We start from the raw sequence: 57,671 nt of genomic DNA on the forward strand, positions 1-57,671 counted from the left end.
GCGGATGTAACGGTCTATTCCAATTGTGAGGAAGTAAGGCTTACTGTCTTTAAACACGGAAAAACATATACCTACAAAAAAAAGGACAGGCCGGGGATGCCTTCTCCCATTATCATTTTCAAAGATGCCTATCATTTTATGGAAGATAAAGCGCTCTCACGACAGGAGCGTTGGGATGAGGTCTATCTGTTGGCAGAAGGTTTCCGAAACGGTAAAAAGGTAGCCGAACATAAACGAATGCCTGCCCGGCGTCCAGGTAAAATCACACTGCACTTAGATGACGAAAATATTCAGCCCATTGCCGACGGTTCCGATCTGATCACAGTGATTGCTTCTGTTACAGACGAAAACGGAAATATCAAACGGTTGAATAATTATCATATAAAATTCTCAGTTGAAGGAGAAGCGAGACTGGTTGCCAACGAAGAAACACATACCAACCCCCGCCCGGTTGAGTGGGGAACTGCTCCTATCCTTCTTCGGACAACACTCCGCCCCGGTAAAGTAAAAGTAAGAGCCGAAGTTGATTTTCCGGGTATACAAATGCCCATACAAGGGGAGTTGGAATTTACTGTTTTACCGGCATCTGTTCCTGCTATTTACAATATGGAGGAGCGAACGGGAGTATATCAGCTAGGCTCAATTTCTGATAATAACCGGAAAGATAACACAGAAGAACGGAACAGACTGAACCGGGAACTAAAAAATGTAGAACGCCAACAAAGCGAATTCGGTGAAGGAGGTTTAAAATAATTAATCAATAAATACAATAAACACCATGAAAAAGTATCTTATTTTAGTCGTCAGCTGGCTCTTGTTAGGTTCCGGCCAATTAGTAAAAGAGGCTTCTGATAATGTATGGGTATTACCCTGTACGGAATTATTAGAGAATTACCAAGATTTTCCGGCAAAAGAATGGAATGAGGTTGTACTGGGAAAAGGAGAAACGGAGCATCTACAGGTGGTTCTGAATACAATACCTAAAGAAAAGATTACCATTTCATCATCTATCCCAGAAGCATTCAATGTACACTACAGAATGCTTACGGATATAGATGGATACAAAGATGCCTTAGTACCGTTTGTATCCACCATACAGGCAACAGGATCAACCTCGGTTGTATGGCTGACTTTCGAAACTCCGCGGAACAGCCAACCGGGTACATATGAATACACGGTATCTATTAAGACACTGAGAAACTCCATCAATCTTAAATTCAAAGTACGTGTAGCCGATTATGAAATCCCCCTGACTCCCTCTATTCCTTCGGAGTTCTGTATTGACATAGATAATCTACCGGACAACGGTTCGGATGAGCAGAAAGAACTCTGGAATGAGTTTCTTCTTTCACGACGCATTGACCCCTATTATGGCAAGCTCATAGACCGGAATACATGGCGTTGGGACAACTGTTTCTCACCATGGCCATGGGACGATCCGAGAAGCCGGAAGTTACTTCAGGACAAACGTTTCTGCCGGTTTGCCCTTCCCTGCATGCTGGAAGATGACGAACTCCTGCGAATGTGTAATGATATGGAGGAAAAAGGATATTTCGACCGATGTTACTTCTACATCTGGGATGAGCCCAAAACGCCCGAACACTATGAGCAGATCGCCAAAGAATCTGCCCATATACTATCTCTCAAGCCAAACGCTAAAATGCTCGTACCGATCTCCAGCTTTCTTGTCGAAGGAGAACATAAATGGGACTATGACTATACGTTCGATTTCCTCACAAAATATGTAAAAATATTCCCGATTGCAGCCGAACAATACAACTGCGAGAATTCCGGCGCGGAGAAATTCAGAAAACTGGTCGAACCACGAGCCGAATGGTGGACATATGTCTGTTGCGGACCAACCGGCGTTCAGCCTAACTTCTTGTTTGCCCAGACCCCTTTTCACAACAGAGCCATCATGTGGAGGGTATGGAAGGAACAGGAAACAGGATTCCTGTATTGGGGGGTAAACAGGTACCGTCTCAATCCGTTCGCATTCGATACAAGTCTCAATGCCGTAGGTGATGGAGGATTGGTCTTTCCCGGAGATTTATTCAATATCAAAGAACCCGTAGCCTCAGCCCGGCTGGAACGATGGAAAGAAGGACAGGAAGACTATGAGTTATTAAAAATGGTGGAAGATAAAGCCGGAAGACACGTTGCAGAAAAGATTCTTGAACAAGTATACAAATCACCATCCGACTACACAAGAAGTTCGGCAGAGATCAGTAGCTTCCGAAAAAAACTAATAGAAATCATTGAAACGTATAATCCCTCCAATCAGGTTATCATACGGGGAGAACAGCATCAGGTAGATACCCTGAATACTTATATACCCGGCCCCGGCTGTGATTATGTCCATATTCGTATCGAAGATATGCCGATAGAAGCGCATATTCTGAAGATAGACCTGCAGAACCCCCATACGCAGATCCGCACTTTTCTGGGTAAAAACACAATAGAAGGATTAGAAAGAGTATCTGCCGCATGTGACAGATACTCTTCTGAAACAGCCGATGCCTACGCAGGTATTAACGGGGATTTCTTTAATATAAAAGCGCACAATGAATTACCCATCGGAGCCCCGCGGGGAGGGTGCATTGCCGACGGAGTAGTGCAACGCGAGCCCAGAAACATGGACTGGGCTTTTGCTACTATTGACTATACGAACAAACCAACGCTCGACAATATGAGCTTTGAAGGTTCTGTAACCAGTATGAAAGCTCCTATATCTTCCTACCGGTTTTACGACGTCAACCTTCCCAGAACGGATTGCTATTCCTGCGATCTGACTTTCTATAATGAATTTGCAGGTGGCTACACGCGAATGGATGAAAATGCAGATATAGGCGATAAACTTAAAACAGAAGTTTTCTTCAAACCCGCCGAGGGATACAAGTGGAAAGTAAATGCTCCGGTAGCTTGTATTATTACGAGAATCATTAAAGATACGGAAGGACATAACGCATTGGAAGCCGGCGAATCGGCTTTATCGGGCATCGCTCAGGCAAAAACGTTTCTCGACAAACTCACTATCGGACAAAAGCTGAACATTAAAATGACAATTAAGACACCACAAAACGAAACTCCCTTTATCAAAGAGATGATCGGAGGCAATTCGCTCTTGATGAAAAACGGAATATTAACCGATTGCAACTTCAACGACAGTTACAACAACGTGCTGTATCCAAGAACAGGAGTGGGATGCTCTGCAGATGGTAAATGGCTGTATATGATGGCTATTGACGGACGACAGGAACATTCCAGAGGAGTGTACACCGACGAAATGTGCGATTTATTTCGCAGCCTGGGTGCAGCCAATGTAGTGGGTTTTGATGGCGGAGGATCTACCGGCATGGTGGTTAATCACGCAGTGGTCAACAAGCCGAGTGACGGTAATGAAAGAGCCGTTACAAACGGATGGTTGCTACAAACATCTGCTCCGGTAGATAAAAACATTGTTCGTATGGATTTTAATTACTGGAACAAAGAGCAGATCACCTCCGGCTCCATTCCTCTGAAAGTAATGGGGTACAATCAATACAGCGTTCTCACAGACACGGACATTACCGGTGCGGTACTCAGTTGTTCTCCGGGACTGGGATATATTAAAGACCGTACTTTAATACTGAACGGACCAGAAAAGAAAGGAACCGTCACTGCTACTTTTAACGGAATAAGTGTCACCCGGTATCTGAATTTAAGTATATCTACCGGCATAAATCAGACCATAAAAACAGCAACCCCTATCGAATTCTATCGGGCACCTGATTCAAATGTATTTTACCTCACCAAGAAAAATACTGATCTTTGTAAGATAGCTTATTCATTATATACAATTAACGGCATCTGCCTGAAGCAGGAAGTCACTGAATTTACAGATAATATCCGCCTGGACTTCACCGACATATCATCCGGTATATATATACTACGGGTGAATATGGCAAGCGAAAATCATTCATTCAAACTCATTATATGATGACCAGACAGAACTACACAAATCCCCGTACCGGATTAAAAAATAAATCAGTCCACCACAGAGTACAGAGTAATTCTGTAATTGATTCTGAAATAATTAAAACTCTATGTACTCCGTGTGCTCTGTGGTAAAATATATTCGTAACCAAAACACATTATTATATCAATGAAGAATCTATTTATCATTTTAACATTACTGTTATTTACATCCTCTGTTTATGCCGAAGAGTTTCTCCTGAGTACTCCCCGCACTTCCCTCTTATTGACGGGAGAAAAGGACGGACAGCTCTACCTGCATTACTTCGGAAGAAGAGTACTTGATCCCTCCGACATCTGGAACTCCGGCAACGGTATGCTTTACCGCGAAGCCTATCCACAGTTCGGACTGGACTGTACCCTGGAACCTGCAATGGCAGTTATGTATCCGGACGGAAACCTGTCATTAGATCTGCGCTTTCAGAAAGCAGAAAACATCAAAGGTAATCATTCCGATGAATGGAAATTCTACCTGAAAGATACGGTATATCCTTTGGAAGTAACGCTGCACTACAGAATATACCACGATGAAGATATCATTGAAAGTTGGGCTGGTTATCAATATTCGGGAAAAGGTTTCGTAGAACTACGGCAGTTTGCCTCTGCCTACATGCCCTTGCCTCCGGGACAATATACCATGCAACACCTGCATGGTTCATGGGCCTCGGAGCACCAGATGGAAGAAGAAATATTGACTCATGGCAGCAAAATACTCGTAAACAGAGACGGAGTACGTAATGCACTGACAGATCATCCCTCGGTAATGCTGGGCCGTGATGGTCTGGAAGAGAACACAGGTGATGTATATGCCGGAATACTGGCATGGAGTGGTAATTACAAAATAAACTGCACACTCGATAATTCGCACCGCCTGCACCTGATTGCCGGTATCGACAATTTCCAGTCCGAATATAAACTATCCAAAGGAGAAACCTTTGTCACACCAGCCTGGGTGATGTCTTATAGCAACAAAGGCAAAGGAGAAATCAGCCGGACATTCCACCGTTGGGCACGGAAATATGCATTGGCCCATGGAGAACAAAAGCGTGATATACTTCTTAACAGTTGGGAAGGACTGTATTTCAACGTAAACATGAAAGACGTTTGTAGAATGATAAACGACTTTTCCGGTTTAGGCGGAGAGATGTTCGTACTGGACGATGGATGGTTTGGCAAGAAATACTCCAGAGACTCCGACCGTTCTTCACTGGGAGACTGGGAAGTCAGTCCCGGCAAACTACCCGACGGGCTCCAGGCACTTATTGATTCCTGTAAATGCGCCTCTATCAGGTTTGGTATATGGATAGAACCTGAAATGACCAATACTATCAGCGAACTCTATGAACAACATCCGGACTGGGTTATTTCACAACCCAATCGGCCTTTAAAGAAAGGACGGGGCGGCAATCAGCTTGTACTGGATCTGTCCAATCCCAAAGTACAGGACTTCATTTTCGGAGTAGTAGACAAGTTAATGACACAGTATCCGGAGATTGCTTACATTAAATGGGATGCTAATATGAGCCTTGCCAACTACGGCTCCAATTACCTTCCGGCCAACAAACAATCACACCTATACATAGAATATCACAGAGGACTTCGGAAAGTTCTTCAGAGAATACGCGCCAAATATCCGGACTTACTTATGCAGGCTTGTGCCAGTGGCGGAGGAAGAATCAGTTATGGCATTCTTCCTTATTTCGATGAATTCTGGACCAGTGACGATACAGATGCCATAGAGAGGATATACATGCAATGGGGAGTATCGCAATTCTATCCTGCCATAGCCATGGGGTCACACGTATCTGCTGCACGCAATCATCAGACCAATAAACTTATCCCCCTGAAGTTCCGGTTCGACGTAGCTATGTCTGGACGCCTCGGTATGGAGATGCAGCCCAAAGATTTCACACCGGATGAATATAAATTTGCCGCACAGGCCATATCCACTTATAAGCAGATTCGCCCGGTTGTTCAGTTTGGCGATCTGTACAGGCTGATTTCACCCTATGCACAGAAAAATATATCTTCACTGATGTACGTCACCCCCGACAAGGAAGAAGCGGTACTCTTTGTTTATCAATTAAAACACCGCTTCAACCCCTCATTTCCCAGATTAACCCTTCAAGGACTATCTCCGGAGGCCTCTTACGAAATCTGTGAGATCAACACGGCAGACCTGAAAGAACAGGCTAAAAAAACAATAACCGGCGGATTCCTTATAGACCAGGGAATGGAGGTATGGCTCGATAAAGAATACGACAGTAAGATTTTCCATTTAAAGAAAACCAAATAACACTTTCGGATTATGATAAAAAAAAGTTTAGCAGCAATAACCGGATTAATGCTGACTGTCCTTACATATGCGAGTAACGAACAGGCACACTGGATTACAGCCTTCGAAAATCAAAGCGCATCCAATACCTGGATTTGTTTTCGTAAGGATATGCTTATAGATTCCCTTCCGCAAGAAGATATCCATTTAAAGATTGCAGCCGACAGTAAATACTGGATGTGGATCAATGGCCGTCTCGCTGTTTTTGAAGGCTCCGTCAAAAGAGGACCCAATCCTTCGGATACATACTATGACGAAGTAGATATATCCTCATTCCTGAAAGAAGGAAATAATTCCATTGCCATTCTGCTGTGGTACTTCGGAAAGGAGGGATTCTCCTACCAACCCAGCGGCAAAGCGGGGCTGTACGTCAAAAGCCTGTCCGGCAGCCTCAACCTAAACACAGACAAGCAATGGTTATCTACCCTGCATCCGGGATACTATACACCGGCAGGAGCACAGCCCAACTTCAGACTATCGGAATCCAATATCGGCTATGACGCCCGTATATTCCCGGAAGACTGGATTATCCAACCTACCGGTAATCTCACCTATCCGTGGGCCCCTGCCATAGAGGTGGGAACCGAGGGTTCGGCACCCTGGAATAAACTCCACCCAAGAATTATTCCCTTATGGAAAGATTACGGAAAAAAAGAATATCCGGACAGCCAATGGCACCGAGGGAATGAGGTCGATACCCTAATCTGCCGGCTGCCCTACAACATGCAACTCACCCCTTGCATCGAGCTGGAAGCCCCCGAAGGGAAAGTCATAACCATGTATACGGATGATTACAAAGGCGGCGGAGTATACAATCTACGGGGCGAATATATCACCAAAGGCGGGCAACAGTCTTATGAAAGCCTGGGGTGGATAAACGGACATTCGGTGTATTATCTGATACCTAAAGGCGTGGAGGTGCTTAAAACAGAATATCGCGAAACAAGCTATGATACCTCATTTGCAGGAACTTTCAATTGTAACGACGACTTCTTCAACCGACTTTGGCAAAAGGCACAGCGTACATTATTAGTCACCATGCGCGACACCTACATGGATTGCCCCGACCGCGAACGCGCACAATGGTGGGGAGACGAAGTCATTGAATCGGGAGAATCCTTCTATGCACTTTGTCCCAAATCACATCTACTGATGAAAAAAGGGATGTACGAACTAATGGGCTGGCAGCAGGATAATGGCATTATCTTTTCTCCCATACCTTCTTCCAATTATCATACGGAACTCCCCGGACAAATGTTGGCAAGCATAGGGCGTTATGGTTTCTGGAACTATTATCTGAATACCGGAGACAGGATTCCCGTAGAAGATTTGTATGATGCCGTAAAACGGTATCTGCACGTATGGCAATATAATCCGGACGGTACTATAAAGTTCCGTAGCGGAGACTGGACATGGGGAGACTGGGGAACGAATATCGATATCGAAGGGCTGTTCAACGCCTGGTATTATCTCGCTCTGGAAGGTACAGCACAAATGGCAGAAGTACTTGATAAAAAAGAAGATGCCACCAACCTAAAAGAAGAGATGCGTCTGCTCAAAGATGCTTTTAACCAGGCTTACTGGAACGGAGCGGCCTACAAAGCCAATAGCACCATTCCCCATCCGGACGACCGCTTGCAGGCATTGGCGGTAATATCAGGTTTGGCAGATGAATCGAAATATGAAGCCATTCGCAATCTGTTCCGAAAGTACGAGTATGCAAGTCCTTATATGGAAAAATACGTCTTGGAAGCACTATTTGTAATGAACCAGCCCGAAGAGGCACTCGCACGAATGAAGAAACGGTTTGAGTCTATGGTCAATCATCCCACTCTCACGACCCTGTTTGAGGGATGGGGACTCGGACCTCAGGGGTTCGGAGGCGGAACATATAACCATGCCTGGAGCGGAGGAGGGTTGACACTATTATCCCAGTATGTATGTGGCGTCTCTCCTGTAAAGCCCGGATTCAAAGAGTTCAGCGTATTTCCCCAAATGGGCAATCTTATTCATGCAGAAACCAGCCTGCTGACTGTCAACGGTAGGATATCAATCTCATTAGAGAGAACAGACGGCCGGATACAGATGCATCTCACCGTACCAGAGAATACGCAAGCGCTGCTTCCCATCAAACCGGAAATTAAGAGAATCGAAGTAAACGGTCGCAGTGTGTATAAAAACGGAAAATTCCGGTCCAACAAATATTGCAGACCGGAATATTCATCAACCAATCAGATAGCAATAAAGGTATCTTCTGGTGTATGGAAAGTTACTATGTCACAGTAAACCATATAATAACTTTCAGCTTTCAGAGCTTGTTTTAATTTAAAACAGACTCTTGACTTATAAAGGATATTCCTCAAAAGCATACAAAATAGTGGACAGGTAGCGCTCTCCCGTATCGGGCAGCAACGCTACTATTGTCTTACCCTTATTTTCCGGAAGTTCTGCCAGCTTTGTAGCCGCATATACGGCAGCTCCTGAAGAGATTCCAACCAGTAAGCCTTCTTTCGTTGCCAACTCACGGCTGGTACGGATGGCATCATCATTCTGCACCTGCACAATCTCATCCACTACCGAAGCATCATAGATCCTAGGAATAAATCCGGCTCCGATGCCCTGTATCTTATGAGGTCCGGGCTTACCACCGGACAGAACCGGAGAATCAGCAGGCTCTACAGCTACTACCTTTATTTGAGGATTGTAATCCTTTAATGCTCTCCCCACACCGCTTATTGTACCACCTGTACCAACACCTGCCACAAATATTTCTACACGTCCGTCTGTATCATGCCATATCTCCTGTCCGGTAGTCCGCACATGGACAGCAGGATTAGCAGGATTCTCAAATTGCTGTAGGATCACTGCACCGGGAGTATTTACTTTCAACTCTTCTGCTTTGGCAATAGCTCCTTTCATTCCGTCTGCACCGGGAGTCAGTACCAGTTCGGCCCCCAAAGCCTTCAGTAAGTTCCTCCGCTCTACGCTCATCGTATCCGGCATCGTCAAAATCAACTTATATCCCTTAGAAGCAGAAACAAAAGCCAGTCCTACCCCTGTATTTCCACTCGTCGGTTCAATAATCGTAGTACCCGATTTCAAGATTCCTTTTGATTCAGCATCTTCCACCATCGCCAAAGCGATACGGTCTTTCACACTGCCTACCGGATTAAAATACTCCAACTTTACCACCACACGAGCTTTTAGTCCTTTACTTGCATTATAATTACTCAGCTCCAACAACGGGGTGTTGCCTACGAGGTCGGTCAGTCTTTTTGCTATCTTTCCCATATCTGTTAATGTATTAATTATCTGTTTTTTTATTATACGACAAAGATAGAGGAGTTTTGGTTCGCCGGAAATACCACACTTGTGGTAAATTCGTACTATGAATGAGGGATAAATATCCTAAATGCCCGTTACAACTTTGCCGCACTCACCTTCCAGGCGTACAGCATCACTACTATAAAGGAAAGCAAAGGTACGATAAAGGAAAGAGACATGGTAGTCTGATCTGCCACATACCCCATCATCAATGGCCCTACCGCCCCGCCAACAGGTGACATCATCAGATAAGAAGAAGCACGCTTGGTATGCTTACCCAGCCCCCGTAAAGAAAGAGCAAAAATAGTGGGGAACATGATAGCCTCAAATGCATATCCTAAAAAAAGTGCTACGAGAGACACAATCCCCACATTCAGTACAATCAGCAACGAGGTAATCACCGTACACACAGCACAAAATAACAGCACTTTCTCTGCACGGATACGTTGCATAATCCAGCTACCGGCAAAACGTCCACACATGAATAATCCTAAACCTCCAAAAGAAAGTACTATAGAAGCATCACGGGCATTCATCCAGCCATCGTCAACCACGTAGTTTATAAAGAAGCTATTAATAGAAATCTCCGCTATCTCATAACAAAACAGGGCAGCAATACCAAAAATGAAAAGTTTGTGCGACCACAGGCTTTTCGTTTTCCCTTCTCTGTCACCCTCTTCTTCATGAACAATCTCCGGCAGTCTGATCTTTGAAAAAACCATAGCAACTGCCAACACTACAATCCCCATTAACGTATAAGGCAAAGAAATTGCAACCTCCCCTTCTTCAGAGAAAAGCAATAATCCACCTATCAATGGTCCACAAATACATCCCAATCCATTGAATGACTGAGCCAAGTTCAAGCGGCTGGCAGCAGTCTCTTTATCCCCCAACTCCGTCATATAAGGATTGGCAGCAGTTTCCAAAAACACCAGTCCACAGGCTATGACAAACAATGAGAACAGAAAGAAATTGAACGACATCCAGTACTCTCCGGGAATAAAAAGCAAAGATCCCAGTCCATAAAGTAGTAACCCTAATACTACTCCACGACGATAACCGTACTTATTGATAAATAATCCGGCAGGAATAGCCATAACAAAATATCCCAAATAGAACATAACCTGCACCCATGCAGAATGGGTACGGCTGATGACCAGTACATCCTGAAAATGTTTGTTCAGCACATCAAGAATGGCATGGGCAAATCCCCATAAGAAGAATAAAGAAGTAACCAGAATGAAGGGAACACGATATTCCCTCTTTACCAATGCATATCTTTGCTTTTGCATAACTTCAATCTAAATAGACATGCAAAGATAAACAAAAAATAAAAATCAATCTTATTCACTTGTCTCTGTCTTGGGATACTTAGTATTATTTATAAATCAAACCTTGCTCGATAATACATTACTTAATTTAATGGAGTAAACATCACTTCAATAGCCAAACTTCTTTTACCTTCTAATTCAATAGCCAATTTTCCAAAGCCTTTATTCTCGGAGTTCTTTGTCAAAGGGAAACTGTCTTTCAGTAAATAAGTTGCAGGGAGAGTTTGGAAAGAAGCATCCAAGGGAGAAACGATCTCAACCTTCATCTTTTTATCTGCCATGGTAAGAATAGCAATATGTCCTCTTTCCTGTAACTCTATATCAGCTTTCGTATGCATAAACCACCACACAGAAGAATTAGGATCACGACATTCCAATAAATCTTTTACAACCATGTATTTTCGCTTCCTGTCCATGCCTATTGTCCGGTTATATGAAATCAAATCCCGTTCATAACAATCGGTTAAGTCAAATGTATAACAGCTTTTTTCCTTTTTGTTTTCTGACGATTTCATAATCGCAATACCATTCTCCTTTTGTTCCGGTCGTATAGTAGGATTTACAACTATACAATTTTTACCTTCCGTTCGTAGTCGATAAAAATGCCAACGTCCCGGTTCCGTTTGTTCATTTATAGAATCTAGATAATCTGGAGAAGTTTTCTGACTAAAATACCCGGGATAAGTATAATTATCACTTCCGAGATTACCATAAGCAAACACTTCTCCTAATGCTTGAATGTAAAAAGAACCCGCATCAAGATGTCCGTGATTGGCATTATTTGCACCACCATGTATAGCAATATACATAGCATCTGACGAATCCCAATTTTCGCGGATAGAGTATAATTCTATGCCCCGAATAGCGTTATCAAGCGGAATAGTTGTAGTTTTTGCTTTTGTAACAAGTTCAGGATCATAAAAATAAATATCTTGCCATTGACAACGGCCATTTTTCATGCATAATTCTAAATGTTGTTTTGCTAATGCCGGATCGTTATAATATCGGGCAAACCATAAAAAAGAAGTATCACGTGAATAGCGTAGAGGATCATCTCCAATATTTAGACTTGTTACAGGTCCTGACATTAAAAATGGGAACCAACCGGTTTTGCGTAATCCCGCAATATCAGCCAACCCATTTGTCGTACCCAATGTATTAGTCATTGCTTCAAGACCTAAATTTGTATACATTAAACCGTATGACCAGTACATCAATCCTTCTTCACTTTGTCCGTCGGGCTCAAATTCCACGAGGTAATGGGGCAAACAGTTCATTGCTGCTGCTATGACCTGTGATAAAAAATCAGGATTTTCTTCGTACATAGCCAGTGCTGCTACTATAAGCCCACTATTACAAATTCCATTCCAGTTATTATTTGCTAAATACCATTTCCATACAGTTTTTCCTCCGTCAATTTGATATTTCCCAATGTTCAATGCGTGTTTTAGTACCCCTTCTTCCAGTATTTTTCTTTGATCAGGAGTCATATAATTATAAAGTCCGTCATAAACGAATGCAAAATTAAAAGCTCCAATTCCCGTATCAAGAAAATGACGATCGGCTCCCCAGTCAGGATATTTACAGAATATAGCAAGTTGTTGATAGCATCGATCGGCATATTTGGTTTCACCCGTCATTTGATACATAAAAATTAGATGAGGGGCTTGAGTTGCAAATTTATGTATAGAAGGTATGCGAAGTCCTGCATCATCCAAATAATAATCTAATAATGGCTCTTTTAAAATCTGATCAGCTTCTTTATGTGCATTTTCCGCATACATTACTACAAATGGATCATTTTGTGCATATAATTGTTTGATCCGATCAATAGTCTGTTGATTATAAAAAAGTCTTGGATGTACACCTTGTAATTCTTTACGGAATTTATTTTGCACTTCATTGGCTGTATTTTGTTTGAATGTCAATTCTTTGTTCCCATATTGGGTGGAAAATTTTAATTGTGCCTGAAGTAAATAGGGTATTAGGAGAAGTAAAATAAGAAAGTAATATCTCATAATATTTTTTATTTTTATTAACCATAAATAATAGTAGTATAAAAGAGGCCAACGATAAATAATTAGTCTCTTTTATATTACGCTAAGCTATTCCCATCCAGAATTCTGAATCAGTATTCCCTTGCTTTTGGCTATCTCATTATAGGGTATAGGATAAAGATACATTTTCTCTTGGAATATTCTATTTTCTACTTTAAAACGTTCGTATGTTGTTGTACCTCCGTTAGTTGAGATCAGTATTCCCATTAATGGTTTATTTTCTGTGACATTCGCGATTTTCCAACGGCGTACATCAAAGAAGCGCTGATCTTCAAAAGCCATTTCTACTTGACGTTCACGTTGAATATTAATACGCATATTTTCTTTGTCAAGACCAGATTGAATAGGTGGCATTCCGACTCTATCACGAACCAAATTAATCGCTTCCCGGGCAGATAAAGTTAGGTTAGTTGTACCGATTACTTTAACATCGGGTCCGACCGATTCATTTACTGCTTCAGCATAATTTAATAGTACTTCTGCATAGCGCATCAATACCCATGATTTAGCTCTTGATTCTGATTTGGATAAATCGAAATTTTCAACCAATAGTTTTCTCAAATAGTAACCTGTAGTGGTAGCTCCATACTTTACTCCAATGCCATCAGCTCCCCCCATATAAGACTGTACTTGACGTGCACTGCCATCAATATTTTTTCCTAAAGTCGAACCATTAATAGCAATAATCATATTAAGGCGAGGATCTCTTTCTTCATATGGATTATCTGTATTCTTTAATTTGGAAGGATCAAATACAGTACCGTTACTGTACTCAAAAGCATCTAATAGATTTTGTGAAGGACATATACAAGCACCTCCTCCATTGACCATCCCTACAGGATAATTAGCCTTTTCGAACGTGCTTCCTGCCTTTTCGAAAGGACGGGTCATTATGATTCCAGTATTTTTCCCAGCAAAAGGAACAATTGCATCATTATTGGCCTGAGCTTGGAAAAGTCCGTTATAATTAGAATATAAATAACGGACATGCTGACAATTTTTATCCGTAAGAAAATCATAACCTGCTAATGCAGCCTTTTCCCATTTACCGATATCTTCAGTTGGGTTATGCAACGGACTGGCCGCATAAAGCAACGCTTTTAGTTTTAAGAATTTTGCTACAGGTTTCTCCAGGCGACCTAAATTGGTATTGTCTTTACCTTTGCCTCCTTCACCATCCTGCCACTGATAATTTGCCCAATAGTTTGTTAAGTCTTTATAAACTACATCACATTCATCAGCAATAAAATTGACGCATTCATCAAAAGAGTTACGTGGTAAATCCAAATCATCTTCAAGTGTAAGAGAATGCTTTACCAATGGGACTCCACCATAACGTTTGATGAGTTCAAAATAAAAATAAGCTCTTAATAATCTGACTTCCGCTCTCAATTTTTTAAAATCATCACAGTTCTTTAAATAAATATCCTTATTGCTTGCAATTAAAGTATCTTCATATAAAATGTGTTTGTATTCCTCTGTCTTTTCGAGAAATAAATTAGCGTGACGGATACCTTTGTAGTAATGTGCAAATACATCATCAGGATTGGAAAATTGGTTCCAGGCACCGGTATTAAATTTTTGTACGTTTGATTGTTTGGCAAAATCTGCTTCATCACAGGCTGCGGCTAAGGAGGCACCTCCATCTAACCCATTATATGGTCGTAAATAATTATATGCTCCTAATCCCCAAGCTTTCAAATTATTGAAACCGGAATGAAGGAACATTTCTTCATCGTAGTTATCATTAATTTTTTGGTCAAGGAAGTCATTACAACTCATGAATGTGAGAGTAGCAACGATCCCTAAAAATATATTTGTTATTCTTTTCATAATTTGTAATATTAGAAATTAGAATTGGACTGAAAATCCCATATTATAACTTTTCATTACTGGATATTTAAACATATCCAGTACTTCCGGATCTACATTTAGTTCGGATATTTTGTCCCAAGTGAATGGATTTATTACGCTGACAAATACTCTGATTTTCTCTATTTTTATTTGTCGGGTGGCATTTACTGGTATGGTATATCCCAGTTCAATATTTTTCAGACGCAAATAGGAACCTGATCTTTGCCATAGAGTAGAAGGACGGTAATTGTTATTATTCTCTTCGGTTGTTAATCTTGGGAATAGAGCAGCATCTCCTTTTTCGGGAATCCAATAATTGTCTTTTACCCATTGAGTTGGTTTTACACCACCATTAAGGAAAGGAATTATTAAATTGTTATCCAACAGAGATACAGAACGATTACCTGCTCCTTGAAAAGATATAGCCAAATCGAAACCTTTGAAACCAATACCTGCATCAAATCCATAATATATTTCAGGGTAGGATGTATGCCCAACAGGAATACGGTCATTATCATCAATAAAACCATCATTGTTTTGATCTTTGTACTTGATATCACCTGGTTGAACATTACCGAACATTTGTTTTGGACTGTCTACAATATCTTGCTCATCTTTAAAGAAGCCGATAGCTTCTAAAATATATGGTTGATTGATAGGCCTTCCTTTGGCATATAAATATTCTTCATTGGCAGGGCGGTGATTTTCTTTGATATCTATTATTTTATTTTTTGCATAAGAAAAACGTCCACCCAGATAATAAGAGAAGTCTCCTACCCTATCATTCCAGAATGCTTCAATTTCTATACCTTGATTTTGCGTTTTCCCTTCATTCATATTATTAATGTCAGCCCCTAATAATGCCGAGATATAGTTATTAGGTTGTACATAAATGTCATTTCTTTTTTCGAAAAAATATTCAGCAGACAGACTTAAACGATTAAATAATGTCATTTCTGTACCAACATCATATTTTAGTGCTTTTTCCCATGTCACGAAAGGATTGGCAAGTATACCTTCTTTATATAATCCGGGACTTTGATCCAGATTCTCTCCGAATAGATAATTCCCTCCACTTACATAATTCTGTTGATAGATAAATCGTCCTACGGAACCTGTACGGTCATTTCCTACAAGTCCTATGGAAGATTTTAATTTAAAGAATGTCAAAATGGTATTATGTCTCATAAATTCTTCATTTGAGATTATCCAACCAGCGGAAAAAGCGGGGAATACTCCAAAACGATGATTAACAGGGAAGTTTTCAGAACCGGAATAAGATATGGCAAAACCTCCGAAATAACGATTATTGTAACTATAGTTCGCTCTTCCTAAGATATTCTGTTTAGCATAAGGCATTTGATTCCCGGCGGCTTTGTATAATTCCTGAAAGTAGTTTAACGAAATATCTATTTGATGTTTATTAAAATAACGGCTATAGTCGGCTCCTGCCATAATTGTTGTCCGATTCCATTGTGTTCCTGAATTTTGTGAATGTGAGAAGCTTCCTTCACTTCCCCGGGCTGTAACATCATATGGCATCTCATTTTCAGGTGTTATACCCGGAATAATTTTATCAGGACGGGGAGTTAACTCTTCATATGCTAATCCGCGTACTTTATCGAAAGTCATATAATAGTTATTGCTAAAGCCTATTTGTCCATAAATAGATAATCCCGGTGTAAGAGATTCTAAATTGGCTATCATTTTAACACTGGTATCAATTGTTCTTTCATTGATTGATTTATATCCTTTTTGCTGTATGGTAGCTACTGGATTTTCTGCATATTTTTCAACACCGCCCCATGCCCCGGATGGAGTATGTACTGCATATGGTAGAAATACCCCCATTGTCTTCCAAATTGTATTTTCATCAGCATTCGGGAAGATTTTATCTTCAATTACTCCTCTGAATTTTACTTCCGAACTTAGCCACTTTGTTAGTTGTAAATCAATATTCGTCCGTATATTATATCGCTTTAAATCATAATTAGAATTTGTAGTCCCATTTGTATGCGCGTATAATCCTTGTGTATCCATGAAACCTAATGCAGCATAATATTTAGCAAAATTGTTTCCTCCCGAAAACGTTAAAGCGTAATTATGAACAAAAGCAGACTTTTTTAATACTTCGTCATACCAATTGACATCCGGATATAAATAAGGATATTTTTGGCTTTTGAAATAATCTACAATTTGTTGGTTTTTAAAATATCCGTTCGAGATATCTTTTCCATCACTTTTCATTGCTTCATTATAAAGTTCTGCATAATCGCCATTTCCTAATAATTCCGGTAGTTGAGTAGCTTGTTGCCATCCGAAACGGGTTGATAAACTGATTTTTACTTTTTCATTGTTTATTCCTCGTTTTGTTGTGATCAACAATACCCCATTAGCACCTCTTTGACCATATAAAACAAGAGATGCTGCATCTTTTAAAAGAGTTACAGATTCTATTTCGTCAACGAGCAAGTTCGACCACTTTGTTTCTACTCCATCTACCAGTATCAGGATTCCATTATCCTGAAATGTTTGTCTGCCACGTATCATTAAATCAGGGGCATCGGTATTTCCTTGTGAACCTCCTTTCTGAACGACATGTAGACCTGCTAATTTTCCTGATAAAGCATATCCTAGATTAGAGCTATACATTGGTTTCAGTTCCTCTCCACTGACAGATGTGGCAGAATGTGTTGAGTGTTGTCTTGAGATTTCCCCTCGGTAGGGTTCCATGACTTTATGTTCTAAGAAGTTCTTTTCTGCGAACTGTGTTTTAATCGTATCTACGTTTTCCGCCTTCTGAGCTAATAGAGTCACAGGCAAACATAGAACAAATAAAAAATTTATATAGTTACATATAGTTTTCATTGAGCATTCTTGAATTTAGTATTTAACATCCATTTATAACTCCCAACCGGGATTTTGCACAATAATTCCTTTGTTAACTTCATCTTGAGGGAAAGGATATAGATACATTTTATCTTCCCAAATTCTATTTTCAAAAGGTTCAATGGCGTAGTACAGCCAGCTGTCATTATCTTTCTTTTGCTGAGCCGTCCAGCTTTCTTGCGGAACTTTATATTTATTATATGCTTTTTCCTTTAAGCTGAATGTATAAAATTCACCTTTCATAATCCCCTCTTCTCCGGCAATTAACCAACGTCGAACATCGAAGAAGCGATGCTCTTCTGCATATAGCTCGACTGCTCTTTCACGGCGAATTTCCTTTTTCATATCTTCATAACCTAAGTCATTTTTTATTTTAGGAAGTCCGCCGCGTACTCTTACTTCATTGAGTGCATTTAGCATTTCGGTGATATTTCGGTCAGTGGTACTTTCGTTCAATGCTTCGGCATAGTTTAGATACATTTCACTCAATCGGAAAATGGGCCAGTTTATATCAAGTGTGGCATTGGTACCATTAACTTGATTTATAAATTTTTTAAAATGTAGACCATTGGGTACACCAGGACCTAAGATTGGCCCTGAACCGGAAACTCCCGGTGTAAGGTTGCCTGCTCTATCCATTTTTTGATAGACAAAATAAGCAGTATCTGCACCCCGACTGGCATCCATCAATCCGGTTTCCGTATATTTTGATCCAGGCCACCAAATGGAAGCCTGCAGACGAGGTTCCATTTTTTTCATTATTTCTTTAAATTCGATAAAACTACCTTCTTGCGGAAGTTCTACATCATTCCCTTCCAGATCTCTGAACTGTTTAAGAAAATTCATAGGCATGGCATGTGAGGTATTCCCCCATGTGTAATAAATTGGACAACAGAAACGTACCAAATTCCACCACTTTTCGTTGAAATATGGCGAATAATATGAATGAGAGCGATCGAAATAGATAGTTTCTTTATTCCTTGGATCAAGTGGTTTGCATGATGCATAATTATAGCTTTCTATTTTACCCAGTCCTCCATCATCCAGTAATTCATAATTGTTTGCTTTTGCCCAGTCTAAGACTTGTCGACCGGCTGTAGCGGCTTTATCCCACAATGTAGGATCTTTCTTTCTATAACATATTAACGAATCTCTTTCGTCACCGTATGATAGGTACGGTTTATCCGTGTTGAACAATGGACTGGCAGCATATAATAAGGTTTTTGACTTCAGTGCTAATGCCACTCCTTTATGAACACGTCCGTATTCTGATGTTCCCCAGAAATCATCTTTTAAAAACGGGTATGCTTCTTCACAGCTTCGCACAATAAAATTGACTACTCTCTCCACACTTTGACGGGTTCCGGAGGGAACTACTATGGCCTTGTTAACTCCGTTTACACTTTCTATCTTCACAGTTGGGGCTTGGTCCATAATAGGAATTCCTCCAAAACGTTTGAAAGCTTCAAAATGCATCAATGCCCGTAGCACTTTGGCCTCTGCTCTGACTTGCTCACGTAGCTCTATTGTCCAATTATAAGAACCACTCGCACCTAATGGCACATTATCGACATTATCTATGAAAATAGATGCATTTCGCATACCCTGAATAGCACGTGTAAGGTTAAACTCTTCTTGGTTCTGAGGTCCCCATGTACCTACGTTGAATTGATGAGAACGATGTGAGTCTCCATATTGGTCTCCTTCATCACAGGCTCCTATTAATAAGCCATCTACACATCCTGCATCGGAAAATCCGCTACCCCCTTCTCCTGTAATAAATCCATCTACTATGCAAGTGGCATACACATTGAATAAGGCTTCCATAGCCCTGTCCGGATCAGAAAAGACGTATTCTTTATTGATTACGCTACCTTCCGGTTGTTCCAAAAAATCCGAACATGAACTGAATGATAGTGAACCGACTATTAAAAAAGCCGTAATCACTTTATATTTTGATTTATTCATACCAATCTTTAAATTATATATCATCAAAACTGAATATTAATTCCCATATTGAAAACTCGCATCATCGGATAAGCATTTCCGTTACTATCAGCTATTTCAGGATCAAAATAAGACATCTTTGTCCAAGTACACAGGTTCTGCCCATTGACATATAATCTCAGATTTTGAACCGGTGATTTTTCTCTAAATTTAAAAAGATAAGCTACTTCCACATTTTTCAGACGCAGATAAGAAGCATCCTCCTGCCACATGGTAGAGTATTGGTAATTGTGTTTTGTTCCTTCCGGTGATTCACTCAATCTGGGAAGAGAAATTGGTAATCCTTGTTCATATCTTTCTTGTGTCCAGCTTTCTTTTGCTGTTTCGAAAGCCGCTTTTGTTCCTGCTACAAAGGGCCATGCTGCAGTTCCCGACAAATATGTTGATACATGGCCTGCTCCCTGAAATAGTGCGGATATAGAAAAGTTTTTCCATTGAAATCCAAGAGAAATACCATATACAATTTCCGGGACATTTGGATAACCAATATTGACTTTATCATTTTCATCAATGAAATTGTCGCCTGTAATATCTTTATACTTTATATCACCCGGACGTAATCCGTTACCTTCCCATTTTGATCTGGGCCTGTCTGGATCATTGACTTCTTCCCACGTATTATAAAAGCCTTCGGCAATCAAGCCTTTGGGCTGTCCTATACGGGATCCGGTTTCATACAATCCGGGGTATTTTTTAGGAGCTTCGTCTTTATAAATGATTTTATTTCTTGCAAAAGAATAATTTCCGTTTACCCAATAAGTAAGTCCTATACTATTTATTTCATCTTTATAACCAAATTCAAATTCGTAACCTTTATTCTCTGTTCTTCCTACATTGTAGGGAGGTACAATTGAAGGGTCACCAAACCAGAGAGGTAAATTAAGAGAATAAAGAATATTAGAGCGCTTTTCTATGAAATAGTCGGCACTGAAATTTAAACGGTCTTTGAAAAATCTTAAATCCAATCCCAAATTCGTTTTTTTGGCTTTTTCCCATGTTACATAAGGGTTACCTAATTTGGATTCTTTATATCCGCTATATTTTGTTTGACCTGTTCCGAAATAGTAGCCAGGACTGGATACTCGTATATAAGCATCAGGCAAAAATAAAAAACGCTCTCCACCAATACGATCATTACCAACTAATCCATATGAAGCACGTATCTTACCGAAACTTAAAATATCGTTTTTTGGAAAGTAAACATCTTCTGTAAATGCGTAGCCAACGGAAAAAGATGGGAAAAAACCAAATTGTTTTCCTTTGGCAAAATTTTCGGAACCGTTATAACCGGCATTAATTTCGGCCATATACCGATATTTATAGTTATAAGTTGCACGTGCTACTAAACCCAGATAATTGTAGGGTAATTCATTCTTACCATTATAAGTTCTTTCAGCAGTACCGAGGAACAGGGCACTCACGTTATGCCCATCAAAATTGTTATTGTATTCCAAAGCCACTTCACCATAAATGCGACGATTTTTATCATAATAATCTGATGAAGTTTTTACCGGACCCTCGTATTGATTAGGTATAATAATAGCTACAGGTTCTTCTACAGAGGAATTTGGGTCTAACTTAATATCATACATTGGAATCTGTTTGCTACGGGAAACTTTTTGATAGTAATAGTTGTCATAAGCAACTTTCCCTCGTACAGCTAATCCCTTAATGAGCTTATCAAGCTTATATCGAGCTGCTATATCAATGTTTGCTCTTGCTGTAAAATTTTCATTAAATCCCTTACTGAGCATTTCATAAAGAGGAGGATTTGATATTTGCCATTTTTCAAGCCCCTGGACATTTCGTATCATTTTACCATCAAAAGTGACTGGAGACATAACAGGATTTGCTGAAAAAATAGTTCCCATAATAGTTTTTGCATCTGAGCCAGCGTAGTTAGATTCTGTCATTTGTACCCCGGACTTAACGGAAATCGTAAAATCATTGGTAATGTTAAAATCCAAATTAGCACGTACGTTGTAGCGATTGTATTTGGGATTAGCACTGAAATCTTTGAAGAAACTTCCCATTTCATAAATACCCTGCTGATTATAATATCCCAATGATACATAATATTTAGTCCGTTTGTTCCCTCCTTGTACCGAAAGATTATGCTGATGTTGTATTGATACATTTTTCAGCATATAATCCATCCAGTTGATATCTGGATGAAAAATAGGATCATCACCATTTTTATATCGTTCGAGATCGTAATCAGAAAATGGATAATTTACCTGTTCAGGATCCGTACTGTCCTGGTATGCAGCTTCATTGCGTAAACTTGCCCATTCATATGCATTTAATAGTTTAGGCATCCGTATTGGATTTTGTAAGGCAACATTGCTGGTCAATGATATCTTTGGACGCCCTTCCTGTCCTGTTTTAGTAGTGACAATGATAACACCATTAGCTCCGCGAACACCAAACACTGCAGTAGACGATGCGTCTTTCATCACGTTTATAGACTCAATTTCATTGGGGTCTAATCCTGATAAAGAACGTTCTACACCATCCACTAAGATTAATGGTTTGGCATTACCATCAGCAAATGTTGCTATACCCCGGACATAAATTTCCGCATCGTCACGTCCTGGCTCACCCGAACGTTGAACTGTTGTAATACCTGTGGTGCGCCCCGCTAAAGCATTTCCCGCATTAGCGACAGGGGCTTTTAATATTTCTTCGTTTTTAACCGATCCTAATGCTCCTGTCACTGATATTTTAGCTTGAGAACCATAGCCGACCACTACAACCTCATCAAGCTGTTGGGAGTCCTCCTCCATAACTATAAATATAGGAGTATTTTTTTCAACAATTATTTCTTGAGTTTTATATCCTAAATAGGTAAATACTAATATAGTTCTTTTTTTAGGTGTAACAATTGAAAAATTACCATCCAAGTCTGTAATACCTCCTGTAGAGGTACCTTTAATCAGTACAGATACACCGATTATAGGCTCACCTGTGGCATCTTTTACGGTACCTGTAACTGTCATTGTCTCTTTTTGCTGTACAATCATATTATTATCTTTGGCCGAACCTTCTGCGTTTATGTCTATTAAAGGTGCAACTAAACAAAATAATATAAGATACTTGCGTTTTAATACATGTTTCAGATTCATATTATTAAGTTATAATGGTAAAATACTTTTAATCTATAATTTTATAAATTCCATTCATTGATCGGAACAGAGGGATTATTACTTGCACTATTATTTGTAATTTCCACAGTAATAGTAGTTGGACCACTTACATTTTGTAGTTTAATCTGTAATTTGCCATACCATTTATTTATTTGATTTTTTTGTTTCATTATTGATGAAAAAATGGGACGTGTTTCGTCCAAATAGTTGATATCTGTTTCTGTGTTATTTACAATTTCGAATGCTGCATCTGCGGGTGAAACGATTCTTATAATAGTACTCTTCCCACTCTTAAAACAAGTTGCCACTTTTTTATCATTTGAAAGAGTCATACTTCCCGTTTGTGGAGTATGCCCAAGCCAATATACGGTTGAACCATTTTTTTTAGGAGTAAATTCATCTTGAATAGTAATAGTTTGAGTTACCCTGTTTAGTTTAATTCCCCGTATATATTTATTCATATCACGTTTGTATATATCACTCATATCTAATATATAGAAACCACTATTATTTCCGGAATTTTGATTGATCAAACGAGCCATCCCCTTTGGATTTTGTTCCGGACGAGCATCTGGATTGACAACCAAACAACTTTTTCCTTCAGTACGGACTCTGTAATAATAGAATCTACCGGGGGAACTGGCTGTAGTAGTGGAATTACTTTCATAATAAGGTGCAGTTTCATCAAAGTAATCAGCAGGATAAGGATTTGTTGTACCCAGACTACCGATAAAAATGCATTCTCCATTAGCCTGAACATAGAATGAACCGGCATCTAAATGCCCGTGACTGGCACAGTTATCTCCCCCATGCATACCCACATAAAACGAATTAATATCTGAATTATTCTGGTTGATATACATATAATCTGCCCCTTTAACATACCCTTGTAATGGGATTTCGCTGACTATTCCCTGGTTAACTAATTCCGGATAATAGAACAAAAGGTCATGGTATCCATTCATCATTCCTTGGCGACTTATACATTCGTCGTAATGTTTCTTAGCCAGATTGGGATCGTTAAAAAAGTGAGCAAACCAAAAATAGGATAGGAATTTATTTGTTTTACCGTAGTATAAATAATCATCCCCAAAGGTTGCTGTTCCTACTGGTCCAGATACATTATATGGAAACCAACCTGTTTTTGAAATACCGTTTAAATCTGTTAATCCATAAGTTGTTGTCAGGTTTCGCTGCATAGCTTCCAATGCCAGGAATGCGTTGGTTAATCCGTAGGACCAATACATCAGTCCTTCTTCACTGGCCCCATCCGGTTCGAAAGATTGCATATATATCATCATTTTATTTGCAGCTAAGGCAATCAGCTGGCTCATGAAGTCGGGATCTGATTCATAGACAGCTAATGCCGCACAGATAAGTCCTCCATTGCATATTCCGTTCCAGTTGTTATTACTATTATACCAAGCCCATGCTTGTCCTTGTCCGGTTTCTATTTGCATTTTACCCGGTTCCAGTGCCAGACGACGAAGTCCGTCAATTAGCTCACTTCTTTGTTTATCATTTAAATAGTCATAAATTGCGTCATAGGCCATTGCAAATCCGCGTGCTCCAATTCCGGTATCGAGAAAATGGCGTGAGGCCCCCCAATCTTTCCAACTGCACATAGACTGCATTTGTCTATAACAACGTTCTGCATACTTCACATCTTTTGTGAATAGATAGGCTAAAGATAAAACCGGTAAATCGGTATTACCAATTTCATGGATTGTACTTATTCTTAAATTAGTATCATCCAATTTCCAAACTTTGAGTGGTGCTGAGAGTAAATTTTTGGCTTGATTTATGATATCTGCATAAGTTCTTGCCGCAAATTTTCGGTCACCATTCACCACACTCATAATTTCAGCAATTCGTGCTTCGTTATAGAATAATCTGGGATGGATACCTTCTACTCCTGCTTTTAAGAAACCTTTTGTAACACTGTTTTTATCGATGGGAATTTTATCGGAAATCGGTTTGTCCGACTCTTTTTCTACATTGAATGAGTAATTACTTTCGAACTCTTTCCCACCTAACTTTATTTTAATAGGGTAATTACCTGATGTAATATGAGTAGGAATAACGAAAGTGATTGTACTTTCATCGCCTCCAGATGGAATGATTTCGTTTTCACCCAATAGAACTAATTCATACGCAAAATTTTCGGCAAAATTATTTCCGGTAATCGTAACTTGCGTGCCTGATCTTCCAGAAAGAGGTGAAATCTTCTCTATTGTTGGAATTTGAGTATCATTCCCATTATCTGTAACGTTATCTTTACATGCAAGAAGAAAAAATAGAAATATGAAGGGATAAAATATTCTCATATCAGTAGATTTAAGAAAAAGCAAAAGAGTGGTTCACACGGAGATCACCCTCCTTTGCTTTACAATAAATTTATTTTAAAATTTTACATACAACAGATTCGTTTCCACGTTCGACTTTTATTATATAGAGCCCTGCATTTAAAAGGGGTATATTGTATTCTGCGTTTGTCTTGTTATAAATCATCATCCCAAGGCTATTAACAATAGTCACTTTATCAGTATTCTGTATACCTTCGAGATGTAATATATCATTTACTAAAGATATTTGAATATCCAACGTTACTACATCTTTTAATCCACTTAGAACAGAACCGTATTCATAAGCTCCCATATCGGGGGCTATTCCACTTATTCTCTTATTTCCACATATGTCGGTAATGAATACATCGGAATAAGATTGAGTATTAGGATTGGCTCCATTAATTCGAATAGGAATGTTTCTGTCTGTTCCGGCATTTATGCAAACTGAACCTTCTTTCAAGCTCCAGTCTGAATTTGAAATTTCATCCCAATCACCTTCCAGTAATTCTACACCACTAAAAGAAGTGGGTTTCACGAAAATATCATCTAAAGAATAATTAGCAGAAATCAGATTGTCTTTGAAATAATTTGTTAGATAGTCATCTTTAGCTGTTGGGTCATAACCTTTAATAGCCTCTGCACCTTCTTCTTGTATGAGATTATTAAACGTTGCCAGTAATGGACCTTGTTTTTGATAAAGTTGTGAAACTCCGCCTTCATTACCAATAATAATATTATTTTGAATACAGCTCCAGCCATTCCAATCACCCAAGAATAAACCTCCACAACTACTATCCGAAGTATTATTGGCAATAACACAATTTATAACGTCTCCTACCGAACCGTTTTCAATAAATATACCTCCACCTTCGTCACCGGCATGATTATTAATAATAACACAGTTGTAAAGACAACCCGCTATACCTGGAGCACCTGCTGCCTGACATTTTTTCATGGCTACCCCTCCGCCTTTTTGCCAAGCTTTTCCTTCGGTAGTGTTATTACGAATGACGCAATTTGAAAGGACCGAACGATAAGATATAAACGCTCCCGCTCCTAAGTCATTTCCATTTTGAATATAAAAACCGTCCCAAGTTGTTGTATATTGGAATAATATATCTTGATTTTGAAAAAGGACACGTGATTTTTTCTCTCCATCCAAATAAGTTTTATTATTCTTTAAATCTCTTATTCCATTGTCAACTGCGGAATATCCACCATATACATTAACTCCGTCTTTCATAAGGAAACCTCCGTAATAAGTACCGGCAGCTACCCGTACTTCTCCTTTATCTGCATTAGCCTCTACTTCATCTACCATGGCTTGTAAGTCACCCGAAGCATTTTCCCAAGACGTTCCGTTGCCTGTAGCATCTTGCTTCACATAGCGGATAATTTGTTCTGCATCGGCAGTAAAATAATTTACTGTTAAGATACAAATTGCAATCAGCAATACTTTTGTAATTTTTTTCATAAAATGTAACAGTTTAAAAATTAAACAAATATAAATTACTTTATGACAAAGATAGCGGATTAGAATATTGACACATTCCACTATTCAGTTCAACTATTGTATTATTTTGCTTTGATTATTTCCTAAGTACTTTTATCTATATAATAAAGTTGGATTATGCATCAAGCAATCAAAATAATTAGCCGCAAAACTTTTAGACCCATCCGGACGAATAAGCCAAAATCCTCTCATTTCATCGGTCTTTCGTATATCATTCAGTTTTCTAAACTCTTCATTTTTAGGCTCATTACAGTAAAGTTCCCACTGAATTATATAAGGTACGCTAAGTGATAGGCATACGGCTATATAAGTATTCCAGTTGGCCGTTATAACCTCCTTAGTCAGGCCTTCATACCGTTGTTCTGGTATACCAATTTCTCCAAGAAATACTTTCTTTTCTTTATTCATATATGAACTTGGAGTAAAATTCTGTTTTATAAATTCAATACCTTTATAAAGATTTATCCCCTCATCCAATCCCGTTGTAGAAAGAGCATCATAACATGACCACGATACCATATCTACCCGAACTTGTGGAAGTACCGAATTGATAATGCCTGGAATACCATTCATGCTATCCATCACCTTATTGGCTTCAATCGCATGGTATATTTTGCATTTAGAGTACCGTATTTCCGAACGTGCTCTTTCTACGCCTCTTTGGCGGGCATTGAACCATTTTATCATACTATTGATACGTTGAGTCGAATCCGAAGGAACAAGAACTGTGTAACGATCTCCATCTACAGCTTTAATAAGTTCACCGGCTTTACGTGACCAACGAGCCTCATCTCCTGTTCCTCCGCGCATAATCCAATCACCCTCCCAATTATGTAGTACAAATTCAATTTCCTTATTTTTATATTGTTCAAGTAGATATTTAGAAAGTTCATAAATTTCATCCTCTTCCTGAATAGCTGTTTTATCAGTCGTATTGACTCCGGCTCCAGAAATACTCAATGCAATTGTACTGAAAGACATATCAAAACACGTCTTGTAATATGGGTGTTCTGCCAATTGTTTTAAAGTAAATTCTTTGGGTAAACTCCAGTTTGAGTTATATGGATATCCCCCTCCTCCTTTATTAAACCATAGCTTTACCACTCCATATCCCATTTCTTGCATTTTTTGGCATCCCTCTATAATATAAGGTTCTTTAGTGAAGTAATATTTGCCACCGACGTGAGTAGCTCCAAGACGTTTATACATATCTGTTGGAACCGGATATTTATTGGTAGGTTTGTGTTCATTGATAATAGATAAAATTTCTTTATCCGTCAGGCATTTCATTTCATTTTTAACCGAATTGCATGAACATATATTCAGCAACATTGAGAAAAGGAATAAGATTGATTCAATTTTTCTTTTCATAATATTAGTTTTGAGGAATTTTTGTATTGCATACTAACTTGTACAATACAAAATTACGGTAAAAGTTAAAGTCAATATGGACATATTTTGCTCAAACAATATACTATTTTGCCAATTTACTTTTGCAGAATAATATTATGATTTAAGAGTGCAGAAATTTTCATTCATATATAAAAACATAATGAAAGAATCGTATATGTGATTTTAGACTATAAAAGTGAAATATACACTATAAAAAATGGGCTGACGAATACCGATAAGTATTATTATCAAGAATTCATGTTCCTATCCGAGGTAAATTATATAAAAGATATGGAATACGTATCTGTCCGAAATATTAGTAATACAAATCCTTTAAGTTATACTTTTTTAGTTCCAATTGTCTGTACGAAATGGTACAGCCGGTAAATCGTCGGAATTATATAAGTTTACTTCGGGATTATCAGCCCAACCGTAACGTAATGATACCGGATTGGGTACTTTGTCAGAATATACAACAATCGTTTCTCCTTCTATGTATGCCGTATCAGTCCAATAAAACTGCTGATCACTTCCAGCTATTGCAAACGATTTGGGTTGATCTCCATCTTTTGTTTTTAATCCGCCGGAAACATTATCGAAATAAATACGGATTTTATCTCCTTCAATTTCCATTTTACGGAAGGTGGGTCCCCTTCCAATGATCGAAGCATCATAGACAAGTGACTGTGCCTGCTGATAAAGTCTCCGCCCGACATCAAGTTTATTACGTGGATGAATATCGTTTGTTTCACCAATATCAATTGTAGTAACTAATCCCGTATTAGGATAGCGTAATGACATGGCTTGGGCCTCACGCAATTCTGCCCATTTAGACTCTAAAGGCTCGGATGCTCGTTTCATATAATTTGCCAATTGAATAGTAATAAATGGTAAATTACCCTGCTTGAAACCAATCCGCCAACTTTCTATCAGTTTAGGTAACAGACTTTGATATTGCTTGGCCTTTCCTACATTATTTTCTCCCTGATACCAAAAAATTCCGCGCATACTATAAGGCATTAACGGGTGAATCATTGCATTGTAAATTACGGTATGAGTATTATAATAGTTTTGCCAGCCTGGTAATTCTGGTTCAAGTGTAGCATTAAATTTCCATGGATTATCTAACCTGAATGATTGCATACCGTTTTGCGTGGTAAGAATGAGAGGTTGCTCGTCAGTACCAAGCCAGGCACTGCCCCAATGGATTACTACGCGTGCTGTAAGCTGGTTTTTGCGTTTTAACAGGCGTGCGGGAAATTCGAACTTTTTGCTAGGTAGTGGAGTTAGTTTGGTTCCATTCAACCAAAGTTCAATGTTTTGTACATTGATACTTCCGTCAAGCAATAAAGATTGTTTGGAGAGATTGGCTGGAACTTCAAAGTCCGTACGTAACCATGTCACCCCCCAATAATTATTGAGTTTCATCTTATTCGTATTTACAGGAGTATCCACCGTCAACCAATCATCATCTTTATAATTGGGGCTGAATACTTTCTTACGAATACCACGATTTGCATGTGTAGCGATACTGTCACGTATACGGTCATTCTTCTGGCTTTGGCATACATAATTCTGCCATTTTAGGCTATCCGTGTCGAATCCTTCAACCCATTTGGTATATGCATTATGGGTCCGGAGTACGTCAGCACTCATCCAGGCCTCAATATCAGTAGCTCCCCAGGATGCGGAGATAATACCTATCGGTACGTTGTGATGTTGATAAAGTTCCCGTGCAAAATAATACGCGATAGCAGAAAAACTTTTGACATGTTCCGGTGTACAAACTTCCCAATCAACGGGTGCAAGTTTTTCTATGGGAGTGGAGTGGGTTTCGTTTGGTACGTTAAGAAAACGTATCTGTGGATAATTTGCATCGGATATATCTTGATCTGTATTCGGACCTACTCCGTTTTGCATTTTCCAAGCCATATTGGATTGTCCTGATGCGAGCCATACTTCGCCAATATAAATGTCTTTTCTTTTTATTTGTTCATTATTACTTTTTACAATTAGTTCATAAGGTCCTCCTGCGGAACAGGCAGGTAGATAAAGAAGCCATTTTCCGCTACTGTCTGCACGACCATATCCCCGATTATCTCCTATTTCGGCCACTACAGTAGCATTGGGGAGTGCTTTTCCCCAAATAGGGATCGGTTTTTCTTGTTGTAGTACGCCATGGTCTGAAAAAGGAAAAGCTAAATATAAATTGTTTGAAGCCAAACTGGGTATAGCTATGATAATTTTGAATACTAACAATATTAATTTGACTTTTTTCATGATCGTACCTGTTTAAAATGAATTCCAGTTTTTTGAATAGTATGCTTTATCTATTTTCTGGGCCAGTTCTTTATCCCCTTTCTGTAAGGCCACCTGTTTCATATCATGATAGAGGTAGAATGCAAGCCAATAGCCATATCGATAACGTTCTTTTACTGAACGTGGATGACGGTAAAAATTATACCATTCTACATTAAGGCGTTGCTTTTTAGCAATCTCAACTACTTCTTCCGCCTGTTTCCACATATTATCTGATACGGTTTTAAAAAGTCTATGCATATCATCATACGACTGTCTGGAAGTATCGATAATTGTATTCCGGTCATCGATACCCAGTTCCAGTAAAGAAATACGTTCTTCAAAATGCCGGTCACCATCCAAGTCATATTCTATAAGATCAATGAATCCATTATTATCGGTATCGGTATATTTTACCAAACCAAATTTTTCCGGATCGGGATTCATACGAAAATAATTCCATTTGTCGTATAACCCTCCGAAACCTTGAAAATTGTAGGCTGTCTGGTCAATTCGCCAACATCCCCATTCTGCCCCATAAAGATGTATACGCCCATCGAAAGTTCCCACATAAAGACTTCCTTCACCTGAATTATCCAAATCCCATTCTCCGCGGTCACCTATTGCATCCGATTGGGCATTATTGTCCAGTCCTCCCTTGTGCAGACCAATGGCATATAAATCTTTGGGCTCATAAAACTCCACCCTTTCCCAACGATTACAATCGTCATCTTCATCGAACACAAACCAACATTGGTCGTATTTTCCTTTTCCACGTTTAAAAAGTAATTCCAGTGCTTTTTTCGGGTCAGGATAAATTAGTTCAGTTTGCTGTCGCCAGCGTGGGTCGTAAATAAGTTTATCCGCTTCGGGTAATCCACGGAGTTTTTTGAAAGTATGTACCTGATCTGAATAATCGAATCCTTCTCCTCTAAAATGGAGGCTCATATCAAAATCAAACTCATTACCGGGACAGTTGTCATTGTCCAGATCCCATGACAGGGCAGCCCAATCTATTTTCTGAGTAAATTGAATTTCATAACGTTCGTCTATATCTTTAAAATGTGGCGAATTTCCTTCTTTAGGACGAAAATAAGGAGTATCCACCATTCGAATCGAGAATTCAGATAATCCATCGCCATCCTGATCGAAAAAGATAAAAGGATTTTCCCAATTATACCTCAAATCAGCAATATTGAAAGTTGAAGCATGCATCTTTAGAAAGAGCGTATTACCGTGATAGTCGGTAAAGAAATTGCAATGCCCACTGTGCGCCCAACACATTAACCGGATCTGGTTCCAATCAATATAATTGTGAATTCCATCTTTCTCATTAAAGTCTATAATATACATGAAGTCGGCACCCCAATCGAAATAACCGAATTTCTCTCCTTTTCCATTAGATACCACCACTTGAACATCGACAATCCCATCGTTGTTCTCATCAACCCAGTCAATACATAAATCCATGGGGCCACCGAAAACTCCATCGCGGTTGAGGTCTATCAGCAGACAATCGTCTATCATATCTCCTTCGGTATCTCCATATTGCATATTGTCATTATCGTCTATCCACATAACCGGGATATCACCAAATATACGGGTAATAAGTATATCCGGATCACCGTCCCGATCGAGATCAATATATTCTACCGGAGCATTTGTTATAGGCATACGCCAAGGAGTGAGTTGCGTATGTGCGTTCCAATAAGTAATGGAATCAGTGGTCTGTGCCATCATTCCGGCACAGAGCCACCATCCAAAGGTGATCCCAAAAACAATCTTCCAACCTAATGTTTTATTCATATTAAATAAGATTTTGACAAAGTGAAAATGCCACTATAAACAAGCAGCTTTCTTCTGCTCTTAATAGAGTATCCTGTCTAATAACATATTAGTATGTTTTTTCATGGATGATATTATAGTCGCAAAGTTAGGGCTTTAGCTATATCTATATGAATACTTTACAGCATAAGCATAATACTATTTTGCTTTTTATTTGGAATGTGAAGAAAAAGACGTAATATTGTGACCATATTAATCTATAAAATACTGATATAATGAAACGCATTATTCGGGAAATAACCCCCATTAATAACGATGATTTTTTCGTCTTATTAAACCACCCGACCGCAGGATTTGATTTTCCTACTCATTATCATTATGAGTTCGAACTCAATATGGTGAAGCATTTTGAAGGAAAACGTATTGTAGGCGACTCAGTGGAAAATATCAATGGTTCAGACCTGGTACTGATTGGTCCAAATACTTTTCATGCCTGGGAAGCTAATGCAGAGTTTCGTACTCATGTTATTACGATACAGTTTAGTTCTGAACTGTTTGGTTCTTCTTTTATCAACAAAAATCTGTTTCGTCCGGTAAAAGAGTTACTCGATCTCTCTGCACGTGGTATCGTCTTTTCAGAAGCGGAACAAAAACGTATTTTGCCTCGTCTGCTCGCTTTGGCAGACAAAAGGGGATTTGATTCGGTAATCGATTTTCTGATTATTTTGAATGAGCTTGCTATTTCGCCTGATAAACGGGTATTGTGTAGTCCGAATTTTACTCAGAATCATTATGAGGTAAAAAGTAGACGCATTAAAATCATACATCAGTATCTACAAAAGAACTATAGTAAAAGAATCACTGTCGGAGAAGTTGCTAAACTTATTAATATGACAGAATCAGGATTTTGTCATTTCTTTAAAAAGCGGACTCAAAAGAGCTTTATCGATTTTCTGAATGACTTGCGTGTTGGTGAAGCCGCCCGTATGTTATTGGAAACGACAAATACCATATCAGAGATTTCATATAATTGTGGCTTCAATAATATTTCTAATTTTAATCGCATTTTTAAGAAGAAAAAAGGTTCAACACCGACGGATTATAGGGAAAGAAATATGAATAAGATGACCATCTACTAAATTATAGCTTTTCATTTTTAGGATTGGCAAGGAGACGACTATATCTTTCAACAGACTTACGATTCAGTGAGCGAATATTGCTATACTTGACCTATTTTACAGTTATTTCTCCTTCCAACCAAGGAGTCGTACCCAATTCTAGACTCCGGGCAATGGGTAAAGAAGTGGAAACAAAAAGTTTATGTGTTCCCGGTACCAGCATGCGATGTCCTTCCATATTGAAATCCGAAAAACGGCTGGCAGGAATATGGAAAGAATACTGACTTTCTTCACCTGGATTAATTCGGATACGCATAAAGTCTTTCAGATCGAATCGTGGAGTCCGAAATTTAGCACCTTTAGTCTGTTGATATAGTTGTATTACTTCTTCCGCAGGAACACTTCCGGGATTGCGGACAGAAAAGGACACCACCAGAGTATCAGTCGGAGTAAGGTATAAAGCCGACTTCTGTTTCTGAGAGTATGCCGGGAGTACTTTGATCTTTAAATTGCTTAATTCAATGGTGCTGTAACCCAATCCGAAACCAAACGGGAACATAGGGGTAACGGTAGAATATTTATAGGTCCTTCCTTCCATAGAATAACTTCTATAATCCGGAAGTTGATTCTCATCCATTGGAAAAGTAATGGGCAACTTACCTGAAGGAGATACTTCTCCGAATAATATGTTTGCCAAAGCATCGCCTCCTTGCTCACCCGGATACCAAACAAATAATAATGCGTCGGATAATTGATAGACCTCTCTTAAATCAACAGGACTTCCTCCCGTAACGACGACAATTAGCGGAGTATCTTTGATCGTTTTGCGCAATTCGCGTAAATATTTTAGTTGTGTAGCCGGCAGGGCGATGTCTTTACGGTCGCTATGAAAATCTGAGGCAATAGCTTCTCCCTCTTCACCTTCGGATAATGTACTTAACCCGATAACGGCTATTACTGCATCCGAACCGCGCGAGTCAGTAAATGCCCAATTTTCGCTATTCTTATTTTCTTGATTATATGTGAATCCTTTGCGATATTCCAGTCGGGTTCCTAAGTCAACTTTGGTAGTAATTCCTTCCAGAATAGTACGTGCTTCTCCTGTTTGCCCGTTATAATTGCCTAACAACACATCGACATCTGAAGCATGAGGACCGAGTAGATAAAGACGTTTTATTTTTGGAGAAAGTGGAAGGGTTGGCATGTTGTTTTTTGAAGAAAGAGAATTCTTTAATAATACGATAGACTTCTGTGCAGCTTCGAGTGCCAGCATCTTATGTTCCCGGTTTCCCACAACGGATAACGGAATCGCATTATAAGGACAATCTTCTTTTGCATCGAAAAAGCCCAGTTTAAAACGGGTACGATATATATTGGTTACAGCGCGATCAATATCTTTTTCATCTACCAATCCTTGCTTTATTGCATTTGGCAAAGCCCGGTAAGTATCTCCACAATTCAGGTCGATTCCCTTATGTATGGCAAGAGCGGCAGATTCTTCGGGAGTTTTCGTCACCCTATGCCCCAAATGAAAGTCTTGTATGGCCCAGCAATCCGATACGACATGTCCTTTAAATCCCCAATCTTCGCGTAATAAATGATTAAGTAGGTCGTTGGCACAGGTTGGTTGTCCGTAAAGTGCCGAATAAGCCCCCATAGTTGCTTCAACATGGGCTTCCTTGACCAATGCTTCGAATGCCGGAAGATAGGTTTCATATAAATCCTTCAATGGAGGTTCGGCATTAAAGTTATGCCGTTCGCCTTCCGGTCCACTATGAACCGCAAAGTGTTTCATGCAAGCCGCAGTTTTTAGGTAATACGGATTATCTCCTTGCATACCTTTAACAAAAGCAACTCCCATTTGCGAGGTAAGCCAGGGATCTTCACCCCATGTCTCCATTCCTCTTCCCCAACGTGGGTCCCGGAAAATATTTATATTAGGTGACCAGAATGTCAGCCCGGTGTATTGGGTACGGTTTTCCATTGATTGTGCAGCATTGAATTTAGCACGTGCCTCATCGGATGTTGCTACAGCCAGACGGTAAATTAATTTAGTATCGAATGTGGCAGCAAGTGCGATAGGCTGGGGAAATACTGTGGCACGTCCGAATCGGGCTACCCCATGAAGTCCTTCACTCCACCAATTATATTCGGCAATTCCCAATCGTGGAATTGCAGGTGAATCATGCAGTAATTGAGCACATTTCTCTTCCAGTGTCATACGTGATACGAGGTCATGCAGACGTTCTTCTAAAGGAAGACTCTTATTTTGATAAGGCAGTAGCCCCTGTGCAAATGCCATGAAGGAGATACTGCAAAATATAATAATTCCTAATGTCTGCTTAAATAGTTTTTCCATAAATATCCGGTTCTATTTTAGTGCTTCAAAACTGATAGCCGCCTTAAGAAATTCATCTTGGGAAGGTATTCGATTCTGCTTTTGTGTGAAGTCTATTATCCACTCACGGCTTTCAATATAGAATTTCTGATATGTATAGTAAAGAGGAGTTTTACTTCCTTTTTGGTCGATTAGCCAAAAACCGCGGTTGGAACCGTCATCATTTAATTCATTGTTGTACATTTCCCAGAAAAGGATAAAAGGGCATCCCCATTTCATTGCTGTTTTTATTACCCATTTGGCACGCTGGTCTATCTCTTCCTGAGAATAAACGGATTCACTCCAACCATACTCACCAATGAAAAGACGCTTTCCTTGTATCCCAGCTTTTGGTTTCATTTTCGAAGCTATGTGGTTGAGGTGCATTATAAGCGTTGAGTCCATAGCTGCTTCTGTCATAGGAGGATTGGTTGCTGTATAAGAAGAAAAGGAAACATAATCGGGATTGATTTGTGGTAAAATGGTATTAACGACACAAGTATCTCCTTTTACGGCAAGGTCCGAAAGGTTTACTTCCACATAATGATACATTCCTATATTATTATGGGGAGTATCCCGCTTAGCATCATCAATGGCTTTTTGGCGAACGTTGAGCCAACGTGTCATTCCTTCGACTGTACGCGGATTTGCAGGCTTGTCCCGATTGTAATCCCAACGTAGATGCCAGTCTCCTTCCCAATTACCAAGATAGAAAACTTTTCCCGTTCCCGAATACTTTCTTAATAAGTAGCAGGCTAAGTCATAGATTTCTTTGTATGATTTATCGGCATATTCGTCACTCAGTCCATTAATAAATTTAATTTGGTATTCATCTCTCTTTTCACCTTTGGGTTCTTGTGTATATTGTGAAAATTCATAGATCCATATCTGGTAATATGTAAAATCCATATTGAATACTTGGGCTACTGACTTTTCTTGGGCTAAATCCCTGAGACTTTTTATTTCCGATTGGTAAGGGATATCATAGTTTTCCCAGTAATATCGTGGACTCAGACTCATTTTTAGTAAATTAGAACCCATTTTACGGATTTCTACGGCCGTTTCTACCAAATTTGTCTCTTCAGTAAATTTATATTTTGCTCCGACAGTTTGCGTTCCGATGACATAATTGTAGGAGTTGATTTCTTTTTCAAAATTGTTCCCATTAGTGCAAGACAGGCAAATATAGCCACTTGTGACCAAGTATATTACAGTTTTTAGAATAGGATTCATAAGTTAATTGGGGTTTTGTGTTTTTGATTTCATTATTTCATAAAAAGATTGAGCCACCGGTTTTAGATTTCCTTCGTAATCGATTATAGAAGTATTGGAAGGACAGGGAAAGCAGTCGTGTCCCATCCAAATCAAAAAACCTCCACATGCCGGGAAACGATGTTTTGCCTCAGTCAATGCAATAGATAAACCATAGCATTGCCTTTCCTGACTCCACTCTACATATTCTTCAATACTGACAGGAGCATTGCCTTGATGTGCTTTTCGAAAAGCATCTTCTTCCATCCACCATGAAAACTGTGCCCAAATGGGATTATCGACAGATATCGGCAGAGGTTGATAACTACCGCAATAACGCTTTATCAGGCTCACCGGTGAAGCTCCGTTCACTCCGGCCTCAGAGTGGAGCAAAGCGTCAGAATTTTGCCAATAACTCCGTATGTTACTCATAAATTTATCTATAGGCTCTTCAGGCAATGTCCAAGGACCATGTACATCCCATTGAATACCATGCCCGTAATGCTTTGGATCATTATATATCACCGGACCTGACGGCGAAGCTGGTAGTAAGCGATGGAACGGATCTTTTTCTTCTACTGTCCGCGCAATGGCTTTTAGCATGGCATGTTCGAAATTCAGTGGATGTTCATTGGCTTCGTCATACAATTCGTTACCTCCACTCCATATGACAAGTGAAGGATGATAGTGGCGTCGAAGTATGTATTCGTCAACAATATCTTTCATTCGTCCGATTCGCTCGGAGTCGTCCGGAGGAGTATTATTAATACCCGATGACGACAAAGGAAATTCTTGCCAAACCAGCAAACCGAATTCATCACATAGCCTATAAAAACACTCTTTTTCGAGGATAGCACCTCCCCATACACGTAGTATGTTAAACCCCAGTTCTTTATATTGTAAGAGTCGTTCCCGGTAGAGTGATTCGTCGACATCCGCAAAAAGTACACGAAGAGGAGTCCAATTGACCCCCTGTAGAAATGTGTCAATACCATTTATACAACAAAGCCATGGGGTAGCTTCGGGAGAAGCATTGGCACATGATTTCCATTCTATACGCCGGAACCCGACAGGCCGTTGCCATTGGTCATGTGGATTGTTTTCCGGGTCGAAGGATGTACAACGAAGATTATATAAAGTTTGGGAACCTTGGTTGTTAATATTCCAACGATTGATATTGGGAACATTAACGGTAAAACAATTCATTTTATTGGGTACAAGTTCGTTGCTACAGATGCGAAGTTCCGTAATTATTCGCCCATCTGTTTCGGACAGGCAAATATTGATATCTCCTTTTTGTTCATTCTTCCCACTTATCCTAATGTGAATTACTCCTGTTGTGAGGTCGGGTAATAGTTCTGTATACGTATAAATGTCCGGTAATAGGTGGTCATCGGTTATTTCAATGAAAAGGTCATCCCAGATACCTGTTTGGACAATGCGGGGACACCAATCCCAATTATAATAAAACCGTGGTTTTACTATCTGTGTACGAGACGTCCAGTATACTTGTCCTTCGTAACGTTCGGGACTGGTAAAGAGAATGCAAAGACGGTTGTTGCTTAATTGTATTTTGTCTGTAATATCAAAACAATAACTATGATAAGCAGTTTCGAAATCTCCTATCAATTGCCCATTGAGCCATATCTCTCCACAGTTGTCAAGACCTAAAAAGCAGAGGTTTACCCGTTCATTCTTTTCATATTGTACAATTCCGTCGGGCAGATCGAGAAAATAAAGCCAGTGACGATTCTCAACCCATTCACACTGGCGATAGTTTGTACCAATATTCCAATCGGGTAGAATACCAGCATTGAATAATGCTTGTTGAACCGAACCTGGAACAGGAGCCGGAACTGGTTTTTCTTCCGGCTGAGTGATTTTCATTCGTTCCATCTGCCTGTCCAGTTTCCAATAATAGGGCTTAGTTCCTACTAATTCCCAGTTGAGTCCGGCAAGTGAAAAATGTCTTTTCATATCCGTTTTTTTATGCTAAGGCTATTTATAAGAAAAAGAGATACTCCAATACACAGAGTATAAAAAGGATGAGGCAAAGAACGCGGAAATTTTTATACCATATTACTCCTTTCAGTTCTTTGGTCTCTTCGGTCCATAAATATTTATTCCATGTATTTGGGGCAACTTGCTCTTCAAGAGGAGGGGTGGTGACATAACTTACGATAACAGTTACAAGCATACTTGCCAACATCAGTAAAGGTGCCAGCATCAGATAATGTATCGGTATTGAAATACCGATGATATACTTGGTCAGCATAATTCCTATTGCTGCTGTTAAACCAAACATTAATCCGGTAAAAGCTCCTTGCGCATTCCCCCGCTTCCAGAAAAGCCCCAGTAGAAATGCTCCCACGATAGGAGGGGCAATATAGGATACCATCTCCTGATAATAACCAACTAATGAATCAAACTTTTGAATAAATGGTGCCCATGAAACAGCAATAACCAGAGCAATGAAGGAGGTGATTTGACCTACTCTTACTAATTTTTGTGGGTTGCTGTTTTTTACTATCCGAGGATAGAAATCCATAGTGAAGAGAGTTGATACCGAGCTTAATGTTGCACTTAAAGTTGAGGTCAGAGCAGAAATCATGGCAGCAATAATCAGACCGATAATACCTGTCGGCAATAATTTCAGAATCAAACGTGGATATACTTCATCAGTGTTGATTCCATAGATACTTTTTAGTGTACTACCAGGAATAACATCATAGGGAAGTGAGTTTCCAAGACCAAAAAGGTCAATACCACGGGCAATGATTCCAGGCATGATAATAATAAACAGGGTAAACATGTATAGAAAGCCGACAAAAAGGACCCCTTTGCGCCCTTCATCGATAGACCGGGCAGATAATACACGCTGCACCATTACTTGATTATTACCCCAGAAATAAAAACTAAGTATGGTAACTCCAAATATCAAACCCGGCCATGGAACCGTAGGGTCGTCGAGCGGGCGGATAAGCTTGAGCCATACTCCTTCATGAAAGTGTTCCATAAAACTGTCCCAACCACCAATACTTTCGAAACAGAAGAAAGAGAGTATGATTGAACCAATTATTAAAATAATAGATTGTATAACATCCGCATTAATTATGGAAGACAGGCCACCTACAATTGTATAACTTCCTGCCACGATTGCCATACCTAATATAATATAAAAAAGGTCTATCCCGGGAAACATCATTTTTAATATCAATGCACCCGTATATAATGCGGCTGCCGCATCCAGAAAAATATTTCCGATAATGGTAATGAATGAAAAGTAAAGTCTCGAGCGGCTATCGAATCGGCGTCCCAAATATTCCGGTATCGTGAAGATACCCGACTTGATGTAGAACGGCAGAAAGAACATTGCAAAGAAAATCATTACAAATACTGCCATTAGATTATAATTGAACACGGCTACGCCACTAATGAATCCTTCACCGGCATGTCCTATCAGAGTGGAGCTTGATATACTGGCTGCAAATAGTGAAAGCCCGATCATTGGCCATGTGCAGCTTTTGCCTGCTAAAAAGTAAGAAGCCGAGTCACTTGTTTTACTGTGACGTAGCGCCCACCAAATAATGAAGACAATGAATAAGACAATAATTATTAAATCGACGGTTGATAAGGATTCTGACATGTTTTTAAAGTATTGAATAAATTATTATTTTGAATCTGTTTTAATGAAAGTAATCAGTTCGTCAATATTGCATGTGGCTACGCAGCACCATTGATCCGAAGCACCATAATATACGAATAAGGTTTTGTCCCGCAATACAATTCCCGTAGGGAACACAACTCCCCATTTGTATAGTCCGTTACGCTCAATTTCTGTTTCAGGTTCGAGAATAAAATGGCGTGTACGATAAAGAACTACTGTCGGATCTTCAAGACTAAGTAAACAGGCTCCTATCCGATACACATAATTGTCATCCACCCCATGGTAAAGTAGAAGCCAGCCTTCTGAAGTACGGACAGGAGGAGTATTACCTCCAACTTTTATTTCCCAAGATTCTCTTCCCTTTAATAGTAATTTACTCGGAGTGTTCCAACTCATCAAATCTTTGGATGATTTAATCCATATGGCGGGATATTCTGTATCATAAATTGCTCCGATATAGTCTTTTGGACGATGTAACATATAAAATAAGCCATTAATTTGTTCAGGGAAAAGAATAACATCCCGATCGTCCAGCGAAGGTTCAGTCAGTCGACCTACCTTTTTAAAATTAAATAAATCTTTTGACATGGCCAATGCAGTATTCCCGATATTCTCCCGCAAACAACGAGGCGCCAGTTCATCATGTTCAGGGGCTTTTACCTGGTCGTATTTATATTTCCAGTATTGCCCGGGAGGATAAGGACGAAAAGCATAAGTCATATAGTATTCCCTTCCTATTTTTACTATTCTCGGATCTTCTACTGAACCTGCGTCAAAGTTGTCTTTGGTCGGACTTAATACCGGCTTGTCCGAAACCCTTTTAAAATGAAATCCATCGTCACTAACAGCCAATCCAATATGTATATGATGTGCTTCATCATTACCTGCCGCCCGATAATAAAGATAGAATTTACCATTTTCATACCATGCGCCTGGATTACATACGACTAAACTTTCCCACTGATTATCTATGTTAGGAGATAATATTGGATTTCCTTCAAACTTCTTTAATAGCATATTATTTAATTATACATTTAATGATGTTGCAAAGATAGGCGTTGTGAGTAATCCATCTGAATACTATTTTGTTCATTCATTATACTTTATTGTACAATAAACAATTTCTTCATTTACATTCTACTATTTTCTAACTAAACTCAGATTCCAACTTGATTCTATTTTTTCTAAAGAACTATTGATATAATTCCACACTATTTATATAACATAACGACTTAGAAAAAGACATACTATTTTGATTAGACGCATAACCCATCATCAAGTTTCAAACCGGGAGGAATAAAAAGGAATACTTAAACAGACCGACAGAAATGGGCAAACCAATGTCCAACAGATACCCGGTAAAACTGGACGAAATAGGAACATTCATGCCGGTACTAACTTTACGCAAATGGAAAGAACTGGAAGAAACCGGAAAGACGAGCAAACACCACAATGCACAAAGCATGTTATGGGAAGTGTAAACAAGAAAATCGCAAGATTAAGGTACTTGGGTTAGTTAATAATAGCCTTTGAAGCAGACAGACTATAGCTTTCAAAGAAGAGTTACCAAGTGAATTGAGTATGCAAAACATCCGGATGTTCTTATCAAAAACATCCCCATGTTATAAACCAAAACATCCGGGTGTTTTTATACACAACATCCGGATGTTTTATATTCATGAAACAAGAGTTATGAATACAAAGATATAGTATACAACATCATAAGTATGTATATACTTTATCCAGCAAAAGAGTATCTTATTATACTATATTTATAAAACCAGATAAAAGAAAGAGAATCGATCTACTCCCACCAGTTTCTAATTGATTTCAACTTCCTCTGACTTTGGATAGTTCGGGCTGTAGAGCAATCTTTCTTTACGAACAACCAACTTCCCTTCTTTCACAAATCCTTCTCCCCGTTCACTCAAATGCTTCACCATGGCCTCACGTAAATCAGCCAGCCTTTTCCGATAATGTTTCTCCGACACAAGATTTCGCAATTCTCCCGGATCCTTTGATAAATCAAAAAGTTCTTCTTCTCCTGTATAGAAATTCCACACATATTTAATTTTGCCATCGGTCAAAGCACACCAGTAATTTTCCTTCGCATAACAAGTTGCATGCTCCAGATCAATATATTGTCTCCATGTATGCTTTCTGCTTTCGTCTACTAAAGCTAACAGTGAGAGTCCATCCATCTCCTCAGGAATTTGTGCTCCGGAAGCATCTAAGAAGGTAGGCAAAAGATCTCGTAATTCCACCGGTTCATCTACTTTTATTCCCTCTTTAATACCAAACGATTCAGGCCATTTTATAATATATGGAACATGTGTGGAGCCCTCATAAGGATAAGTCTTCCGCCAATGATAATGATCGCCCAACATATCCCCATGGTCGGAAACATAGCAAATCAAAGCATTATCATACATTCCCTTATCTTTCAGTGCTTGTATTATTTTTCCTATTTCCTCATCAATAAATGTAACATTGGCATAATAGTATTTTCGGGAATTTTTAGCATATTCAGCTCCAAAATTGGCAAACGGAGCATCCTTATCAGCTTTTACCGGATCAAGCTGAGTAGCGTATTTGCTACACCAGTCACCAATATAAGGAGCCGGAATTTCTGTCTCTTCATACTCATCCAAAAGACGTTGGGGAGGGTCATACGGACTATGAGGACGTGCAAAGGAAACTTTCAGAAACAACGGGCTTTCATTATTATAATTCTGTATCAATTCGCAAGCCATCTTTCCTGTCCAGGCGGTAGGATGTAACTCCTCAGGCAGTTTATAAGTACCTGCCCTGTGTTCATTCCAACCAATACCTGTCAAATCAGGATTTACTCCCGGCATTTGTATCTGTAACCATAGTCGATAATCGCTGATAAAATATTTCGTCTCAGCACGCCTGCTTTCATCTAACAAAGTTCCATGAAAACCATGCAAAGATTTTTGTGGAGACCAATGCATCTTTCCAATACCAAATGTATAATAATTCTGCTCTCTTAGCATAGCAGGCATCTCGTATCTGTATTGCATGGCTACCCGGCCATACCCCAACATGCCATGCCGCCAAGGAGACATACCGGTCAGTAATCCTGCACGGGCCGGTGTGCTACTTGGAGTAGACGAATAGCCATTACAGAATAATGTCCCCTCTTCAGACAGTTTATCAATATTAGGTGAAATAACTGCCGGATTCCCCATACATCCCAAAGCATCGCCACGATGCTGATCGGCCATAATCAAGATAATATGAGGTTTTTGTTGTGCTCTAACCTGCTGAATCGAAAAACCGATTCCGGAAGTCAAAACCAACATACCATTTAATATCGGAATTATTTTCATTTTTATGAAAGTTGATTTATAGTATTATCTGATACACATTTTCTTAATTAAACGTATAAAAAGCATTTTTCATACGTTTAATCTATTGTATATTACAAATTCTCCGGGATCCGCCGTCCGTATTTCTGTAATAAGAAACGAGCGTATTGCATCAACTCACCCTGAGGTGCTACCAGAATAGGGTCTGTAGAATCTACCCAGGCATCTTCGAAATTTTTTATTGATTCATCCAATTTTTTCTGATCAAACTCCCGGTTACCTTCTACTGCAGAGATTACCGCATCCATATACATATCCCAGCGTTTCGAATAGTAATCTTTAATGAGCCCCGCCCATGTACGACTGGCATAATCATTCAGACTACCTCCCCAAGTCGTAATCAGATTACGGGCATTCTTCTCATAATAATCTTTCACTTCGGGAGTCGTACCCAATGCACGGGCATCAGCCAACCATTTATCCAAGGCACAACGGCTATGAAAAGCATTCAAACGATCCAAATCATTAAGGATCTCTTTCATTTCCGCAGCTCTGGCTTTCAACCCCGGAAGATCTTTAACTGTATACATACGGTCAAAATCATCTTTCACTATAAGAAAATAATTACCCAGTAATTGACGACCTACAGTAATGATATCCAGCCGCAGAGCGTCTCTGTTACAGTCCGTAGCCTGTAACAGTTTTTCCCAGGCTTGTAATAAAGTAGCATTGGAATAATCAATAACCGTACGTCTATTAGGTTTGTTCATCACCGGACGATAGTTAGGTAATACGCCTAATGTTTTGGGAACCTGTACGTATATCTGGTTGAACAGAATATCCCACGCTTCACGAACAGGCTGGGAAACAGTCCCGGCATGACGGTCGGCAAGATTTTGTAACCACGCCTCGTTGTCAAGATTCAAATCCCACGCCTTCTCAAAGATATACTCATAGGGAAACTGCATAACATCCAAGCCTTCGAGCGTAGAACCGATACCCCGAAGGTTACTTCCACCATTTATCAACGCATTGTCAAGACGGTCACCACTCTCCTTTACATTACCGGTAAGAGTCGTATTTCCCCCAAAATTACCTAAATAGCACCAAATATAAGGTTGTCCATGAAAGTGTTCAGTGTTTTTCCAAAGTTCTACATTCTCACAATGATAATCCAGTAAAAACATCTTATCCTGCGGCACTCCGGTTAGTAAAGCTTTGATACGCGGAGCCGTCCAATCCTTGCGGTCATGATAAAACATCCAGGTCATCTGCATCCATTCCGCTTTCGGATCTGCTGCTGTCAATGTCCGATACATATCCGAAGATACCTGACTGAGATATTCGGGTTCCCAACTTGGTGGATCTACCTCGTTAAAAGGATCTACGCCATAAATATGATCAGTTCCGAACAAACGAGTCTGCTCCTGAAGAAAATGTTTTTGAATGGTAGCAAACAGCGGTTCTTCGGGATTCAGAAAATAACAACGATACGTATCAGCAAAACCTGCCCACTTACCAAGATGCTGAATATTAGCCTCCGGATAAATTCGTTTCAAAGCTGCAGGTACATGACCGGCAAAAGCAGGCAATACCGGTTTCATATTCAATTCGCGTTCCCGCGCAAGTATCTTTTTCTGTAGTTCCACCTGATTATCCAACCACTCCATAGGTAACGGACCGTTCCATCCATCAATATTTGCCATACGATGCCAGGGTAGATACGTAGGTCCCGTAAAATAGGAACGGATTTCCTGATCCGTCAAACCTAATTTCTTCCATACTTTATACCATACGGCTTCCTGACCTGTAATGGCCAAAGGCATATTGACCCCGTTCAGAGCCATCCAGTCAATAAAACGCTCCCAATCTTTCCATTGCCAATAAGGCATAGTGTAACCATAAGTACAGTAGTTCAAAAAAAAGCGTCTGTCTACTTTTGCTTCCGCACTAAAAGTTTTTTCCGGCACCGGAAGAGTTTCAGGCATTTCAACAGGAATATCGGCATACCATGAGATTGTGGTAAGACAATAATACTTTAAATAATAATTCAGCCCCATTGCCATTGAGTTAGCGTTATTACCGCCAATCACTATTTTCCCAGAGTCGGAAGTATCCAACTGGAAACAGTCTTTTCCGTCAACGGGTTTTATTTTCTTAAACTGAAAGTTCTCGGCATATGCCGGGATGAGACGTTTCACCATTGACTGCATAATGGCTACGTCTTTCTCCTTTGCCCCCGCTGATAGTGAGAGGAACAATGTTACGATAACCAAATAAATGTTTCTTTTCATCATTTCAATTATAGTTTTATGTAAATTTGTTTTTTAAATAGAATGTATCCGATAAGCCAGTTAAATAATAGGAAAAAGACCGCATACATGAATGAACCGAAATAGTTGCCGAATAGGGGTTGCAGACAGGTATCGAACAGGGATGTGTTAACTTTCCATATTCGCAACAGATCACCGAAAATTTCGGCAAATACATAAAGAACCAGTGGATTTACTCCGAAAACATTGAAGAAAGTGCACCAGCTTTTCTTTTGTCGAACATCGATTATTTCGATCAATACAGCTAATGCTAAAGCTGCTATTCCGCAAGTAAGCAATACAAAACTCGGAGACCATAGACGCTTGTTAAGCGGACAGGCATAACTTAATAAGAATCCGGCAAATAGCATTAAGGTACCGAGAAAAAAGAGTTTTTGCATTCGTTCTTTGTTATCCTTCTGATTGATAACCATTCGTCCACATACGAAACCAATCATTACCTGGGCGATGGCAGGAATAGTACTTAAAATTCCTTCCGGTTCTACAAACTGGCGCCCTTGCAGATACATGTGATTTGTTCCCAAAACGGTAGAATCGACTATGGCTATAATATTATCGGGACTTTTCTCGAATCCGTTTCCTATCAACTGAAGAATAAAATATCCTGCTAAAAGAAGAAGAGCTACCGGAAAAAAACGTTTATGAGGGATAAACAACGCCATGATAGCTGTTGCTCCGTAGCAAATACCCAGTCGTTGCATCACTCCTAAAAGTCGCATATGCTCCCAATCAGTCCAAATACCGGTTTCACTTGAATTTATAATCCATTTCATGGCAATACCTATCAGGATCAGGAGAAGAGCACGTTTTATTATCTTTCCAATAGCAAGTCGCCATTGAAAATCATATTTGCGCAAAGATATGTAGGTGGATATTCCCATCAGGAACATAAACATAGGAAACACAAGGTCGGCAGGAGTGAAGCCATCCCATTTGGCATGACGCAGAGGGGCATAGCCGTATCCGCATGCACCGGCATTATTGACAAGTATCATTCCGGCAACAGTGAATCCTCGCAGGACATCGAGAGAGAGAAGACGATTATTGGCAGGCATGAGTTTATAATTTATGAGTTATAATGTATTAGATAATCACCAAACGAGACATAAGAGGGTAGTAGAGGCTGCCAATACTGCTCCTATAAGGGTTTCATAAGGAATGAGTTTCAGACGTTGCTTAAAAGTCAATTCACAGACTCCACCGGTAGCATGAAAAAAAGAGCCATGAGGTAAATGATCCAGTACTGTGGCACTGGAGTTGATCATGGCAGCTCCCCATGCAGCGGAAATACCGACAGCAAGAATTGCTTCTGCAAAAGAGGCGGAAGCGAGAGTAGCTCCGGCAGTAGTAGAGGCCGTGGCGGCTGACATTAATGCGCCAGATACGGGAGCTATCATTATTTCATTGAAGTGGGCTTGTTCCAGTAGTTGCAGAATCCAGTCTTTTAGAGTAGAGTTTTTGATAACGCCTGCAATTGTTCCTGTACCGATTAAAAGTACAGCTACAGTAGACATTTTTTGGAGACCGTATTCCATACTAGGCAGAATATTTTTCCATTGTTTCATGCAAAGGATACCACAAATTCCGCCGATGGGCAGAGCTATTAGAGGATCAATGGTAATACCAGCCAAAGGCCGCAGGGCAAGTAAGATGATAGTGACGAAAGGTGCTATCAGGCTGCTGGTAAGAGAAGGCAATTGTTTATCATCTGTGATTTCTTCCTGTCCTGGAGCGACAATAGTAAGTTTTCGGGGGATAAGGCGGATAATAACAAAAACCGTAAACACCAACCCGATAATTGCCGGAAGAATATTGTAAAACATGACCGATGATAAATCTGCTTTAAAGTTTTCAGCTGCAATAATTGTATTCGGATTCGGGGAAACTATATTACCGCATTTTCCTCCACCAATCATGGCTATCAATAGTACGGATGGTGACAAGCCCAAACGTTTTCCGATAGACAGTGCAATAGGGGCTACTGTAATAACAGCCACATCAATAAAAACCCCAACAGCACATAGCAACATAGTTGCCAAAGCTAATGCTGCAAATACCCGTTTCTCTCCTAATGTATTTATAATAGCATTAGAGATGGTAGTCGCTGCTCCTGTTTTAATAAGCACACCGGACAATACCCCTGCTGTAAGAATACGGATGATGGCTGGTGTAACGTCTTTGACGCCATCTGTCATCACCTTTACTGTCTCTGTCAATGGTAATCCGCCTAACAACCCGCCAACAATTGCTCCGGCTATTAAACTATAAGCCGGAGATATTTTTTTTATGATTAAAAGAACGGATACTAACAATCCGATTAAAGCGCCAATTGCTGTCATAGAAAAGATTCATAGTTTATGCTTCATAATCGTGACTTTTATTAACCACGACACTTAAGCTGATTTACACTTTACGACTTAAAGCATTTAATAATACGTATAAGTTGAGTCACGGTTCTTTCGATATTCTTAAGAGCAAATTCCTGTTGCATAGCCTGATCTAAAGAGACAGGAGCCGGCTGAACAGACAATACAGCCGTAAATCCCATTTCATTCAACTGCTCTACAGCCTCTACACATCCTCCTAAGGCTATGACGGGGATATTTTCTTCAACAGCTATTTTCAAAATACCACCTAATGCCTTCCCCATACCAGTTTGTGCATCCAGCTTTCCTTCACCCGTAAAAATAAGGTCTGCAGACTGAGCATACTCCCTGAAATGAAGAATATCCAAAATTGTATCAATACCCGACTTCAATGTTGCATTCAGAAAAGGAAGTATTCCCCCACCCATACCACCAGCCGCACCAGCACCGGCTATTAAAGTAATGTCCATCCCTTTCTGTTCTTTAAGAACCATAGCATAGTGTTGTAACCCCTCATCCAATGCTTTAACTTCATCCAGGTTTGCTCCCTTTTGTGGAGCAAAGACAAAGGCAGCCCCTTGTGGCCCATAGAATGGATTATTTACATCACATGCTATTGTAAAAACAGACTCTTTTAAAGCAGGATGTAAAGTAGCAGTATCAATAAGTGCAATATGGATAAGATTACTCCCTTTCGGTTCGAGTTCTTTCTTTTCTTTGTCCAGAAAACGAACCCCCAAAGCGTGCATCATACCTATACCGGCATCATTTGTTGCACTACCACCTATACCCATAATAAAATGACGGCATCCACGATTCAATGCATCCAAAATAATTTCTCCTGTCCCGAAAGAAGAAGTATGCATTGGGTTTCTCAAAGCAATAGGAATCAGAGGAAGCCCACTGGCAGAAGCCATCTCAAAGACTGCTGTTTTCCCATCTTTGGTTATTCCATACGAAACTTCTATCGGATTCATCAGCGGATCATGGGCAATACAAGAAACCCTATTTACATCCAATTGAGTACAAATTGCTTCAGTAGTTCCTTCTCCACCATCTGCAATCGGGAAATGGATCAATTCACAATGAGGATACTCTTTCAAAATAGCTTGCGCAGCATATCGGGCAATATCAAGTGAACCTACAGATCCTTTAAATGAATCAAAAGCAAGAATAATCTTTCTCATACAGCATAAATTGCAAATTAAAAACTTATCAAAGATAAGACTTTATTACTCGTATCAAATAAAAAGACAGAGTACTTCTCTTGCAATATTTACAAGAGAAGGGGGGATACTCTGCTTACCTGAAAACTAAATCAAAATACCTTTGCTTTATTCACAAGTTCAACGGCAATATTAACAGGATTTTCAAATGGTTTTGTTGTGTTGTGCCATGGAGTATTTATCCATGTTTCTTCCCAACGATCCAAATCTTCCCACTGTTTGGAGAAATAAAGTTTTAAACGTGGTATATAGTAGTCTTTTATTAATCCACTCCAAAAACGAGCAGCATAATCCTCTTGAAACCCTCCCCAAGTAGTAATAAGGCGTTTTGCGTTTGATTCATACTTATCCTTTTCTTCAGAAGTGGTACCGCTATTTCTTGCTAATTCTACCCACTCTTCAAGACGATAAAGAGGATGTGAAGCAAGAAGCTTATCCACATCTAACAGCAAGTCAACAACCTGTCTCAATGTGTATTGTGCCGCAAGCTTATCACCAATCGTATTTTCTTCAAGAGCTTTCACATAAAGTTTGTCTGCTTTGGCAGCCACATAATATGCAGCATACTCTATGGCATCATTCACATAAAGTTCCGAGTTTTGCAAACTGTCTGCACAAGTGAGAAACAATTCAACAGCACGTAAAAAATCATCACTGGTATCTATCTTGCTAATTCGTCTCTGATCCGGAGTCACTGTCTGCCAGGTAAAACGAGGATAAGAGTAAAGTGAACTATAAGCACTTTTTCTAAATAATACCCAAGCCTCTTTCATTGCATCCGGATATTTCCCATAGCGAGCTTCACAATATGACTTTAACCATTTATCAAGATCTATACTCTGGTCCGTCCACCCCATATCGGCCAATAGCTCATAAACTACTTCATTATTTTCAAGCCCCTCCGGAGCAGAACCAAATCCTATAAGATTTCCACAAGATTTAGAATGTAACGCTTCAGAAGAAGAAGAAGCATACATCTGCAAATCACCAGTCATAGGAGTTTTGCCACCAAAATTGGGAACATAGCTAAATATCCATTTCTTACCGTAGAAACCATCGTGTACTTTCCAAGTCTGTTCTGTGTTCCAAACCCATTTGGGGTAATCATTGCCCAAATCTACAATAATCATCTTATCATCCGGTACCCGGCTCAACAGAGCCTGTAAACTCTCTTTGTCCCAGAAAGAATGCTGGTATCCAAAAGTCCATCCTTGCGTAACCCATACTGCATCCGGATTACCAGCCGTGATAGAACGATAAATCGATTCACCATATTGAGCCAAAAGTTTATGTTTTCCTTCTATATCCTCTTTTTCTATCGGAAGTTCCATTTCATTAAAACTGTCTGAAAGATAATAAGTATTTCTACCAAATTCTTTCTCCCATTCCTCAATAAACATTTTCCCAATCTCTTCAAAGAACGGAGAATCCGGAGGAAGTACATAAGCATTATATTTATCATCAAATCCTCCCCATTTCAAATGTTTGAATTTTACAGCAGGGTGTTTCTCTGCAAAAGCCATTGGTACAAATCCCGCAAATGCCGGAGCTATCGGCTGCATCCCCAGCTCACGCATACGATTAATGATAAGATGTTGCATCTCAATCTGACTTTCTTGCCATTTATCGGACAAAGGCCCATCCCATGTATTCAGGTTGCCCATACGATGCCATGGCAAATGAGCTGGTGCTGTAAAAAACGCCCGAATTTCTTCTTTTGTAAGTCCCATACGTAACCATACTCTTTCGGCAATCGCTTCACTCGCCACAGTAGCCAAAGGCATATTTACACCTCTAAGTGCCATCCAATCTATTTCTTTTTCCCAACGATCCCAATTCCAATAGGGAGTAGTATAACCATAAGTGCAAACATTCAGAAAGTATCTGTACGAATAAGGAGTCGTTTGCTTTTTAGCGATATAATCAGGCCATATTTCAGGTAGCTCTATATGTTCTCCACTCCAGGTCTTCATAGCATGGCAAGCCTCCTTCAGGTAGGTATGAAACGCATAACAAATAGCTACAGTACTGCTTCCTTTCAAAACCAGTACCCCATCCCGAGCCTCTATCTCAAAGGTTTCTTTTCCGTTAACCGGTTCTATAACCTGACAAGTAATTTCATTAGCCCGGATTCCAATCTGACGCTCTATAAGTTGTTTAGCAGGAACCAATATATCATTTGATTCCATGTTACAGGCATATAAAGCAATAGACAAACAAAAGATAAACAAATACTTCAATATAGAATATCTCATAATATAAAATCAAAATTAAAAAAGAACCAATAACCGAAATCCAAAGCAGACTCGGAAATTGGTTCATACTCATTATTGTATCAATGCCCGTATTTTCTTAGGAATATCAACGTTATCCAATTTACCACAAAACTGTTCCGAACCTGCTCCTATAGCAAAAACAGGAACATATCCAGCAGAATGCGTACCACCTGCCCAACCTAAAACAGCAATTTGATTCATCACTTTTCTGGCACATACAGCCAATGGTTCGATTTTTGAATACAATCTTTCTTCAAACTTCACTTTATTTTTCACAAAAGAAGTTTCAAATACGGTATACAACAACTTTTCTTGCTCTTTATCAATAGAAAGTTTACTCCAGAATCCCATCTCCATACTTAATAAGGCCTTAATGTCATCCCAGCTAACTTCATTCTTCCGCATTTTTCTAAGCTCAGAGATTTTATTTGAAAGCATCTCTATCGAGCATTTCTGATATTGCAACGCCTGTAAATTAAGATTGTACTTTTTTGTACCCAATACAATGCCACCCGTTTCATGATCAGCCGTAATAACAATCAACGTTTCCTGAGGATGCTTCTTATAGAAATCATAAGCCACAGCAATAGAACGATCAAAATCTTCCACTTCCCAAAAGACAGTAGCAGCATCATTACTATGGCAGGCCCAATCTATTTTTCCACCTTCAACCATCAGGAAAAATCCTTCTTTATTATTTTCCTTCATCAAAAATTGTATAGCACTTTGGGTTATCTCGGGTAAAGTCAAATCATCATCATGCTGATCGATAGCATAAGACAAACTCAAATCCGGTTTGCCCTCTTGCTGTATCAAAATCATTTTATCGGCTTTATCTACCTGCTTTCTAAAATCTTCGATTCCCCGAGCCACGGTATAACCCGCCTTTTCTATTACTTGATAGATGTTAGAACCATCTTTAACGTCAGATGTTTTATTAGGACTCAGGAAACCAGAACCGGCATAAAAATCAAAACCAGCTTTGGGCAAATCACAAGCTATTTCATAAAACATCTTTCTATCGGGTTGATGAGCATAAAAAGCTGCCGGAGTAGCATGGTCTATACTAACACTAGTGGCAATCCCGACTTTTTTACCTTTCGTTTTAGCACATTCGGCCACGCTCACCAATGCTTGTTTACTCATATCCACACCAATGGCTCCATTATATGTTTTCTTTCCCGTGGCCAACGCTGTTCCACCAGCAGCCGAATCCGTGACAGGATGAGTTACCGAATAAGTACTCACCACACCTCCGCTGGGAAATTGAGTAAATAATAAAGGATCAGTACCTATATGACCTTTTAAAGCCGCTCGGTACATCTCCGTTCCGTTTACCTGATTTACTCCCATCCCGTCGCCTATAAAATAAAATACATATTTGACCTGCCCTTGGACCGTTATTACAATCCACAGGAAACATAACAAACTAATCAGGCGTCTTATTTTCATCTATCAGTTCTCCTGTTTTATTCAGAAACAACGAATTTCACAGTCTCATTATCTACCTTGGCAATATACATACCTGTACTTATATTTACCGTTGTTGCCACGTCGTTTTTTACCACATTTTCAAAAACCAATTTTCCTGTTAAGTCATATATCTTTATAAGAGCCATTTCCTGAATGCCACTCACATATATGTTATTACCTACGCTATAAACTTTAATCTCACATTCATCTGCAGTAGTATTTCCAATGCCACTAGGTACAGAATATTCTACCGCACCCACAGAAGGTGTAGCAGGGCGTACTTTACCCAATTGATCTGTAGTCGGAATTTCAATACCGCTTACAGTAGCAACTCCTGCACCTAAAGCAATACTATTCTCGGCAATCATAGCAACCATCCTATCACTTTCCAGCACACTCGTTTGATGATTAAATGACATATCACCTTCATCCCATGGATTCTTTTCTATGGCTTTAAAAATAGTATTATTGTTAAAATCTATTTGCTTATTAGAAGAGTCCTTGAAAAAATCTTTAGAAGCAAAAACATACAAGTTATTCATACAAGTCGGAAAAACCGTTTGCGGTATTGGCTGATTGTTTCCATCTAACTCACCACCCATATAAAAAGCTAAAATATCATATTGAGTCTCATCCTCCAACCACGTGCTACTATAATTCTCAGCAAATAAATTATTAACGAAAGTCGGTTTCATAGAAGTTGTAGCTCGCGACCATACACAAAGAGCTCCACCATTATTCCCCAGATTTCCTACAAACGTACAATTGACAATTACTGGAGAAAAAATATCTACCGTAGTTCCTGTCTGCATATAGATAGCCCCACCACGACCATCAGCAATGTTATTAGCAAAAGTTGAGTTAGCAATGTAAACAATAGGAGAAACATTTTTAGCTGTCGCGTTTATTCCAATAGCACCACCTGCAGCACCTTCATTTTCTACAAAAGAACAATTCTCAACGCGCAATTCCGATGCTGCATAAGCACAGACCGCTCCACCACCATAGGAACCTCCACATCTGTTCTTGATGAACAAAGAGTTCTTCAACACGGCTTTTGCACTACTGACACGTATCACTCCACCGTTATTAATTGCACCTGGAACTGCTTCATAATTATTTGAGAACTGACAGTTGTCAACATTCAAAACAGAACTACCACTCAATCTGATGGCAATACTTTTGAAACCATCAATTATCAGGTCATTCAAAGAAAGTTCTGACGATTCACTGACCGTAAACAGGGATTGTACCCCTTTAATAAACACACGTTTCCCGTTTTTTTTGTTTATACCATTTATTGTCAGATTTTTACCCTTGATAATAATCCCAGTCCCTTCACCATAATCAAGCTCTTCACCATCAAAATTAAATTCAATAATACTGCCCGATTCAGCATTTTCAATCACATAAGGCAATGAACCGGCAATTGTTACATCCATTTCAGATGTAGTTACTTCAATAGATTTTGCACATAATACACTTGTAAAAAATGCAAATACAAATAATAAACCTGTAATTTTTTTCATAATAAAATACATTTAAATGTTTAACATAAACGGTATAGTAATGTAAGTCCGATGTTAATTTATCATTTCATATTCTTCACTTATCAGACTCAAGTTATTTTAAGAGCTTTCCTTATTTAAGGCCTTATATATTCCAATTCCGTGATAATAGGCAAATGATCGGACAACACGGATTGGATTGTTTGGGTACGAATTACTTTCCAACCTTTCTGCGGTTTGGCAAACAGGAAATCTATCTTTCGATAAGGTTTCCATGCCGGTACAGTAGGAGTCATATCAGCATCACAGAACCATTCCTGTTTTAACTCTTTAATCACTTTAGAGGAAACATCAGAATTAAAATCTCCTCCAAGTACAGTAGGATAATCCACTTTTCTAAAATGATTATTAATAAATTCAGCTTGTAATTCCCTCGTTTTTGTAAGCTTAGCATCCAAATGGGTAGAAGCAAAAACAATGGTATCGCCGTTCATTTCAAAAAGCCCCTCTAACAAAACACGTTGTTCATAATCTTTTCCAAGTTGAGGTAAAAGCGTTTTCTGAATCTTGATATAAGGGTATTTTGAGAGAATTCCAATACCATAATACCCTCCTTTATATTCTATTGTTTTGCCATATAAACCGAACATGCCAGTATAATAGGCTAATTCCGATATAAAATCCTTTCCTCTCTGATGAGGTGTACGATCACGATTGGTTTTAGAGTCAACTTCCTGAAGTGCTACAAAATCAGGATTAAAAGACTTTATATGTGCAGCCAGATCTTTCAACTCTGCCAACTCACCAAATCTTAGATTATAAGTCATAACTTTCATTCTCAAAGTATCCTGAGCATATGTATTTCCAACCAATAGCAAATACAAAATCAATAAGCAATTTCTTAATATTCTCATCTTTGTTAGGGTTTTGATACGTTTAATACAGATACAATAGGTAAATGATCAGAAGCATTTATACCTGTAAACACAGTATGAGAAATCACACTAAATTGTTTTTCAGGTTTGTAAGCAATGTAATCCAACTCCCGGTTAGGTGCATTAGAAGGTATTGTAAACTTCATCGGATCAGTGTTCGTTCTAATAAATCCTGCTTCATCAAGCTTTTTGATAATCGAATTATCCGGTTTTGAATTAAAATCGCCTGCTACAATAATCGGTGCATCTCCCTTTGAGGATAATTCTTTCAATATAATCGGAAATTGCCTGTCTTTCTCCGCTTGAGTAACAGATAAATGCGTCACCGCCAGATAAATAGTAGTCTCATTAAATTTTATCTTGGCAGTACCTAAAACATTGCTACCTGTAATTGTCAACCCGTCAATTACTTTTGGTAGCTCATGATTCACTATTTCACTCATATAAAATGAAGAAAGAATAGCGGCTCCGTACGCACCACCTGTTTCAAGATCTTTCTGTTTAAAGAAATAGTAGTACGGGTAACCAGCTAACTTTGCCAGTTCTTTAGCTTGATCTATTCCGAGACTTCGCTTAGTACACTGATCGACTTCTTGTAACAAAATCACATCGGGTTTAATCCTTTTGATAACTTCAGCTACATTATTAACATTTGCTACAGTTGCTTCTGACGTACCATAATAAGGGGCACAATGCCTGATATTATAACTCATCACTGTCAATTTACTTTCTACACTACCACCTGTATCCCATCCAGAATCAGTTCCAGGTTCATCATTCTGGCTACAACCAAAAAATGAAAAACTCAAACAAAGAAATATCAATAAAAATTTTTTCATAATTATTTTTTTAGTTTTTAGTAGAAGTATCGTAAGTCATAGATTCCGACTATACGAAATCTATGACATTCTGATTCATTTATTCAGGCCATCCGGGATTTTGTCCTAGAAGTGGATTTTTCACTCTCTCTTCGTAAGGGACCGGCCATAGATAATGCATAGCCGGATCAAAATAACGAGCTCCACCTTCAACCACTGATTTCTCATATATCACATCTCCAAACTCATCAACACCAGTATCAGGATAAGGATTAGCACCCAAATCATTCATACAGACTTTAAGACTCGGCCCTGTTATAGCACGTCCAAATCTAAGTTCACCTTCTTTCCAACGCATCACATCAGCGTATCTCATTCCATCAAAAGACAATTCTACTCGACGTTCTCTTTTCAATTCTGTCCAAAGATCAAGATTCCATTCAGTCAATTCATCCAGATTCATTCTATGCATCCCCACACGGTCTCTTAATTTATTGACTGTATAGTCGAGATCATCTTGAGATAAAGTACCTTTCGTTTTATAAAGGGCCTCCGCATAAATCAACAAAACCTCAGGAAAGCGAATTACATTCAAATTATTGTGAGATATATTATAATTACCCGCAATTGATTTTACATTGTATTTTTTAAAATAAAATCCAGTAATCCCGTTAGCTCCGTTTCTTCCAGGTTGAAGA

General features: G+C 39.3%; 34 protein-coding genes (2 of these 34 cut by a window edge). 6 read left to right on the plus strand and 28 right to left on the minus strand.

Features of this window, described 5'->3' with window-relative positions:
• From QX565_RS03245 to QX565_RS03260, 4 genes are all read left to right on the plus strand, one after another.
• Nucleotides 1–753, plus strand: the 3' portion of a protein-coding gene (locus QX565_RS03245; RefSeq protein ID WP_195348923.1) for a glycoside hydrolase family 2 TIM barrel-domain containing protein. 1,896 nt of this gene lie to the left of the window's left edge; the window shows 753 of its 2,649 coding nt (coding positions 1,897–2,649); its start codon lies beyond the left edge, outside the window; it ends in the stop codon at nt 751–753.
• Nucleotides 754–778: 25 nt separating this feature from the next.
• On the plus strand, nt 779–3,979 hold the full coding sequence (locus QX565_RS03250; protein WP_195348922.1) for a phosphodiester glycosidase family protein: 3,201 nt from the start codon (nt 779–781) through the stop codon (nt 3,977–3,979).
• 165 nt (nt 3,980–4,144) lie between these two features.
• A complete protein-coding gene (locus QX565_RS03255) occupies nt 4,145–6,310 on the plus strand; it encodes an alpha-galactosidase (protein ID WP_122201450.1) in 2,166 nt (721 codons plus the stop codon).
• 12 nt (nt 6,311–6,322) lie between these two features.
• A complete protein-coding gene (locus tag QX565_RS03260; RefSeq protein WP_195348921.1) occupies nt 6,323–8,635 on the plus strand; it encodes an alpha-L-rhamnosidase-related protein in 2,313 nt (770 codons plus the stop codon).
• A 57-nt stretch (nt 8,636–8,692) separates the two neighbouring features.
• Here QX565_RS03260 and cysK read toward each other — a convergent pair whose 3' ends face one another.
• The 12 genes from cysK to QX565_RS03320 form a co-directional block, all read right to left on the minus strand.
• Nucleotides 8,693–9,640 (minus strand): cysteine synthase A, encoded by a 948-nt coding sequence (cysK, locus tag QX565_RS03265; RefSeq protein ID WP_025866837.1) that lies wholly within the window; start codon nt 9,638–9,640, stop codon nt 8,693–8,695.
• A 128-nt stretch (nt 9,641–9,768) separates the two neighbouring features.
• The gene (locus QX565_RS03270; RefSeq protein WP_025866836.1) at nt 9,769–10,965 is read right to left on the minus strand and encodes a sugar MFS transporter; all 1,197 of its coding nucleotides are present in this window, start codon (nt 10,963–10,965) and stop codon (nt 9,769–9,771) included.
• Nucleotides 10,966–11,087: 122 nt separating this feature from the next.
• The gene (locus QX565_RS03275) at nt 11,088–13,022 is read right to left on the minus strand and encodes a hypothetical protein (RefSeq protein ID WP_122201452.1); all 1,935 of its coding nucleotides are present in this window, start codon (nt 13,020–13,022) and stop codon (nt 11,088–11,090) included.
• 87 nt (nt 13,023–13,109) lie between these two features.
• Nucleotides 13,110–14,894: a RagB/SusD family nutrient uptake outer membrane protein gene (locus tag QX565_RS03280; protein WP_122201453.1), complete on the minus strand. Its 1,785-nt coding sequence runs from the start codon at nt 14,892–14,894 to the stop codon at nt 13,110–13,112.
• Nucleotides 14,895–14,912: 18 nt separating this feature from the next.
• Complete coding sequence (locus QX565_RS03285) at nt 14,913–17,648, minus strand: SusC/RagA family TonB-linked outer membrane protein (RefSeq protein ID WP_289291248.1); 2,736 nt, start codon at nt 17,646–17,648, stop codon at nt 14,913–14,915.
• 168 nt (nt 17,649–17,816) lie between these two features.
• Complete coding sequence (locus tag QX565_RS03290; RefSeq protein ID WP_122201455.1) at nt 17,817–19,796, minus strand: RagB/SusD family nutrient uptake outer membrane protein; 1,980 nt, start codon at nt 19,794–19,796, stop codon at nt 17,817–17,819.
• On the minus strand, nt 19,796–22,936 hold the full coding sequence (locus QX565_RS03295; protein WP_122201456.1) for a SusC/RagA family TonB-linked outer membrane protein: 3,141 nt from the start codon (nt 22,934–22,936) through the stop codon (nt 19,796–19,798). The genes QX565_RS03290 and QX565_RS03295 overlap by 1 nt, the downstream gene beginning before the upstream one ends.
• A gap of 41 nt (nt 22,937–22,977) precedes the next feature.
• Nucleotides 22,978–25,284, minus strand: coding sequence for an IPT/TIG domain-containing protein (locus QX565_RS03300; protein ID WP_289291251.1), 2,307 nt, complete (start codon nt 25,282–25,284; stop codon nt 22,978–22,980).
• Between the two features lie 70 nt (nt 25,285–25,354).
• Entirely contained in the window at nt 25,355–26,779 is a 1,425-nt protein-coding gene (locus tag QX565_RS03305; RefSeq protein WP_195349280.1) for a choice-of-anchor Q domain-containing protein, read from the minus strand.
• A gap of 132 nt (nt 26,780–26,911) precedes the next feature.
• Nucleotides 26,912–28,189: a hypothetical protein gene (locus tag QX565_RS03310; RefSeq protein ID WP_147351263.1), complete on the minus strand. Its 1,278-nt coding sequence runs from the start codon at nt 28,187–28,189 to the stop codon at nt 26,912–26,914.
• Nucleotides 28,190–28,558: 369 nt separating this feature from the next.
• Entirely contained in the window at nt 28,559–30,490 is a 1,932-nt protein-coding gene (locus tag QX565_RS03315; RefSeq protein ID WP_122201460.1) for a sialate O-acetylesterase, read from the minus strand.
• 12 nt (nt 30,491–30,502) lie between these two features.
• Entirely contained in the window at nt 30,503–32,314 is a 1,812-nt protein-coding gene (locus tag QX565_RS03320; protein WP_122201461.1) for a hypothetical protein, read from the minus strand.
• A gap of 254 nt (nt 32,315–32,568) precedes the next feature.
• Between QX565_RS03320 and QX565_RS03325 the strand changes: the two genes are divergently transcribed.
• Nucleotides 32,569–33,432 carry an AraC family transcriptional regulator gene (locus tag QX565_RS03325; RefSeq protein ID WP_122201462.1) on the plus strand — a complete coding sequence of 288 codons (864 nt, stop codon included), beginning with the start codon at nt 32,569–32,571 and terminating at the stop codon, nt 33,430–33,432.
• Nucleotides 33,433–33,523: 91 nt separating this feature from the next.
• On the opposite strand, the gene QX565_RS03330 is transcribed toward QX565_RS03325, so the two are convergent.
• From QX565_RS03330 to QX565_RS03350, 5 genes are read right to left on the minus strand one after another with little or no spacing between them, the layout of a single operon-like run.
• Nucleotides 33,524–35,770, minus strand: a complete 2,247-nt coding sequence (locus QX565_RS03330; RefSeq protein WP_122201463.1) for a glycoside hydrolase family 3 C-terminal domain-containing protein — start codon at nt 35,768–35,770, stop codon at nt 33,524–33,526.
• A 12-nt stretch (nt 35,771–35,782) separates the two neighbouring features.
• Nucleotides 35,783–37,021, minus strand: coding sequence for a hypothetical protein (locus QX565_RS03335; RefSeq protein WP_122201464.1), 1,239 nt, complete (start codon nt 37,019–37,021; stop codon nt 35,783–35,785).
• A 3-nt stretch (nt 37,022–37,024) separates the two neighbouring features.
• Complete coding sequence (locus tag QX565_RS03340; RefSeq protein WP_122201465.1) at nt 37,025–39,016, minus strand: glycoside hydrolase family 2 protein; 1,992 nt, start codon at nt 39,014–39,016, stop codon at nt 37,025–37,027.
• 25 nt (nt 39,017–39,041) lie between these two features.
• A complete protein-coding gene (locus QX565_RS03345) occupies nt 39,042–40,685 on the minus strand; it encodes a sodium:solute symporter (RefSeq protein WP_122201466.1) in 1,644 nt (547 codons plus the stop codon).
• A gap of 24 nt (nt 40,686–40,709) precedes the next feature.
• The gene (locus QX565_RS03350) at nt 40,710–41,723 is read right to left on the minus strand and encodes a glycoside hydrolase family 130 protein (RefSeq protein WP_122201467.1); all 1,014 of its coding nucleotides are present in this window, start codon (nt 41,721–41,723) and stop codon (nt 40,710–40,712) included.
• Between the two features lie 323 nt (nt 41,724–42,046).
• Here QX565_RS03350 and QX565_RS03355 point away from each other — a divergent pair, with 323 nt between their 5' ends.
• A complete protein-coding gene (locus QX565_RS03355; protein WP_182416625.1) occupies nt 42,047–42,187 on the plus strand; it encodes a hypothetical protein in 141 nt (46 codons plus the stop codon).
• A 339-nt stretch (nt 42,188–42,526) separates the two neighbouring features.
• Here the strand turns inward: QX565_RS03355 and QX565_RS03360 are convergent, their stop codons facing one another.
• The 11 genes from QX565_RS03360 to QX565_RS03410 form a co-directional block, all read right to left on the minus strand.
• Nucleotides 42,527–44,032, minus strand: coding sequence for an arylsulfatase (locus QX565_RS03360; RefSeq protein ID WP_289291276.1), 1,506 nt, complete (start codon nt 44,030–44,032; stop codon nt 42,527–42,529).
• Between the two features lie 119 nt (nt 44,033–44,151).
• Entirely contained in the window at nt 44,152–46,335 is a 2,184-nt protein-coding gene (locus QX565_RS03365) for an alpha-N-acetylglucosaminidase (protein WP_002558416.1), read from the minus strand.
• Between the two features lie 5 nt (nt 46,336–46,340).
• Complete coding sequence (locus QX565_RS03370) at nt 46,341–47,426, minus strand: acyltransferase family protein (RefSeq protein ID WP_122201469.1); 1,086 nt, start codon at nt 47,424–47,426, stop codon at nt 46,341–46,343.
• A gap of 36 nt (nt 47,427–47,462) precedes the next feature.
• Nucleotides 47,463–48,710 (minus strand): GntP family permease, encoded by a 1,248-nt coding sequence (locus tag QX565_RS03375; protein WP_002558418.1) that lies wholly within the window; start codon nt 48,708–48,710, stop codon nt 47,463–47,465.
• Nucleotides 48,711–48,781: 71 nt separating this feature from the next.
• Nucleotides 48,782–49,924, minus strand: coding sequence for a glycerate kinase family protein (locus QX565_RS03380; protein ID WP_289291261.1), 1,143 nt, complete (start codon nt 49,922–49,924; stop codon nt 48,782–48,784).
• A 131-nt stretch (nt 49,925–50,055) separates the two neighbouring features.
• Nucleotides 50,056–52,218, minus strand: a complete 2,163-nt coding sequence (locus QX565_RS03385; protein WP_025866834.1) for an alpha-N-acetylglucosaminidase — start codon at nt 52,216–52,218, stop codon at nt 50,056–50,058.
• A 72-nt stretch (nt 52,219–52,290) separates the two neighbouring features.
• Nucleotides 52,291–53,685, minus strand: a complete 1,395-nt coding sequence (locus tag QX565_RS03390) for an alkaline phosphatase (RefSeq protein WP_221649717.1) — start codon at nt 53,683–53,685, stop codon at nt 52,291–52,293.
• A gap of 23 nt (nt 53,686–53,708) precedes the next feature.
• A complete protein-coding gene (locus tag QX565_RS03395) occupies nt 53,709–55,241 on the minus strand; it encodes a T9SS type A sorting domain-containing protein (protein ID WP_221649669.1) in 1,533 nt (510 codons plus the stop codon).
• A gap of 116 nt (nt 55,242–55,357) precedes the next feature.
• The gene (locus tag QX565_RS03400) at nt 55,358–56,134 is read right to left on the minus strand and encodes an endonuclease/exonuclease/phosphatase family protein (RefSeq protein WP_221649668.1); all 777 of its coding nucleotides are present in this window, start codon (nt 56,132–56,134) and stop codon (nt 55,358–55,360) included.
• A gap of 5 nt (nt 56,135–56,139) precedes the next feature.
• A complete protein-coding gene (locus QX565_RS03405; RefSeq protein WP_289291264.1) occupies nt 56,140–56,994 on the minus strand; it encodes an endonuclease/exonuclease/phosphatase family protein in 855 nt (284 codons plus the stop codon).
• Nucleotides 56,995–57,073: 79 nt separating this feature from the next.
• Nucleotides 57,074–57,671 carry the 3' end of a RagB/SusD family nutrient uptake outer membrane protein gene (locus QX565_RS03410; RefSeq protein ID WP_221649666.1) on the minus strand. It continues 1,130 nt past the right edge of the window, so 598 of the gene's 1,728 nt are visible here — the last part of the coding sequence; the start codon falls outside the window, past its right edge; it ends in the stop codon at nt 57,074–57,076.

Origin of the sequence: Bacteroides sp. 41_26 (genome assembly GCF_949740115.1) — a bacterium.
Taxonomy (GTDB): Bacteria; Bacteroidota; Bacteroidia; order Bacteroidales; family Bacteroidaceae; genus Bacteroides; species Bacteroides nordii.

Excerpts from the sequence above, each read along its gene's own strand:
- QX565_RS03320 (WP_122201461.1), bottom strand. The coding sequence starts at position 32,314 with ATGAATAAAACATTAGGTTGGAAGATTGTTTTTGGGATCACCTTTGGA.
- QX565_RS03345 (WP_122201466.1), bottom strand. The coding sequence starts at position 40,685 with ATGTCAGAATCCTTATCAACCGTCGATTTAATAATTATTGTCTTATTC.
- QX565_RS03280 (WP_122201453.1), bottom strand. The coding sequence starts at position 14,894 with ATGAAAAGAATAACAAATATATTTTTAGGGATCGTTGCTACTCTCACA.
- QX565_RS03375 (WP_002558418.1), bottom strand. The coding sequence starts at position 48,710 with ATGACAGCAATTGGCGCTTTAATCGGATTGTTAGTATCCGTTCTTTTA.
- QX565_RS03295 (WP_122201456.1), bottom strand. The coding sequence starts at position 22,936 with ATGAATCTGAAACATGTATTAAAACGCAAGTATCTTATATTATTTTGT.
- QX565_RS03330 (WP_122201463.1), bottom strand. The coding sequence starts at position 35,770 with ATGGAAAAACTATTTAAGCAGACATTAGGAATTATTATATTTTGCAGT.
- QX565_RS03385 (WP_025866834.1), bottom strand. The coding sequence starts at position 52,218 with ATGAGATATTCTATATTGAAGTATTTGTTTATCTTTTGTTTGTCTATT.
- QX565_RS03365 (WP_002558416.1), bottom strand. The coding sequence starts at position 46,335 with ATGATGAAAAGAAACATTTATTTGGTTATCGTAACATTGTTCCTCTCA.
- QX565_RS03325 (WP_122201462.1), top strand. The coding sequence starts at position 32,569 with ATGAAACGCATTATTCGGGAAATAACCCCCATTAATAACGATGATTTT.
- QX565_RS03340 (WP_122201465.1), bottom strand. The coding sequence starts at position 39,016 with ATGAAAAGACATTTTTCACTTGCCGGACTCAACTGGGAATTAGTAGGA.
- QX565_RS03250 (WP_195348922.1), top strand. The coding sequence starts at position 779 with ATGAAAAAGTATCTTATTTTAGTCGTCAGCTGGCTCTTGTTAGGTTCC.
- QX565_RS03370 (WP_122201469.1), bottom strand. The coding sequence starts at position 47,426 with ATGCCTGCCAATAATCGTCTTCTCTCTCTCGATGTCCTGCGAGGATTC.
- QX565_RS03355 (WP_182416625.1), top strand. The coding sequence starts at position 42,047 with ATGTCCAACAGATACCCGGTAAAACTGGACGAAATAGGAACATTCATG.
- QX565_RS03275 (WP_122201452.1), bottom strand. The coding sequence starts at position 13,022 with ATGAGATATTACTTTCTTATTTTACTTCTCCTAATACCCTATTTACTT.
- QX565_RS03290 (WP_122201455.1), bottom strand. The coding sequence starts at position 19,796 with ATGATATATAATTTAAAGATTGGTATGAATAAATCAAAATATAAAGTG.
- QX565_RS03405 (WP_289291264.1), bottom strand. The coding sequence starts at position 56,994 with ATGAAAAAATTTTTATTGATATTTCTTTGTTTGAGTTTTTCATTTTTT.
- QX565_RS03305 (WP_195349280.1), bottom strand. The coding sequence starts at position 26,779 with ATGAAAAAAATTACAAAAGTATTGCTGATTGCAATTTGTATCTTAACA.
- QX565_RS03310 (WP_147351263.1), bottom strand. The coding sequence starts at position 28,189 with ATGAAAAGAAAAATTGAATCAATCTTATTCCTTTTCTCAATGTTGCTG.
- QX565_RS03270 (WP_025866836.1), bottom strand. The coding sequence starts at position 10,965 with ATGCAAAAGCAAAGATATGCATTGGTAAAGAGGGAATATCGTGTTCCC.
- QX565_RS03335 (WP_122201464.1), bottom strand. The coding sequence starts at position 37,021 with ATGAATCCTATTCTAAAAACTGTAATATACTTGGTCACAAGTGGCTAT.
- QX565_RS03395 (WP_221649669.1), bottom strand. The coding sequence starts at position 55,241 with ATGAAAAAAATTACAGGTTTATTATTTGTATTTGCATTTTTTACAAGT.
- QX565_RS03350 (WP_122201467.1), bottom strand. The coding sequence starts at position 41,723 with ATGCTATTAAAGAAGTTTGAAGGAAATCCAATATTATCTCCTAACATA.
- QX565_RS03360 (WP_289291276.1), bottom strand. The coding sequence starts at position 44,032 with ATGTTGGTTTTGACTTCCGGAATCGGTTTTTCGATTCAGCAGGTTAGA.
- QX565_RS03260 (WP_195348921.1), top strand. The coding sequence starts at position 6,323 with ATGATAAAAAAAAGTTTAGCAGCAATAACCGGATTAATGCTGACTGTC.
- QX565_RS03300 (WP_289291251.1), bottom strand. The coding sequence starts at position 25,284 with ATGAGAATATTTTATCCCTTCATATTTCTATTTTTTCTTCTTGCATGT.
- cysK (WP_025866837.1), bottom strand. The coding sequence starts at position 9,640 with ATGGGAAAGATAGCAAAAAGACTGACCGACCTCGTAGGCAACACCCCG.
- QX565_RS03285 (WP_289291248.1), bottom strand. The coding sequence starts at position 17,648 with ATGGAACCCTACCGAGGGGAAATCTCAAGACAACACTCAACACATTCT.
- QX565_RS03400 (WP_221649668.1), bottom strand. The coding sequence starts at position 56,134 with ATGAGAATATTAAGAAATTGCTTATTGATTTTGTATTTGCTATTGGTT.
- QX565_RS03315 (WP_122201460.1), bottom strand. The coding sequence starts at position 30,490 with ATGAAAAAAGTCAAATTAATATTGTTAGTATTCAAAATTATCATAGCT.
- QX565_RS03380 (WP_289291261.1), bottom strand. The coding sequence starts at position 49,924 with ATGAGAAAGATTATTCTTGCTTTTGATTCATTTAAAGGATCTGTAGGT.
- QX565_RS03255 (WP_122201450.1), top strand. The coding sequence starts at position 4,145 with ATGAAGAATCTATTTATCATTTTAACATTACTGTTATTTACATCCTCT.